The organism is Streptomyces sp. NPDC033966 (genome assembly GCF_055575955.1).
Genome location: NZ_JBVIRQ010000003.1, coordinates 109,855 through 167,525 on the forward strand (window position 1 = coordinate 109,855; position 57,671 = coordinate 167,525).

Consider the following 57,671-nt stretch of genomic DNA (forward strand, 5'->3'; position numbering starts at 1 on the left):
GACGGCTGGTTCTACGAGCCGACGGTGCTGGCCGACGTCACCCCGGCGATGCGCATCGACCTGGAGGAGACCTTCGGCCCCGTCGCCACCCTCTACCGGGTGGACAGCCTGGACGAGGCCGTGGAGCGGGCCAACCACACGCCCTTCGGACTCAGCTCCAACGTGTGGACCCGGGAGGACTCCGACCTGGAGCGCTTCGTCGGCGAGCTCGACGCCGGCGGCATCTTCGTCAACGGGATGACCGCCTCCCACCCGGCCCTGCCCTTCGGCGGGGTCAAGCGGTCCGGGTACGGGCGGGAGCTGTCCGGGCACGGCATCCGCGAGTTCTGCAACATCACCACCGTCTGGCAGGCCGCGGAGCAGGCCTGACCGGCCGGCCCCTCAGCCCTCCATCAGCCCCAGGACGTGCTCGGTGATCATGTCGAGGATCGCCGCGGCGGCCTTCTCGTCGCCGAGGACCAGCACGCTCAGGGTCAGCCCGTCGGTCATGGCCGCCAGGTACCGGGCCAGGACGGGGGCCGGGACCTTCGGCACGAGTCCCATGTCCCGGCACAGCTGGCCGATCAGTTCCTCGTACGTCTGGCAGTACAGCTCGTACTGGCGGCGGGCGAGGTGCTCGAAGCCGGGCCGGCGCAGGGCGTACTGGGTGAGCTCGTAGGTGAGCATGTGCTCGCCGGGCTGGGCGCCCACGTGGTCCCAGTACGCCTGGAACCCGGCCCGGACGGTCTCGCGAAGGGTGGGTTTCGGCCGGATCGCCTCCCTCACCACGGTGATGTAGTGCGCGGTGATCGCGTCGAGGACGGATTCCAGGAGCTCCTGCTTGGAGTCGAAGCAGTAGTGGAAGACGCTCAGGGACACGCCGGCCTCGGCGGCGATCGAGCGGGTCGTGGTCCGGGCGACGCCGTCCCGGGTCATCGCGCGGATCGCCGCCTCGGTCAGCTGGGCGCGCCGCTCGGCCGACGGCATACGGGGCATGGAACTCCTCGGGGTGGGGCCTCGCGGTACGGCGGCGGGGCCGGCCTCGCGGTCCGGCCGGCCCCGCCTGTGGTGTCAGCTGCTGTAGACGCCGACCTCGTGGAGGGAGTACCCCCACTGGGTGGAGCGCTGGACGCCCTGCACGCGCAGGTACCGGGCCGTCACCCCGGCGAACCGGGCCGTGTCGAGGCCGCCGTCGCTGTCGGACGCGGACCAGACCGTCTGCCAGTTCGTGCCGTCCGTGGAGGCCTCCAGCCGGTACGCCTTCGCGTACGCCCGCTCCCAGTCGAGGGTGACCCGCCCGATCCGGTGCGCGGAGCCGAGGTCGATGCGCAGCCACTGGTTGTCGTTCCACTCGCTGGCCCAGCGGGAGCCGGAGTCGCCGTCCACGGCCCGGCCGGGGGAGTAGTCGACGAAGGGGTTCCACCACTCGGACGACGAGGCCGAGGCGGAGGATCCGGCGGCGAGGTTCACCCCGGACTTGTGCCGCTCCGAGGCCCCCCAGGTGCCGAGGTAGGACTCGGCGCCCCTGAAGAGGTCGTCCACCACGTCCTGCCCGCCGACGAGCCGGATGTCCTCGATCCAGTCGGGGACCAGGCCGTAGTGCGAGGCGCCGTCCGTGTTGAGGTCCCAGGTGCGCTGCCCGGTGGTCTGCCTGTCGATGACCGAACCGCCGTCGGTGCTGGTGAAGGGGTACTTCACCGGGTTCGGCGTGTTCGCGCCCCGGGGGCCCGGCCAGCCGCCGACGCCGTTCATGTCGGTGCCGTAGCCGTAGCCGACCTTGTACTTGTCGCGCAGGGCGTCCGTGCGCTTGGCCTCCGCGCTGAAGGCCTCGGAGCCGCTCATGTACTGGGCCGCGAAGCCGCCCAGCTTGTAGAGCCGCTCGGTCCAGCCCAGGTCCATCCAGCTGTGCGAGGAGATGACGCCCGGGTAGGACTCGGACTCGAGGATGTCGAAGGCGCGGCCCGCGGCCTTGACGCTCATGTGGTCGACCTCGAGCATCATCCCGCGCTTCATCATCCCGCGGACGGCGTACTCGCCGAGTTCGGTGAGACCGCGCTTGTTGCAGCGGGCGTCGGCGGAGTACGAGGGGACCGCGACCCCGGCCGGGAGCTCCTTCTGCGCCGCCGGAGCCGCCGCGAGGCCGATCGGGTTGTCCTTCTGCGGGCCGGCGCACTGCTCGGTCTGCCAGAAGGTGCCGGTCGACAGGAACTGGCCGACGTTGATCGCGGTGCCGAGTGCGCCCTCGTCGAAGCGGACCCCGCACAGGGCGTTGTCGAACTTGTGGCAGAGGAACATGCTGCGCACGCCCAGCTTGTGCAGCTCGTCGAGGCCCCGGTCGATGTCGTCCTTGCCGCACTGGGCGACGTCGAGGATCTGCTTGCAGCCGAAGGGCTCGGAGGTCTCGACCCCCATGACCACGGCCAGCTTCCCCTGCTTGATCACCTCGCGGGCCTGGTCGGAGTCGGTGACGATGCGGAACCAGCCCTTGCCCGGGCCGCCGTACATCCTGTCGACGAAGGCCTGCATGTCGTACGTCTTCTGCGCCTCCAGGCGGATGGCGGTCATCTCGTCGCAGCCGCGGTCCTTGAAGAAGTAGACCGAGCAGATCACCCCGTTGGTGACGAGGTCGTTGACGAGGACGCGCTGGCCGCCGCGCCAGGCGCGCTCGACCCAGGCGTAGTAGTTCTGCTGGTGGGTCAGCGAGTCGTGGGCGGGCCAGTCCTTGAAGGTGGGCCAGCCGTTGGGGTCGTGCTTCCCGTCCCCGCCCTTGGTGATGAAGTCGAAGACGGCGAGGGTGCCGTCGGGGTAGTGCTCGGGACAGTCCTTGAGGGCGTCCGCGACGCCCATCTCGGAGAAGGGCTTGCCGCAGATCAGGCGGCCGCCGAAGCCCTCGTTGGACATCAGGTGGTCGTGCGCGTCGACGAACCCGCGCACCTTGCCCTGGGCGTCGGTGCCCTTGAAGGGCTCACCGGTGACGTTGATCGCGGAGTCGGGCTGGGGCCGGGCGGTGGGGTTCCACCAGCCGGCGTCGGCCGTGGGGCCGGCCTCGGCGGAGGACAGGGGCGCGGGGCCGAGCAGCATGGCCAGCGCGGCGACGAGCGGTGTCAGGAGCGCGAGGCGGCGGCGCCGTCGGCGCGCGGCGCCGCGGTACGGCCGTGGGGGCGGGTGAGGGGTCAAGGTCATCACATGTCTTCGGTCGTCGGATGCGGCGCGGTCGGATCCGGGCATGAATTGTCATGCCCCGCACAAAGGTGGGACGAGAATCCCGACTGGCTCGAAAGGAGTCAAGAGTCCGGGACGGATGACCTGATGGGGCGTCGGGTCCCTTCCGGCCCCTTCCGGCCCGCCCGGGACCGCCGGCGTGCGGCCGCGATCCGATCGGATGACGATCCGACGATGGCCGGAAAGATCAGGGCCGTCACGGGCGGCTCCTAGCCTGCCCGGCATGCGACGCCTCCCCCTGCCCGGCCACCCCCTGGAGACCAGCCGGCTCCTGCTGAACCTGGTCGCCCTCGCCACCCTCGCCGCCGTCTTCGCGGCCGTGGTCCTCAGTGGCTACCCGGCCGGCGGCATCACCTTGCTGCTGGTCCTCGCCGCCCTCCTGGTGTGGGGCCTGCGCCACCGCAAGGAGGCGCTGCGCAGGCTGGAGCTGGAGCGCGCCGAAGACCTGCTGGCCCACGCCGAACTCCTGGAGCGGCGCGAGCAGTACGCGCGCGACCGCGGGTTCGCGTACCAGGAGACCTGCCCCGATCCGGCCGTCGGCTTCGGCCGGATCGAGCAGCACGTACCGCAGGACCCGGCCGAATGGGAGGGTGGCGCCACCATGGGGGAGCGGGTCAAGGAGGCCCCGCACCTGGAGCGCCTGGTGGGTCTGGCCCGGCACGCCCGCGAACTGGTCGCGGAGGGCGTCGTGCGGATGGACCGGGAGGGTTTCCGCCTCACCGTCTTCGACCTGGAACTCGTCGACCACGAAGACTTCGGCGGCCTCGCCCGGATGCTGAAGCCCGCCGCCGCTCTGGAGGCCTCGAAGGACTACGTCACCGTGTGGTCGGTGGAGCTGCCCTTCCCGCTGCCGTACGTGTCCTCCGCGTACGCCTGGGACGGCCGGCGCGACCCGGTCGAGGCCCTCGTCGAGGGCGAGGACCGCGTCGAACGGCGCGCGGAGGACCGGGAGTTCGCCGACCTGCTGCTGTCCTACCCCGCCGTGCGCGAGGACGCCCTCTCCGACACCGCCCACCCGTGGTTCGTCGACGGAGCCCGGCTCGTCGCCTGCGCCCGCTCCAACCGGGGCGTGGACCCGTCGACCGTGGAGGCCACCGCCGCCCGCCTGGCCCGGCTCGCCGCCCGGGTGCCGTGGACGGAGCTGGAGCGCTTCAGGGTGACCGACCCGCAGGACGGGCGGCTGCGCGCCGGCCGGATCCGCTGGACGCACCGCTGGCACGGGCTGCCGGGCCGTCCCCCGACCGCCCGCGCCCTCTGGGAGGAGCGGCAGATCACCCACGCCGGTCTGCGCGCCTTCGTGCCGGCCGACGAGGGCTTCGACAGCGGGAGTTGACCGGGCAGCGGACACTGGCCGGATCCGGACGGTACCGGTCGGAGTCGATCATAGGGTCGGCCGTATGAGCGAATCGAACGACAACGTCGAAGGCGGCGGCTGGTCGCGGCGCGGGGTCCTGCGGGTCACCGCGGCCGGCGCGGGCGCGGTCGCCGCCGTGGGCGCCGGAGCCTCCGCCGCGCACGCCGACGGCCGCCGGCGGGGCGCGCCGACCTTCGTCCTGGTCCACGGCTCCGGGAGCAACTCCTACGGCTGGTCCGCGGTCCTCGCCGAGCTGGGCCTGCGCGGGCACCGGACGATCGCCGTCGACCTCCCCGGCCACGGTCCCGGCGCCTACTTCCCCCTCTCCTACCAGTCCCCGCAGGACCTGGAGCGGCTGGCCACCGAGCCCTCGCCGATCGGCAGGGTCACACTGGCCGACTTCGCGGAGCACGTCGTGGACGTCGTACGCGCCGCCCACCGCAACGGCCCCGTGGTCCTGGTCGGGCAGAGCCTGGGCGGGGCGACCCTGAACGCGGTCGCCAACCGGGTACCCGAACTGCTCTCCCACCTGGTGTACGCCTCCGCCTTCTGCCCGACGCGGCACACCTCGGTGACGGACCTGATGATGACCCCCGAGGGCTCCTCCAGCGCGCTGTTCCGGATCCCCCCGTTCAAGACCCCGCCGGAGCTGGGGGTCAACCGGGTCAACTGGCGCTCCGCCGACCCGGCCCTCTTCGCCGTGATGAAGGAGGCCCTGGCCGCCGACCGGACGGACGCCGAGGTCCGGGCGCTCCTGGCCACGCTGGAGCCCGACGAGTCCGCGGCGATCGGTACCGCCGACTCCCGCGGGCTGGCGGACCGCTGGGGCCGGGTGCCGCGCACCTTCCTCCGGTTCACCGAGGACCGCTCGATCCCGCTCCCGCTCCAGGACCTGATGATCCGCGAGGCCGACGGGACCACACCGCGCAACCGCTTCCGCGTACGGTCGCTCGCCGCCCCGCACGTCGGCCCGCGCGACGTCACCGTATGGGGGGACGAGCTGGAACGGGTCGCGGAGCTGTGCCGCTAGACGACCTCAGTCGTTGAAACCGCTGCACCGGGTCAGTTCGCCGCCCTGGCGGACGCTGTACTCGGCGGGCGTCACGTTCAGGATCTGGAACCCGCCGTTCTGGGCGATCTCGATCGTCCCGCCGAACCCGGCCGACCCGTAGACGTAGGCCGGACCGGGGGTGAAGCCGCCGCCGGACAGGTGCACCTTCCCGTTTCCGAGGATGCCGGAGATCGAGCACGTCGCGGCCGGGGCGGCGCCCGGCGGGTCCTGGGGGACCGCCGCGAGGGCGGTGGGGGCGGTGACGAGCGAGGCGGCCACGAGGGGGCCGAGGACCAGGAGCCGGGTGCGCGGGGTCATGGGATCTTCCTCCTTGTCCGGGACGGGGGCGCGGCGAGCGCGGGTGCCGCCTTCCCATCGTCTCCCCGCCCCCCTCCCCGGTGCGACCGGGGACGGAGTGCTCCGCCGGGGCGCGGCCCGGCGTGGCGCGGCCGGGAGGCCTATGGTCGAGGTATGAGTGCGACGGTCGTGGTGTACGAGTACGACGACACCGCGGGAGCGGCTCCCGGGGACCGGGGGCCGGTCCTGCGCGTGCACGCGGCGCCCGCCGCCCCCGGCCGGAGCGGCGTGCGGGGTCCGAGGACCCTGTGCGGCAAGGACACCTTCGCCATGGGGACGGCCCCCTGGCAGCCGGCCGAGCACCCCGGATCCGGCTGGTACCCCCGGGAGCACGCGGACCGGATCTGCCCCGCCTGCGACGACGCGGCCGACGGGGGATGATCAGCGGCCGGGTGCCATGTCGTAGGTGACCCACATGGTCCGGGTCGCCACCTGGTCGTACTTGGACCGCGCCCGGTGGTTGTCGTCGGCGGTGATCCACCGCACCACGCTCCAGCCGCGCTCGGCGGCGAGCTCGCGCAGGGCCCCGAGCAGCAGGTCGGCGGCTCCGGAACCGCGGTGTTCGGGGGCCACGAACAGGTCGTCCAGGAAGCAGCCGACGGTCGCGGACAGCGGCCGGGCGAAGGGCCGGTAGTGCGCCAGCCCCAGCAGCCGCCCTTCCGTGTCCTCGGCCACCAGGGCGCCCACCTCGTGTCCGGGGTCGTTCACCCACGCCCACACGGTGGCGGCTGCCTCCTCGGTCTGCTCCACCCGGTAGAAGTCGGCGTAGCCCCGGTACAGGACACGCCACTGGGCGAAGTCCCCGGGCTGGACGGCGCGGACCTTGATGTCGGACATGTGCGGCAACTCCTGTGATCGACGGTCCGACGCAACGTAGCAACCCGGTCGCGCCCCCACACCTGTCCACGACGGTGTCTCGCCTGCCGCCTCTTTCGACGTGGTGGCAGATTGTCAATCGCCCTGAAGGGTGAATGATCCGCTGACTCGCTGGCGCGGTGAAAAGTTCGGACTCCGCTGCGCGGGCACGGCGTTGTTATTTAGCAGCGCCGCATTGGTGCAGGTGTTCCATGCGCCCCCCGAACGGATGAAGGATCCGGCCGCGGGCTTCGCGGTGCTGCCGGACGTGCCATCGTTGCCTCACGAACAAACCGCCGCGGTAGGGGAGTTGGCCATGTGGTCGAGGCTGCCGCGATATTTTCGAAAGGGCCTCGATCGTGACCTCTCCTGTGGAATCCTCGGGCTCGGGTGACGGGCGGAGGCGGCGTCGCCACAGGCGGCGCCGTCGCGAATTCGGACCTGCCATCGCCCTCGTCCGTCTTGGCATCGCCTGTTGGGGTCTCTTCAGTGACAATCCGATCGTACGGATCGCGCAAAGGCCCCTGGCATGGCTTGCCGAATGTTTTCGTCAATCCGAGTGATGTGAGGCCATGACAGACGTCGAGACGCAGCCCCCCTTTCCTCTGCCGCCCTCCCGCGAGCGGCAATCCGCTTGGATCGAAGCCGTCCTGGCGACGGACGGAGTCAATGTCCCGCGCGCCGCGCTGGAGAACGTGGCGCCGTTCATCGTGGAGCCCGAGGAGACGCTCGGCGAGCCGGATGCCAGCGGTGTCCGCCGGGCCAAGGGGGCGTCGGTACGGCGCCTCCACACCGACGCGGGTGACATGGTGGTGCTCGTCGTCCGTATGCACGGTGCGGGCGGTGTGCAGTGGAGCCACAACGAACGCATCAGCTCGATCTGGCGTTCCGTCGCGGATCCGACCGTGGGGCGGGGAACGGAGAAGGCGCTGGCCTCCGTGCTCCCCTGGAGTGAGGTCGACGCCCAGGGGGGCGAGCGCTTCCTGGCCGCGCTCAGGAGCGGCGCCAAGAACCGCCAGGCCTTGCTCATGGACGCCGAAGACGCGGCGGATGCGCTGCTGAAGCGTGACAAGGTACGGCCGTACGATCTTGAGGAGGATCTCGTCCTCAATGGTCAGCAGGAACCCGGAATGTACGTTCCGCAGCAAGTCCTGCTCCAGGAGCCGCCCGAATCGAACGCCCAGGGGGAGCCGCTTCACCCGAACGCGTTCTGGGGGTGGATGGCCGTACGCGGAAACAATCGAACGCAAAAGCGTCAGTCGATTTTCGGTCTGAGGTCCGGCGAAGTGCTCACGGGTGTCCCGGCGGAGAAGCTGGGTCGGCCGGGGGGCGGCACCGTCTGGGACCCGCACGAGTGGCTCACGGAGTTCTCCACCCTCCTGAACAGGGAATACAGGGAATACGCGGAAGCTGCGGAGGATCTGGACCCCAAGAACGCGCCGAGGGCGCGTCGCGCGGCGGCCGTCGCCGTGGTGGACGCCCACCTCGTCGTCGGCAGCCCCACACCCCAGCGGCTGTACCGCATCGTGCAGATGAGCAACCGCAGGGACCACGTCCATCCCCCGCTGGAATTCGACCCCGTCGACCGTTCCCGGGCCCTGGGGCGCAGCGTGCTCGGGATGTACGTCGCGCGCGGGCTCATGGACGAGAAGACCGCCGAAGCGCTCTCGGGACTGGCTCCCGTACGTGAACTCCCGGGCGCGACACCGGAGATGTCGGTGGCCGAACTGCGGGACCTGCGCTCCATGGCCCTCCTGCAAGAGCTCTTTCCGGTCGATCCCCAGAAGCGGCACCTCTTGCGCCGTGCGCTCAGCGAGGGGCCCCCGTCCCAGCTGAAGACGGAAGAGATCAACCAGCGGGCCAGGGCCTGGTCGGCCCTGACGTCGCTGAGTTATCCGGAGCCGTGGAATCCGCGCATCGGGCAGATCTTCACCAGCAAGGCCCGTGAGGGGATCGTCCTTTCCGGCCGCTCCCTGCCCGACCTGCTGGCGGCGGCCGACACCGATGACGATGCCTTCGAGGAGCTCGTCTCGTACCGGGCCGCACACTGGCTGGCGTCCTTCGGCATCGTCGAACCGGACCGGGGGTCCCTCGACGGGCAGGAGGTCATCGGGGAGTCGGGCGAGCTCCACCGGAGGTCGCGGCGCGGCGTGCCGAACGTCCTCCAGGCGCTGCGCCACAAGAGGAAGGCGGCTGTCGGTGTCCTGATGTCGCTCGTCGAGGCCATGGAGGACGGCGACCGCCGGCCGTGGCAGGTGAGCGAGTCCGGGATGCAGATGGACGGGAGGCCGATGACCCCCCTCTGGCTCGACGTGACCTTCCCCAAGGAGACCGGTACGCGCCCGCGCAAGGCGGCCGCCGCACCGGTTCCGCCCCCTGCACCCGCCCCTCTTCCCGCTCCGCCCCGCCCGGCTCCCGCACCGGAGCAGACGCGGCTCGGGACGGAGGAGGGCGCCCCCGCAGCCGACGAGGACCTCACCCCGCCGCCGCCCGTACCGGCGCCGGTACGGGCGCCGGTGCCCGCGGCCCGGCCCCCGGCCGACGGGGCGGCGGGTGACGAACCCGCCGGGCCGCCCCCGGCCGTCGACCCGCTCTCCCGCATCGAGGCCCGGATCCGCGAGGTGCACGCGGGAGCGGCCGAGATCCGGCGGCTCCTCACCGAGCTGAAGGAGCGGGCCGGTGATCCCTCGGCACCCGCGCCCATCGAGCGCGGGCGGGCCGACGCCGCCGTGCGCCTGCTGAACCAGACGGTGGGCCGGCTGCGCGAACTCCCCGAACTCGTCGAGGTGATGGCGGAGGCCGACTGAGCGCACGGGGCGGAGCCCGGTCCGGTGACCACCGGACCGGGCTCCTGTGCGCCGTGCGGTGGGTCAGCTCGTCTGGAGGGTCACGTCGTCCACCACGAAGGAGGTCTGGAGGGACTGGTCCTCCACTCCCGTGAACTGCAGGACGACGGTCTGCCCGGCGAACTGGGAGACGTCGTAGCTCTTCAGGGTGTAGCCGGAGCCCGCGTCCAGGTTGGACAGGGTCTCCAGGGTCCGGCCGCCCACCGAGACCGTGAAGGTGTCATAGGCGACGTCCTCGTTCTCGGCGGTGTCGATGTGCAGGTAGAAGGAGAGCCGGCCGGAGGCGCAGCCGGCGGGAAGGGTGACGGACTGCGAGGCGCTGTCCGTGCGGGAGCTGCCCCAGCCGTTCAGCCAGGCCATGTACGAGCCGCCGTGCGGGGTCTCGCCCGCCTGGTTGGTGATCACCCCGGAGGTCGCGGACCACGGGGAGGAGCCGCTCTCGAAGCCGCCGTTGGCGACGACCTGGGCCGGGGTGCACGTGCCGCCGCCCCCGCCGATGGTCAGCGTGTACGTGGTGGCGTGGGTGGTGGAACCGGTGCCGGTGACGGTCAGGGTGTGCGTGCCGGCCGGGGTGCCCGCGGCGACCTGGACCGAGAGGGTGGCGGACTGGCCGGACTGGACCGAGGCCGGGCTGACGGTCGCGGTCACTCCGGAGGGGGCGCCCGAGGCGGACAGGGCGACGGTCTGCGGGCTGCCGCTGACGGTGGCGGTGTTCACCGTGGAGGTGACGCCGCCGCCCGGGTTGGCGGAGCCGGCGGCCGGGCTGGTGCCGATCGAGAAGTCGGAGGCGGGGGTCCCGCCGCCGACGGCCGTCTTCCAGATGGCGTACGCGACGCCGTCGGCGCTGCGGTCGAGGACGGTGGCGCTGATGTTGGACGTGGTGTCGCAGGAGCTGTGGTAGCAGGAGTCGTACGCCGCGTTGGCGGTGCCGCCCCACTTCGCGGCCTGCGCGGAGGTCTTGCGGGCGCTGGCGCCGGCGGCGTAGCCGGAGGTGGGGATGCCCGCCTGCTGGAAGGAGTAGTCGTCACTGCGGCCCTGGCCCTCGGTGTTCTCCTCCGGGGCGAGGTTCAGTGAGGTCCAGTACGCCTTCAGGGGGGCGGCCGTGGCGGAGTTGACGTTGTTGATGAAGTAGCCGCCGTTGGTCGAGCCGACCATGTCGAAGTTGTAGTAGCCCTTGATGACCGCCCGCTGGGCGCTGGTGAGCTGGTTGACGTAGAACTCCGAGCCGTTGAGGCCCTGTTCCTCGTCGGTCCACCAGGCGAACCGCACGTGCTGGGTCATCGTCGGGTTCTTCTGGGCCAGGACGAGGGCGTTCTCCAGGAGGGTGGCGGAGCCCGAGCCGTTGTCGTTGATGCCCGGTCCGGCCGAGACGCTGTCGAGGTGGGCGCCGAACATCACGGTCTTGTCGGCGGGGCCGCCCGGCCAGTCGGCGATCAGGTTGTTCGACGGGTAGGTGCAGGAGGTGCAGGCCTGTTCGGTGACGGTGTAGCCGGCGGCCTGGAGCTTGCCCTTCACGTACGCGAGGGACTGGGTGTAGCCCGCGCTGCCGGCCCGGCGGTTGCCCCCGTTCTGCGAGGCGATGGTGCCGAGCTGGGCCAGGTGCGCCTGGACGTTGGCGACGCTGATGTCGGGCGCGGTCGGATCGGGCTGGGTGCCGCCCACGTTGAGGGCGTAGTCGACGGTGTGCGCGAGGGACGCGCCCTGGCCCTTGACGGTGACGGTGGAGGCCCCGGGCGCCGTGCTGGACGAGGCGGAGAGGGTCAGCGTCGAGGACTGCCCGGACTGCACGGTGGCCGGGCTGAAGGACGCGGTGACCCCGGCCGGCAGGCCCGTCGCGGTGAGCGTCACCTGCTGGGCGGATCCGCTGGTGGTGCTGGTCGCCACGGTGGTGGTGACGGAGCCGCCCTGCTGGACCGTGCCGGAGGCCGGGTTCAGGGAGAGCGAGAAGTCGTTCTGCCCGCTCGGGGCGCAGGTCGGGTCACCGCTCTGGGCGGGCACGCTGATGGCGTCCCAGGCGGCCTTGGTCCTGTTGAACAGGTCGCAGGTGGCGTCGAGGGACTTGGCCGAACTCAGGGTGGCCGTCCGGTACTTCTTGTAGGACATGCTGCTGGTCTTGAGCAGCATGCCGCCGTAGAAGATCTTGCCGGCGTTCTGGACGCCGACCCCGGTCACCGTGGACTGGTTGCAGGTGCTGCTGTTCGGCTTGCCGCCGCCCGGGTTGCTGCCCTCGGCCAGCAGGTAGAACCAGTGGTTCAGCGGTCCCGCGGCCGCGTGCACCTCGGTCCCGGGTATGGAGGAGCTGTAGCAGGACGGGTCGTTGTTGATCGCGGAGGGGTTGTACATGTTCCGGATCGGGCCGCGGCCCTGGAGGTTGATGACCTCGCCGACGGTGTAGTCGGGGGTGTCGTACGGGGCCGGCTCGTTGATGTACGCCTCGGTCAGCGCGCCGAAGATGTCACCGGTGCCCTCGCCCAGACCGGCCTCCTGGCCGCTGGTGCCGCCGGGGGTGTTGGAGTCGATGGCGTGCCCGTACTCGTGGGCCACCACGTCCACGCCGGCGATCCACTCGTTGGCGCTGTTGCGGCCGATGGTGACCGAGCTGCCGTCCCAGTAGGCGTTGAGGTCGCTCAGGCCGACCTTGCCCGGGAAGCTGCGCCCGTTGCCGCTGACGCCGTTGCGGCCGAGCCACTGGCCCAGCATGTCCCACTGCTTCTGCGCGGCGAACATCAGGTCCGTGCACCCGGTCTCCTTGGAGGTCGGGTTGCCGGTGCCCCAGGAGTCCGAGGACTTGCTGAAGACGGTTCCGGTGCTGTAGTCCGCGCAGCTCAGACCCGGGCGGTTCGGGTCGCGCAGGGAGTACGAGCCGCCGGAGGCGGTGGTGTCGATCGTCAGCGGGTTGGGCCCGTTCCACTTGCTGTTGCCGGTGCCGGCCACGACGTCGTCGTAGCGGTCGACGACCTTCCCGGTGCGGGCGTCCACGAACACGTGCAGCCGGCTGGGCGCCGTACGGCTGCGGCCGGTGAGGACGGTCTCCCAGGCCAGTACGGGCTTGTCGTCCTTGAGCCGGACGACGAGCCGGCTGCTCTCGGCCTTGTCCACCTTCTCCAGCTCGCGCCGGGAGGACGCCTCGGCGGCCTTGGCGTCGACGTCCGGGGTGGTGGCCACGTCGATCACGGTCGCGGAGGCCGACTGGAGGGCGCGGACCCGGCCCTCGCCGTCCGCGAGGACGACCGCGTCGCCGCCGACGACCGGCAGGCCCTGGTAGCTCCGCTCGTAGGCGACGGAGTACAGGTCCTTCACCCAGGGCGTGACCAGGCGCCGCTCGTACTGCTGGCGGGGGGAGTTGACCAGGGTGTCGAGGCCGCTGCGGACGGCCGCGTCCGCGGCGGCCACGGCCCGCTCGGCCTTGGACTGGCGGGGTGGTACGGGATCCGGCTGCTGCGCGGCCGCCGCGGTGCCGGCCAGCGCGCCGGCGAGGCTCGCGGTCAGCGCGAGGGCTGCCACGGACGCCGTCCATCTGGTGGGCTGCACGAGTCCACTCCGATCGTGTGTGGGGGGTGGCTGGCTGTACGCCGTCGCCGAGTATGAGCGTGGACATGGCGAGATTGGGACATCCCTGCGGGCATAAGGCGCGGGTTATGGTGCGCCGCCGTGGCGCTTCGTAAGCTGCCCGGATGCAGCTGGAGTTGAGGCATCTGCAAGCCGTCTGCCGGATCGCGGAAGCGGGCAGTCTGGGGGAGGCGGCCCGGCGGCTGGGGATCTCGCAGCCGGCGCTCTCCGCCCAGCTGCGCCGGATCGAGGCGGTCACCGGAGGCGAACTCTTCGCCCGGGGCCGCCACGGGGTGGAGCCCACCGCCCTGGGGCACTTCGTACTGGCCAAGGCGCGCCGGGTGCTGGGCGAGATGGACGCCCTCGGCGCCGAGGCCCGCGCCCTGGCGGCCGACGCCCCGCTCAGGCTCGGCTGCATCCTGCTCGTGCTCCTGGACGGCCTGCTCGCCCGGACCGACCAGGCCCTGTCCGGGCGGGAGGTCACCGTGGACCTGGAGGACTCCGTCACGGCACTGGTGCGGATGCTCGGCGCCGGTCAGTACGACGTGATCGTGTACGGGGAGGTGAACGACTACGAGGTCCCGCTCCCGAGGGGGGTCACGGCCCGGACGGTGGTTCCCCAGGAGCCGTTCTGCATCCGGATGTCCTCGGGGCACCGCCTCGCGGGACGCGCCACCCTGGATCTGGCCGAGCTGGCGGGCGAGCAGTGGATGACCCTCGTGGAGGACGACGACGGCGGCCCCGAGGCCCTGGTCGAGGCCTGCGCGAAGGCGGGCTTCATCCCCTCGCTGCGCCACCGGATCACCGACCGCCAGATGCGGCACGACCTGATCGCCGCGGGCCGCGCGATCGCGCTCTGCCAGCCCACGGCCCCGCCCGTGGCGGGGACCGTGATGCGCCCTCTGGCCGGCACGCCGATCACCGGCCGCATCCGCCTGGCCTGGAACCGCTCGGCGGTCCCGGCGCAGCAGGCCGAGCGGCTCTACCGCGCGGCGGTCGCCGCGTACCTGGCGAACGTGGACAACAACGACTTCCACCGAGCGTGGTGGGACGCTCACCCGGAGGCCCGTCCGGCGCTCGACTGAAACCCGGGGGCCGCAGGTCAGGCCCGGGTCGACCGGCCCCGGCGACGCTCAGGCGGTCCCCCTTGAAGGAACGATCCGGCGGCGGGTTAGCATATGAGCGCCGCCTAGCTCGAAAGATAACGTCTGTGACTGTCAACGAGGACTCGTTCGCCAACTGGAAGACCCGCGAGGAGATCGCGGAGTCGATGATCCCCCTCATCGGGAAGCTGCACCGGGAACGGGACGTCACGATCCTGCTCCACAGCCGCTCCCTGGTGAACAAGTCGGTCGTGAGCATTCTCAAGGCCCACCGCTTCGCCCGGCAGATCGACGGCGAGGAGCTGTCGGTCACCGAGACGATGCCGTTCCTCCAGGCCCTCACCGCCCTCGACCTGGGCCCGTCCCAGATCGACATCGGCATGCTCGCCGCCACCTACAAGAGCGACGACCGCGGTCTGTCGGTCGCGGACTTCACCGCCGAGGCCGTCGTCGGCGCCACCGGCGAGAACAAGATCGAACGCCGCGAGGGACGCGACGTCGTCCTCTACGGCTTCGGCCGCATCGGCCGCCTCGTCGCCCGCCTGCTCATCGAGAAGGCCGGTTCCGGCAACGGCCTGCGGCTGCGCGCCATCGTCGTGCGCGGTGGCGGTGACCAGGACCTCGTGAAGCGCGCCTCGCTGCTGCGCCGCGACTCCATCCACGGCCAGTTCCAGGGCACCATCACGGTGGACGAGGCCGCGGGCACGATCGTCGCGAACGGCAACACCATCAAGGTGATCTACGCGAACGACCCGTCGGAGATCGACTACACCGAGTACGGCATCAACGACGCCATCCTCATCGACAACACGGGCAAGTGGCGCGACCGCGAGGGCCTCTCGCAGCACCTGCGCCCGGGCATCGACAAGGTCGTCCTGACGGCCCCCGGCAAGGGCGACGTCCCGAACATCGTCCACGGCGTCAACCACGACACCATCAAGCCGGACGAGCGCGTCCTGTCCTGCGCCTCCTGCACCACGAACGCGATCGTCCCGCCGCTGAAGGCGATGGACGACGAGTACGGTGTGCTCCGCGGCCACGTGGAGACCGTCCACTCGTTCACGAACGACCAGAACCTGCTGGACAACTACCACAAGGCCGACCGCCGCGGCCGCTCCGCGCCGCTCAACATGGTCATCACGGAGACCGGCGCCGCCTCGGCCGTCGCCAAGGCGCTGCCCGACCTCAAGGCCCCGATCACCGGCAGCTCGATCCGCGTCCCCGTCCCGGACGTCTCGATCGCCATCCTGAGCCTGCGCCTGGGCCGCGAGACCACCCGTGAAGAGGTCCTGGAGTACCTGCGCGGCGTCTCGCTGCACTCGCCGCTCAAGCGCCAGATCGACTTCACGACCGCCCCCGACGCCGTCTCCATGGACTTCGTCGGCTCGCGCCACGCCTCCATCGTCGACGCCGGCGCCACCAAGGTCGACGGCGACAACGCGATCCTCTACCTCTGGTACGACAACGAGTTCGGCTACTCGTGCCAGGTGATCCGCGTCGTCCAGCACGTCTCCGGGGTGGAGTACCCGACCTACCCGGTCCCGCAGGTCTGATCCCGCGCATCGCCTGATCCGGTGCCCCGCCGACCGCGGTCGGCGGGGCACCGTGCGTTCCATAGACTGGTCCGGTGACCGAGAACGTGCTTCCCCCCTGTCCCGAATGCTCCGGACCGTACGCCTACGAGATGGGCGCCCTGCTCGTCTGCCCCGAATGCGGGCACGAATGGCCCCTCGCGGCCGGCGAGGACGGCGGCGCCCCCCAAGAGCGGGTGGTCAAGGACTCGGTGGGCAACGTGCTCGCCGACGGGGACACCGTGACCGTGGTGAAGGGCCTGAAGGTCAAGGGCCACCCGACCGGCATCAAGGCGGGCACCAAGGTCCGCAACATCCGCCTCGTCGACGGAGTCGACGGCCACGACATCGACTGCAAGATCGAGGGCTTCGGTGCCATGCAGCTGAAGTCGAGCGTGGTGAGAAAAGGCTGATTTCCCACTGACGCCCCACCCCCTTTCCGCCCCCGTCCACCCCTGGTGGCCGGGGGCGTCGCCGTATCCGGGCCGGCCATTGCCGCCGTCTTTCGGCCAAGATGGCCCGAACAGGCGGATCGGATGCCCGGCGGGGAGGATTTTTCCGTGAAATCCCGCCACTTGCCGTACGGGTTCGGAAATGCGGCTGGATCTCCGCTCTAGCGGTCCTTCGGGCGCCTGGGTGATTCTGAGGCCCGGGTCGGCCGCACCACTGGCCGGATGTCATCGATATCCGGCCGGGCCGGAACCCGGGTAAATCCTGCATTTCATTCGGCGGCCCGCGAGCCGTTTCCGCGGCCTGCGGAATTCCGTCCAGTGCACATTTCGGCTTCCGCTTCCACATGTAGGGAGACACTCATGTCCGACACCGCGCGCACCCCCGAATTCGCCTTCGAGGACCTGGACCTGGACCTCGGGGACCTCACCGTCACCGCCATGCGGGACACCGTCGCGCTTCCCGAGGGCGGCGCGTCCTGGGGCTCCTGCTCCTGCCAGGCCTCCTCCTCCTGCAACAAGCCGAACATGGACACGCCCCTCGGCTGACCGTCCCGCGAGCAACCCCCGCACACCCACGACACGCAACCGCTTCCCGCCGCACCCCGCGTGCGGCGGGAAGCCCGCGCGCCACACCCACAGGAGGGGACCGGCATGCCGCAGCCGCACCGCACGCCGGCCGAGGCCGAGGCCGAAGCCGACGGCTACCGGGTGTGGGCCGCGCCGTACGCGCTGGTCCGCGCCACCGTACTGACCCACCCCGCCCAGACACCGGACGCCGCCGCGTTCCGCACCCTGCTCGCCCGCCTCGGGGAGACGGAACGTCGACTGCTGGAGACCGCCGCACCGCTCTGCGACGACCTCCACGACAGCCGGACCGGGCACCCCGCCGCCCTCCACCGCGACGTGGTCCTCCCGCTGCGCCGCGCCCTGCACAACGGACGCGAACCCCGGCCCGCCCTGCTGGAACGCCTCGGCGACCTCCCCCAGCGGCTGCCCCGGCTCGCCGGCTGGCTCGCCCTGCGTGAACACCGCACCGCGCTCCTCGCCGGACTCGCGGCCGCCGCCGCACCGGCCCTGGCCGCCGAACGCGGCGCCCTGGCCGCCCTCTGCCGCGAGCCCGCCCTCGCCAAGGCCGTCGCCCTCACCAGCACCGACCTGCTGCGGGCCGTGGAACGGGCCGCGACCGGGACACAGGACCGCAGGGCCCGCAAGGAGGAGGCGGCCGTCCTGCGCTACGCCCTGCGGGCCAGCACCAAGACCAGCCCGCTGTCCTGGTTCACCGCCGTCGGCTGGGGACCCCTGCCGGCGGAGCCGTCCCGCGCCGTTCCCTCCTGGGGGCGTGCCCCCCTGTTCGACGGCCCGCTCCGGTCGGTCGCACAGCCCAGCCGGGCCCTGACCACCGCCCTCACCCTCGCCCTCCTGGACGCCCCGCACCGCCGGGCCGCCCTGCCCCACCGCATCACCAGCACCGCCCGTACCACCGGCGGGCGGGCCGCGTACTCCCGGGACCGGACCGCCTTCGCCGGAGGCCGCTACCTCGTGGCCGGCGAGGACGAGGCCGAGCTGCCCGCCACCGGCCCGCTCGGCCTGGTCACCGACCGGGCCGGGAACCCCGTACCGCTGGACGAGCTGACCGGACTGCTGGCCGCCGCCCTGAAGGGAGCGGGAGCGGGGGCGGGAGCGGGGGCCGGCGGCGACGGCCGGGCCGCCGCCGCCGGCTTCCTCGCCCGGCTCGCGGACGCGGGGCTGCTGGTGCCGGGCGAACCGGTCCCGCCGCAGCACCCCGACCCGCTGGGCCGCCTCGCGGACTGGCTGCGGTCCCTGGACGCCGCCACCGCCGAGGACGCCGCCGCCGACGCCGCCCAGGCCGGACACCTCGACGAGCTCGCGCGGCTGACCGCCCGGTTCGCCGACACCCCCGCCGCCGGCCGCCCCGCCCTGCTGGCCGCCCTGTCCGACCGCTGGACGCAGGCGCTGGCCGCCGCCGGCCGCCCCGTCCCGGCCGTGTCCGCCCCGCTCAGCGCGGTCTCCGAGGACGTCGTCGCCCCGCACCCGCTCGACCTCGACGGGTTCCTCGGCGCAGCCGACCACGAGGCGCTCCGCGAGGTCACCCCGCTGGCGGAACTCTTCGACCTCGGCCACCTCCTGCGCCGCGTCGTCCGCGACCGCTTCGTCGCCCGCTACGGACCCGGCGGGACCTGCCCCAACCCGTGGGAGTTCGGAGCCGAGGTCGCCGAAGCCTGGGAGACCGCCGGGCGGCTCTCCGCCCTCGACCCGGCCGACGCCCTCCCCACCGGCACCGGCCCGCTCGCGGCCCTGCGCGCCGAGGCCCTCGCCGCCGTCCGGGAAGCCCCGCACGGCGACCCGGCCGCGGCCGCCGAGCTCGTCCTGCCCCCGGACCTCCTCAAGGGCCTCGGCGACCGGCTCCCCGACTGGGCCCTGTCCCGGCCGCTCGGCTACGCGTACTTCCTCCAGCGCGACCCCCGCCACGGCCTGCTCTGCGTCAACCAGGTCTACGGCGGCTGGGGCCGCTTCACCAGCCGGTTCCTCGACACCCTCGACCCCGGCGCCGCCACCGGGGTCTCCCGGCAGGTCCGGCGCGCCCTCGGCCCCGACGCCCGGGCCGCCCAGATCCGGCCCGTCGGCGGGTTCAACGCCAACCTCCACCCCCTCCTCGTCCCCGACGAGATCGGCCCCGACCGCCGCTGGACCCCCCTCGGCGAAGCGGACCTGGACCTCGTCCACGACGAGGCCGACGACCAGGTACGCATCCGGCTCCGCAGCACCGGCGAACTCCTCGACGTGCTCTACCCCGGCTTCCTGTCCCCGGTGCTGCTGCCGCGCCGCCTCGGCGCGCACCTCGCCGACCAGCCCCACGGCGTCGTCGACTTCCGCCCGCTCGTCCCCCGCACCGCCCTCACCGCGCCCGGCGGCGGCCGGATCACCCACACGCCCAGGCTGCGCCACCGCGACGTGGTGCTGCGCCGCCGCCGCTGGCTGCTCCCGCCCGACGCCGTCGAGCGGCTGCGCGCCGACCTCGCCGCCGGCGGCGAGGTCCCGGCGGAGGCCGCCGCCCGCTGGCGCGCCGCCCTCGGCCTCCCCGAACAGCTCTTCCTGCACCCCGCCGCCGGCGCCCCCACCGGGCGCCCCGCAGAGGACTTCCTCAGCGGGCTGAGCCGCCCCAAACCCCAGCTCGTCGACCTCGGCAACGCCCTGCACCTGCGCTGCCTGGCCAAATGGCTCTCCCGCCACGGCGGCGGCGCCGTCCTCGAAGAGGCGCTGCCCGCCCCCGGCGCCCAGGACGCGCCCGCCCGCGCCGTCGAACTCGTACTGGAGGTCTACCGGGCCGGGCGGACCCGATGACCCGCCCCCGGACAGCAGAGGAAACGACCATGCCGGCACCCACCAGCCGCGCCCTCGACGTGATCGCCTACCACCACCACCCGGTCAAGGCCCCGCTGCTGCGCGAGGCGCTGCTCCCCCTCGCCGCGGCCGGCGTGCGGCAGGGACTCGCCGCCCACGTCGAGCGGCACTGGCTGTACGGCCCCCACCTGCGGCTGCGCCTCCAGGGCCCGGCCGCCCAGGTGGAGGCCGCGGCGGAGTCCGCCGCCTCCGGGATCCGCGACTGGCTGCGCCTGCACCCCTCGCGCAGCGACCGCACCGAGGCCGAGCTGCTGGCGGCGGCCGCCGAGGCCGGGCGCGCCGAACTCGTCCCCCCGCCCTACGGGCCGATCACCCCGGACAACACGGTCCGCGTCGAGCCCGCCGACCGGTCCTCCGTACGCGCCCTGCTCGGCGACGACGGCGCCGCCCTGCGCGACCGCCTGCTGCGCGACGGGCTCGGCGCGCTGCGGGCCGGCGCCGGCTTCCTCGGCGACGGCGACGACAGCGCCCGGGCCCGGCTGCGGCTCGCGGTGACCGCGCTCGCCGCGCACGCCGCCGCCCACCCCGGCGGCCTGGCCGGCGGCCACTGGTCGTACGTCTCCCACCTGGAGGACTTCCTCCTCCACGACGACCCCGACGGACGGCTGAGGGCCTCCTTCGACCGGCAGTGGGAGCGCACGGGGGACACCGTCACCGCACTCGTCGGACGGATCGCCGGCGGCGGAGCCCAGGGATGGGAACGGTCCTGGGCCGACTTCTCCGCCGGCGCCCGGAAGCTGACCCGCTCCCGGTACGAGGCCGGCGCCGACCTGCACGGCAGCCCGCCCGCCTACCGGGACCGGGCCGCCGCCACCGGGGACCGGGCGGCGGCCGAACGCTGGAACCCGGACACCCGCACCCGCTACAGCGAGTTCCACCGGCTGCTCGGCCGCGCCGACCCGGGCGGGGCGATGTTCACCGACCCCGACTACCTGGTCCACCGGGCCTGCACCAACGCCCTCTACCGGCTCCTCGCCATCTGCGACGTCCGCCCGCTGGAGCGGTACCTGGCCGCGCACCTGGTGGTCCGCACGGTCCCCGCGCTGACCGGCTCCGACTGGCGCACGGAACTCGACGCGGCCGTCGCCGCCGTGGAGGGCGGCGCATGACCGCCACCGAGCAGGTGACGGCCGCCGCCCGGGACGCGCGCAGGCTCCGGCCGGGTGTCGCCGTGACCCCGCTGCGGGCCGGGCTCCACCTGCGGGGCCGCGGCGGCAGCGTCACCCTGGAGGGCAGCACCGCACTGCCCGCCCTGTGGCAGTGGCTGGAGGAGCCGCTGCGCGCCGGCGCACTCGACGACCACCTCGACGCGGCCGGAGCCGGTCCGGCGCTGCGCACCGCCGTGGAGACCCTGCTCGGGCAGCTGGAGGCCCACGGGCTGCTCGTGTCCGACCCCGCCCCGTACGCGGAGACCGGGTACGGGGACCAGCGCCACGACCCCGTCGCGCTGTGGCTCGGGGCGGCCGCCGAGCGGCCCGCCGCCGCCCGCGCCGCACTCGCCGGCGCCCGGGCCGAGGTACTGGCCGCCGCCCCCGACGGGCCCCTGGCGCGTGCCGCCGGGCGGGCGCTGGCCCGGGGCGGACTGCCGGTCACCCGCACCGCCGACCCGGCCCTGCCCGAGGGCCGGGTGCTGCTCCGGCTCCACGGCACCGGACCGGTCCGCGCCCTCGCGGCCGGGCTCCTCCCCGACGGCGGCTACGCCACCGCCCCCGGCAGCCCGGCCCAGGCCCGCGCCGACGCGACCGCCCTGGAGGCCCGGCCGGGTCCCGCCGCCCCCGCCACCGCCCCCGACGCCGCAGCCGACGCGGTCCCGGCACTCGCCCCACTGCTCGGCGGCGCGGCCGCGCACCGGCTGCTGTGCGCGGCCGCCGGGCTCCCGGACCCGGCGGGCGAAGGCGGCGACGACCGGCTGCTGCCCGGCCTCCCGGCGGTGCTCCTCGCCGGCACCCGGCCGCTGCGGGCCGAGTACCGCACCTGGCTCGGGCCCCGCCGGCTGGACCCCGACCGGCGGACGGACCTCGCCCCCGCGGCCACCCTCGGCGAAGCGCTCCGGCGGCTGTCGGCCCTGACCGACGAGCGGTGCGGCGCCCTGCCCGCCCCGCTCCCCGCGGACCTGCACCAGCTCCCGGTACCCCTCGCCACCTGCGAACTCCCCGGCGACGGCCCGGCCCGCCGGCGCCTGACCGCCGGGGCGCCGAGGCTGGACCTGGCCCGGCTGGAGCTGCTGTGCCGGGCCGCGGAACAGCTGCTGGCCGCGCCGGGATCCACCGTCGGCGCGAACCCCGGCCACGCCCGCGGCCGGGCCCTGCGCGCCGCCTTCACCCGCCGTGCGGCCCGGACGCCCGGCGGAACCCCCGGGGCCGTCGCCGTCGCCGGGCCCCAGTGGTCCGGGCACCCCCAGTTCCGGCACTGGTGGCACACCCTGACGGCCCGTCTGGAGGTGCCCGCCCGGCTCCGGGTGCTGCGGGCCGGCCCGGACGGGGTGTACCACGCCGTGATCCGCCGGGCCGGGGACCCCGAGGTGCTGGGGGAGGCCGTGGAGGCCACCCCGGGGGACGCGGCCGCCTTCGCCGCGCTCGCCGCCGTGGCCGCCGTCCGGGCCGGCGGAACCTCCGGCGGCCCGCCCTCCGGGGGCGCCGTCGCCCCGCTGGCCGCGGCCGGTGCCCGTACCGCCGGCTGGGAGGACGCCGGCTGGACCGGCCGCTGGCTGGCCGACACCGCCGCACGCGAGGAGGCCTTCCAGGACGCGCTGCGCGGGCAGGGCGGACCGGACCGGGACTCCGCGACGACCGCTCCGGCCGGCGACCACGAACTCCGGGACCGGCTCCGGGCCTTCGGATTCACCGTCCTGCACACCCCCGAGGAGCCGTGATGACCACAGCCGTCCGCACCGCCCCGGCCGCGGCCGCACTCTTCGACGCCCTGCCCGTCCCGGTGCTCGACGCCGGAGCCGCGCTGGCGGCCACCGCCGGCCCGGCCGCCGTCCTGCTCACCGACTGGACGCAGGGGCTCGCCGAGCAGCTGAGCCGGCACGCGCTGGCCCACCCCGTGGCACTGGTCCCCGTACGCTTCGACGGGCCGCTCGCGGTGGTCGGGCCGCTGCTCGCACCCGGCGCGCCGGCCTGCCTGTGCTGCGCCGAGTACCAGCGCCTCGCCACGGCCGGCGGACGCGTGCCCCGGCAGAGCCCGAAGCTGGCGCTGGCCGGCGTACCGTCCCCGGCGCTCGCCGAGTCCCTCGGCGCCCTCGTACAGGACCTCCTGGACGGCCGTGCCGGGCCGGAGCCCGCCCAGGACCCGCCGACCGCCACCGTCCACCTGCTCCACCAGGGGCGCGGCACCTGGTCCGGCCACCGGATCCGCCCGGTCGGCGGCTGCGCCGTCTGCCACCCGCTGCCCGCCGACTCCGCCGCCCCCGCGGCCCCGCTGCCCTCCGCACCCCGCCCGCTGCCCGACCCCCGGCTCCTGCGCGCCCCCAACCCCCGCACCACGGCGGACGGGTTGCGCGCGGCCCTGTACGACGAGCGGTTCGGGCCGGTCCGGGGCCTGTTCCGCACGGAGGACTCCGCCTTCTGCCTGACCAGCGCCCTCGTCACCGACGGCCGGGACGTCGACGACGGCGGCTACGGCCGGGCCGGGGACTTCGCCGGCAGCGAGCGGATCGCCCTCTTCGAGGCCGTCGAACGGTACGCCGGGATGCGCCCCACCGGCCGCCGCTCCGACCTGCGGGCCTCCTTCGCCGAACTCGGCCCCGAACGCGCCCTGGACCCGCAACGCCTCGGCCTGCCCGACCCCGCCCACCACGGGCACCCGGCCTCGCCCACCGTTCCCTACACCCCCGCCCTGGAACTGGACTGGGTGCGGGGCTGGTCGCTCACCCGGCGCCGGGAGATCGCCGTCCCCGAGCACGTGGCGTACTGGGATCCGCCCGGCGAGGGCCGCCCGCGCGTCGTCTACGAGTCCTCCAACGGCTGCGGCCTCGGCAACAGCCCCGAGGAGGCCGCGCTCTACGGCCTGTTCGAGGTCGCCGAACGCGACGCCTTCCTGATGGCCTGGTACACCGCCACCCCGCTGCGCCGCGTCCAGCCGCCGCCCGAGGACACCGAGACGGCCCTGCTCGCCGACCGGGCGGCCCTGGCCGGCTACCGGCTCCTGCTGCTCGACGCGACGAACGACTTCGGGATCCCGGCGGTCGTCGCCGTCTGCCGCTACGAGGGCGCCCACCCCGACGCCCCGCGGATGTTCCTGGCCGCCGGCGCCCACCACGACCCGCGCGCCGCGATCCGCTCCGCGGTGGCCGAGGCCGTCACCAACGTGCTGGAGTCCGCGCAGCGCGCCCTCGCCGAGGACCGCCCGCGCGATCCCGGGCGGCTGCGCCCGATGCTGGACCGGCCCGAGCTGGTGGTCACCCTCGACGACCACGTCGGGCTCAACGCACTGCCCGAAGCGGCCCCGAGGCTGGAGTTCCTCTTCGCCGACACCCCCTGCCTGAGCGTCGCCGAGACCTGGCCGGGGGCGCCCGAGCCGGTCACCGACCTCTCCGCCCTGCTCACCGCGACGGTGGACCGGCTGGCGGCGGCCGGCCTGGAGGTGGTCACCGTCGACCAGACCGAGCCGGGACTGCGCCGGCGCCTCGGCCTGCACTGCGTGAAGGCCGTCGTGCCCGGCTCGCTGCCGATGACCTTCGGGCACGTCAACCGGCGAACCCGGGGCCTGCCCCGGCTGCTGGAGGTGCCCCACCGGCTGGGCCGCACGGACCGGCCGCTGCGCTACGAGGACCTCGCCCTCCACCCGCACCCCTTCCCCTGACCCCCGTGCCCCCTGCCGAACCGAACGAGGACCGGACGTGACGCCGTGACGACCCCCGAGACCTGGCACAGCCACCACCTCTTCCTGCACTCCGCCACCGAGGAAACGGACGCGTTCCTGGTCCACGAGGCGGGCCCGCTCCTCGACGGCCTCGTCGCGGCGGGGGAGGCCGCCGGATGGTTCTTCATCCGCTACGGGGAGGGCGGACCCCACCTACGCGTCCGGGTCCGCGGCCTGAGCGCCGCTGCCGCCGCCGGACTCCCCGGCGAACTGGCCCGCGCGGCGAAGGCGGTGCCCGAGGTGCCCGGCCCGTGGCCGTCCCGCCACGGCGAGGTGCGCGCCGTGCCCTACGAACCGGAGACCGGGCGCTACGGCGGCCCGCGGGCGCTGCCCGTCGCCGAGCAGGTCTTCGAGGCGTCCACCCGGGCCGCCCTCGACACGCTGCGCGCCCTGCCCGCGGGCGGCGGAGCGGGAGCCCGGCTGACCGCCGCGGCCGACCTGGCCCATACGACGGTGCACGCGCTCGGCATGGACCCGCTCACCGCGGCGCGCCGGCTGCGCGGGCACGCCGGCGGCTGGCGGTGGGTCACCGAGGTGCCGCTGCTGCCCGGCGCGTCCGTCCACACCAGGGTCAACACCGTGTACGCGGCGCAGCGCACGGGCCTGCGGCGGCGGGCCGGGGAACTGCGCGAGCGGCTCGGCGCGGGTACCGCGGCGCCCCGGCTCCTGCGGTGGGCGGCCGAGGTCCGCGGGGCCGACGAACAACTGCGGGACCTGGGGGAGGAACTGCGCGCCTGGGTGTGGGGCTCACAGCTCCACATGCTGTTCAACCGGCTCGGCATCACCCCCGACGAGGAGCGGGCGGTGTGCCGGCTGGCCGCCCGCACCCTGCTGGAGACCGAGGAAGCGCCCGACTACTTCCCGGAAGGCCACACCGCCGCCGACTTCCGGTACCTGGAGAGGAGCAAGTTCCAGATCGGCCGCGGCGAGGACAGCGAACTGCGCTCCCTCCCGGAGGGGGCGGACCGGGCGTGGGCGGACCGGACGTGGGCGGCGGGGCCCGAACTGGCCCTGCCCGCCGGCCCGCTGCCCGAGGTGCCGCTGTCCGCCGTGCTGGCCGCCCGCACCTCGATGCGCGGCCGGCTCCGGGGACCGCTGGACGCCGCCACCCTGGGCTCGCTGCTGTGGCACTCCCTGTCCGAGAGCGCCCGCACCGAGCAGCCGGCGCCGGACGGCCCGCCCCTGACCCTGTCCCACCGCCCCTACCCGAGCGCGGGCGCCCTGTACACGGCCCGGGTGCGGCTGCTGGTGTTCGACGTGGCGGGGGTGCCGGCGGGCACGTACGACTGCCTGCCGGAGCGGCGCACCCTGCGCCCGGTCGGCCCTGCGCCGGCCGTGGCGGAACTCAAGGCGCTCTCCACGTACCTGTCCCGGCCGGACACGGCCCCCCACTGGATCGGCGTCGACGAGGCGCCCGCGGTCCTGGCCGTGTACGCGGACCTCGGCCTGCTGCGCCGCCGCTACGGCCTGCGCGCCCTGCGACTGGCCCTGCTGGAGGCCGGCCACCTCACCCAGACCCTGCTGCTGACCGGTGCGGCGCTGGGCCTGGCCGGTACCCCGCTGGGGGGATTCCACGACGACCTCGCGCACGAACTCCTCGGCCTGGACGACCTGGAGCAGCCGCTCCAGTACCTGCTGCCGCTGGGGCGCCGCACGCCCTGAGCGCCCCGGCCCCTTTGTGCGAAGGCACGGAACGGGCCCCGCGCACGGGCGGGATCCCATGGTTTTCCCCAGTAGGCCCGGAGGATCCCGCCCGATACGTTCGCCACGTTCCGGAAGTGGCGAAAGGGGAAGCCGTGGGAGCGGTGGCGTCCGTACTGGCGGCCGCGGTGCTGTGGGGCACGGTGGGGCCCGCCCAGCTGTGGGCGGACACCGGCGTGCACCCGGTGTCGCTGGGGGCCTGCCGGATGCTGCTCGGCGGTCTCGTGCTCAGCCTGCTGACGGTGCGCCCGGCGGGACTGCGCACCCTGGGCAAGCCCGGAGCGGGCCGGTGGCTCGTGCTGAGCGTGCTGGTGACGGCCGCCTTCCAGGTCTGCTTCCTCCAGGCGGTGCAGCGCGGCGGAGCGGCCCTGGCGACGGCCGTCGCCTTCGGGACCGTGCCCGTGGTCGGCGGGCTGAGCGCCCGGTGGCTCACCGGCGAGCGGCTGACCCGCCGCTGGCTGTGGGGGACGGGCTGCGCCGTGGCCGGCATCGCACTGTTGCTGCTGCCCGGCAGCGGGGCCCGCGCCGACCTGCTCGGGCTGGTCTTCGCAGTGGTGTCCGGGGCGAGCTTCGGCGTGTACATCGCCGCGTCGAAGCAGCTCGCCGCCCGGGGCGCGGACCTCGTCACGGCGGCCCCGGTGAGCGTGCTGTGCGCGGGGCTGCTGGTCTCCCCGTACCTGCTGGTGGCCCCCGAGGGGCTGGCCACGGGCCGCGCCCTCGCGCTGACCGGCTGGCTCGGCCTCGGCACGACCGCGCTCGGCTACCTGCTGTTCACCCGCGGCGTCGGCCGGCTCAGCGCCGCGACGACGGGGACGCTGAGCCTGACCGAGCCGCTGGTGGCGGCGGTGCTGGGGGTCGCGGTCCTGGGCGAGCGGCCCGGGCCGGCCGCGGCGGCCGGAGCGGCGCTGATGCTGCTCGGGCTGGTCCTCGTATCCCTGCCGGAGCGGCGCCGGGTCCGGCCGTAGGGGGCGTCTACCGGTCCTGGTACGCGGTCATGTCCGTGCGGACGCGGTCCGAGAAGAACATCGGGCCTATCGCGTCGGCCCAGGCCATGCCGTCCAGGGTGAGCCCGAGGGTCCCGCCGCTCTCCCGCAGCCAGTTCCGCTTCAGCAGGAAGTCGACCTGGGGCCCGAAGTCGTCCTCGAAGCGCGTCGCGAACCGCTGCTCGTAGACGTCGGCGCGCATGCCCGTGGACTCCAGCAGGTGCTGGAGCACGTACATCCGGCGGCGCTCGCCGTCGTCCATCCGGAACGCCCACTGGGCGCGCCGGAACCGCTCGGTCGGGGTGGCGATGTAGTCGTCGATGATCCGCCGCACCTCGGGCACCGCGACCGCGTAGTCGGTGGTGTAGTGCAGATCGGTGGTGAACGAGCGGGCGCCGACGCCCAGTCCGACCATGCCGGCCTGCTGGTTGTACTCGCTGATGCCGCTGCCGTCGGTGTCCTCCACGGCGGCGGTGCCGGACCGCCGGAAGACCCGCATGGAGGTCTGCTCGTAGCCGGCGGAGAGGAGGTGGTCGCGGCCGTAGCGGTAGAGCCGCAGCCGCTGGTCGTTCCAGTCCTGGAGCGTCGTGGCGTGGCGGGTGCTCAGCCCGGTCAGCGGGCGCACGTACAGCGGGTAGAGGTAGATCTCCTCGGGCTCCCAGGCGAGTGCGGCGTCCAGGGAGACCCTGAAGGTGCGCTCGGTCTGGCCGTCGATGCCGTAGATGAGGTCGATGTTGAGGATCGGGAACTCCGCCTCCTTGAGGCGGGCGAGCGAGGCCTCGACCTCCGCGCGCTTCTGCGGCCGTACCGCGGCGCGCGCCTCCTCGTCGACGAAGCTCTGCACGCCGATGCTCAGCCGGGTCGCGCCGCGTTCGGCGAGTACGGCGATCCGGTCGGCGGTCGCGGTCGCGGGGGAGGTCTCCACCGACCAGGAGGCGGCCTTCAGGTCGGCTCCCATGATGTCCTCGCTGATGTCGCAGAGCCGGGTGAGCTCGTCCGCGGTCAGGTAGGTGGGGGTGCCGCCGCCGAACGCGGCGAGGGTGAAGCGGATCGGCTCGCCCTTGGCCTCCAGCGCCTCACGGGTGACGCGCGCCTGCCGCTCCAGGGTGGCGAGGAACTCGCGGGTGACCTCCTCGGGGGCGCCGGTGCGGGTGAAGAGGTTGCAGAAGCCGCAGCGCATCTCGCAGAAGGGGATGTGCGCGTAGAGGGAGAGCGCGTCGAGGCGCTCCCCGGACCACAGGTCGCTGAGCAGCGGACCGTTCTCCAGGAGGCGGTACGCCTTCTGGTGCGGGTAGGCGTACACGTACTGCTCGTACGGGGTTTCCGGATCCGGCTCGGCGGGGGAGCCCGGGAAGGACGGGGACGGGAGCAGAACAGGCGTCGTCATAACGGGAACTGACTCTCTCTCGGCAAAAGAGGGCGTCACTCTTCGTGACCAGGCGTCACCTTAGGTCGGGGCCCGTGCCGCTTTCCGCAGTGCGATTCCCATGAAAGGGCTTTCGGGATGTAGAGCTTCATATGCACTTTTTGTGGAAGGTGGGATTCCGGCCCGGCCCGGGATATCCCTGTCCGCCATGGACTCCACGAAGCCCGAGAACACCAGGGGCGCCCGCAGACTGCTCGTCGCCGCCGGGGGCGGCGGCGACGCCATCACGGCCGCCATGGTCCACGGCGCCCTGTACGGCCCGGACACCCCGGCACTCGTCCTGACCTACGCCTGGGAGCGGCTGGTCGTCGATCCCGTCCCGGGCCCCCGGCGCGCCGGCGACTTCCACGGCACCGAGCCCGCCGCACCGGGCCTCGCCCTGGTCACCCCCGCGACCCGGCCCCACGCCCCGGCCGGCTCCCTGCTCCCGCGGCTGTCCGGCGAGCTGCGGCCGCGGCTCGGACTGCTGGACCCCTACGGCGGCGCGCTGGGCCTCGCCCGCCAGATCGCGGCCGCCGCCCGCTGGTGCCGGGCCGACCGGATCGACCTCGTCGACGTGGGCGGCGACATCGTGGCCCGGGGCGACGAGCCCACCCTGCGCAGCCCGCTCGGCGACGCCCTCGCCGTCGCCGCCTGCTCGGCCACGGGGCTGCCGACCGGCGTGTACGTGGCCGGGCCCGGGCTCGACAACGAGGTGCCCCCGTCCGACCTGCTGCCCCGGCTCGGCGAGCCCGCCTTCGCCCTCGGCGCCGGGCACACCGAGGCCGTGGCAACGGTCTTCGACTGGCACCCCTCCGAGGCCAGCGCCCTGCTGGTGGCGGCCGCCCGCGGGGTGCGCGGGGTCTGCGGCACCCGGGACGCGCCGCAGCCGGTGCACCTGGACGCCCGGGCCGCCGACGTCCACCGGCTCGCCCTGGACCGCGTCCTCGCCCTCAGCCCCCTCGCCCGGGCGCTGGCCGGAACGAGCGGCCTGGGGGAGGCCGAGGAGGCCTCCCGCGCCGTGTGCGGCTTCTCCGAGATCGAACGCGAACGCCGCCGCGCGGCCGCCCTGCCGGCCGCCCCGCCCGCGCCGCGCCCGGACCGGGACCCCGCCGCCGTCCGGGCCCGCTTCGCCGCCTGGGAACGGGAGACGCGGGCGGAGGGGATCGCGTACGCCACCACCCGCCGGATCACCGAGGAGCTGGAGCTGAGCGCCCCGGAGGCACGGGGCCTGTTCGCCGCGCTGGGCGACCGCCGGGCCGCGCCGCTGTGGCGGCTGGGTCCGGTCTGAGCCGGCGGCGGGACGGGGTGTCGGCGGGGGCCGCTAGGCTTCTCTAATGGCTCTTTCGGACGCTTCCCCCGAGATCTCGGACTCCCTGCAGGTACTCCACCGCGTATTCGGCTACACCTCCTTCCGCGGCGAGCAGGAGCAGATCATGGAGCAGGTCGCCGGGGGCGGCGACGCCCTCGTGCTGATGCCGACCGGCGGCGGCAAGTCGCTCTGCTACCAGATCCCGGCGCTCGTCAGAGACGGCACCGGCATCGTCGTCTCGCCGCTGATCGCGCTGATGCAGGACCAGGTGGACGCGCTCACCGCCCTCGGGGTACGGGCCGGGTTCCTCAACTCCACCCAGGACCCGTACGAGCGGCAGGCCGTCGAGCAGGCCTTCCTCGCCGACGAGCTGGACCTGCTCTACCTGGCCCCCGAGCGGCTGCGCACCGAGGGCACCCAGCGGCTGCTCGACCGGGGCAGGGTGTCCCTGTTCGCGATCGACGAGGCGCACTGCGTCGCCCAGTGGGGCCACGACTTCCGGCCGGACTACCTGGCCCTGTCGATGCTGCACGAGCGGTGGCCGAAGGTGCCGCGGATCGCCCTGACCGCGACCGCCACCGAGGCCACCCACGCCGAGATCGCGGCACGGCTGGGCCTGGAGGACGCCCGGCACTTCGTCGCCAGCTTCGACCGGCCGAACATCCAGTACCGCATCGTCGCCAAGGACAAGCCCCTGGCGCAGCTGCTGGAGCTGATCAGGTCCGAGCACGACGGGGACGCCGGCGTCGTCTACTGCCTGTCGCGGGCCTCGGTGGAGAAGACCGCCGCCTTCCTGGTGGAACAGGGCATCGACGCCGTGGCCTACCACGCCGGGATGGACGCCCGCACGCGCGCCGCGAACCAGGCGCGCTTCCTGCGGGAGGACGGCGTCGTGGTGGTGGCCACGATCGCCTTCGGCATGGGCATCGACAAGCCCGACGTGCGCTTCGTGGCCCACCTGGACCTGCCCAAGTCCGTCGAGGGCTACTACCAGGAGACCGGCCGCGCCGGCCGCGACGGCGAGCCGGCCACCGCCTGGCTCGCGTACGGCCTCCAGGACGTGGTCCAGCAGCGCAAGCTCATCGACGGGTCCGAGGGCGACGAGAACCACCGGCGCTCCCTGGCCGCCCACCTGGACGCCATGCTGGCGCTGTGCGAGACCGTCGACTGCCGGCGGGTCCGGCTGCTCGCGTACTTCGGGCAGTCCGGCGAGCCCTGCGGCAACTGCGACACCTGCCTGACGCCCGCCGAGTCCTGGGACGGGACGGTCGCCGCGCAGAAGCTGCTGTCCACGGTGTGGCGGCTGGCGCGGGAGCGGCGCCAGAAGTTCGGCGCCGGGCAGATCATCGACATCCTCCAGGGCAAGAAGACCGCCAAGGTCATCCAGTTCGACCACGACGCCCTGTCGGTGTTCGGTGTCGGCTCCGACCTGAGCACCGCGGAGTGGCGCGGGGTCGTCCGCCAGCTGCTGGCGCTGGGACTGCTGGCGGTGGAGGGCGACTACGGCACCCTGGTGCTGACGGACGCGAGCGGCGAGGTGCTGGGCGGGCGCCGCACCGTCCAGATGCGCAAGGAGAAGGCGCCGGCCGCCGCCGCCCGGAAGAAGGAGTCCGGCTCGCGCTCGGGCAAGAGCGCCCGGGTGCCGGTCGACCTGCCCGAGGCCGCGGTGCCGGTCTTCGAGGCCCTGCGCGCCTGGCGGGCCGCGACGGCGCGCGAGCAGGGCGTCCCGGCGTACGTCGTCTTCCACGACGCCACGCTGCGGGAGATCGCGACGAGCCTGCCCGGCACGGTCGGGGAACTGTCCGGGGTGGGCGGCGTCGGCGAGGCCAAGCTCGCCAAGTACGGCGAGGGCGTCATCGAGGCCCTGGCCGGGTTCACGGCCACCGCGGCCCCGGCCGCAGCTGCCCCCGCCGCCGCGGCCCCGGCCGCCGCCGAAGCGGAACCCCCGCCGGCCCACGAGGACGAACCGCCCTTCGACCTGGACGAGGACCCGCCCTGGGACGACTGGCAGTAGTTCCGGCGATCCGGAACGGGATCGTCAGGCCCGCGTCAAAGATCGGTCTCCTTGTGCAAAGGGCGCGTCAGGAAGTACGCCGAGGGGAGTCGGCCGGGCACAGACTGGTGGTGCGACGGAGCCGGACGACGGCCGGCGGCACGCCGACCGGAGCGCGGTCCCACCGTGGGGGTACGGACCGGGCGACGCGGGTGCGTGCCGTCTCCGTTCGCGCAGCACGGGCCGTCCGGCCTCCGGTGTGGGGATACCGGTGCCCGGACGGCTCGCGTGCTGCGGGGGGAGCCGCTCAGGCGCCCGCGTAGGCCGCGAGGTGCTCGGCGGTGAGGGTGGAGCCGTCGGCGACGAGGTCGGCGGGCGTGCCCTCGAACACGATCCGGCCGCCGTCGTGCCCGGCCCCCGGACCCAGGTCGATGATCCAGTCCGCGTGCGCCATGACCGCCGGGTGGTGCTCGACGACGATCACCGACTTGCCGGAGTCGACCAGCCGGTCCAGCAGCCCGAGCAGCTGTTCCACGTCCGCCAGGTGCAGGCCCGTCGTCGGCTCGTCCAGCACGTAGACCCCGCCCTTGTCCGCCATGTGGGTGGCCAGCTTCAGCCGCTGCCGCTCGCCGCCCGACAGCGTGGTGAGCGGCTGGCCGAGGGTGAGGTAGCCCAGCCCGACGTCCGCGAGCCGGCCCAGGATGCGGTGCGCGGCCGGGACGCGGGCCTCGCCGGAACCGAAGAACTCCTCCGCCTCGCGCACCGGCATCGCCAGCACCTCGCTGATGTCCCGGCCCCCGAGGCGGTAGTCCAGCACCGACGCCTGGTAACGCTTCCCCTCGCAGTCCTCGCAGGTGGAGGAGACGCCCGCCATCATCCCCAGGTCCGTGAAGACCACCCCGGCACCGTTGCAGGCCGGGCAGGCGCCCTCGGAATTGGCGCTGAACAGGGCCGGCTTCACGCCGTTGGCCTTGGCGAACGCCGAACGGATCGGGTCGAGCAGCCCCGTGTACGTGGCCGGATTGCTGCGGCGCGAGCCGCGGATCGGGCCCTGGCCGACGGAGACCACGCCCTCCTCCGCGGGGATCGAGCCGTGCACGAGCGAGCTCTTGCCGGAGCCGGCCACCCCGGTGACCACCACCAGCACGCCCAGGGGGATGTCCACGTCGACCGCCCGCAGGTTGTGCGCGTCCGCCCCGCGGATCTCCAGGGCGCCCGAGGGCGTCCGTACGGTCTTCTTCAGGCCCGTGCGGTCGCCCAGGTGGCGGCCGGTGACGGTGCCGGAGGCCCGCAGCCCCTCCACGGTGCCCTCGAAGCAGACCGTGCCGCCCGCGGTGCCCGCCCCGGGGCCGAGGTCGACGACGTGGTCGGCGATCGCGATCGTCTGCGGCTTGTGCTCCACGACCAGCACCGTGTTGCCCTTGTCGCGCAGCCGCAGCAGCAGGTCGTTCATCCGCCGGATGTCGTGGGGGTGCAGGCCGGTGGTGGGCTCGTCGAAGACGTAGGTGACGTCGGTGAGCGCCGAGCCGAGGTGGCGGACCATCTTGACGCGCTGCGCCTCGCCGCCCGAGAGCGTGCCCGCCGGGCGGTCCAGCGAGAGGTAGCCCAGGCCGATCTCCACGAACGAGTCCAGGGTGTGACGGAGCTTGTCCAGCAGCGGCGCCACCGAGGGCTCGTCCAGGCCGCGGACCCAGGCGGCCAGGTCGCTGATCTGCATGGCGCAGGCGTCGGCGATGCTGATCCGCCCGATCTTCGACGCCCGGGCCTCGGCGGTGAGCCGGGTCCCCTCGCACTCGGGGCAGGTGGCGAAGGCCGTCGCCCGCTCCACGAACGCCCGGATGTGCGGCTGGAGCGCGTCGATGTCCTTGGACAGCATCGACTTCTGGATCTTCGGGATCAGGCCCTCGTAGGTGAGGTTGATGCCGTCGACCTTGATCTTGGTCGGCTCCTTGTGGAGGAGGTCGGCCAGCTCCCGCCCGGTGAACTCGCGGATCGGCTTGTCCGGGTCGAAGAAGCCGCAGCCGCCGAAGATCCGCCCGTACCAGCCGTCCATGCTGTAGCCGGGGATGGTGAGCGCGCCCTCGTTGAGGGACTTGGAGTCGTCGTAGAGCTGGGTCAGGTCGATGTCGGAGACGCTGCCGCGGCCCTCGCAGCGCGGACACATGCCGCCGGTGCGGTTGAAGGTCGCCTTCACCGTCTTCCGGGAGCCCTTCTCGACGGTGATCGCCCCGCTCGCCCGGACCGAGGGCACGTTGAAGGCGTACGCGCCGGGCGGGCCGATGTGCGGCTCGCCGAGACGGCTGAAGAGGATGCGCAGCATCGCGTTGGCGTCGGTGGCGGTGCCGACCGTGGAGCGGGGGTCGGCACCCATCCGCTGCTGGTCGACGATGATCGCCGTCGTCAGCCCTTCGAGCACGTCGGCCTCGGGCCGTGCCTGCGTGGGCATGAACCCCTGGACGAAGGCGCTGTAGGTCTCGTTGATCATCCGCTGGGACTCCGCGGCGATCGTGTCGAACACCAGCGAGCTCTTCCCCGAGCCGGAGACGCCGGTGAACACCGTCAGCCGGCGCTTGGGGATCTCGATCGCGACGTCCTTGAGGTTGTTCACGCGCGCGCCGTGCACGCGGATCAGACCGTGGCTGTCGGCGATGTGGGGCGCGGGCGACCCGGTGTCCGTCCTCTTGGCCATGCTCGTCGTGTCTCCATCGCTCGTCCTGCCCGTGCGGCGTGACCGCCGCACCGTACGGCAGCCACGCTATGCGGGGTCCGGGGTCCGGCGCTTCTCGAATCCTGATCCGTCCGCCGGGTCCCGTCCGGCACCCGGCACCCGTTCCACTGCGCAAAGCCATCCTGACCGCCGGAAACCGCAGGCTTCTTCAAGCCAAACGGGCCGGTGCGACCCAAGGGTGCCTTGCCGGGGACCCGCACCCCCCGCGCTACTGTGCGTACGTGAACTCTCATGTCGTCATAGGTTTCGGGCCCGCCGGGGCCGCCACCGCTCGGCTGCTCGCCGGACGGGGCCACTCAGTCAAGGTCGTCACCACCTCGGGCCGGGCCCCGGAGCCCGGCATCGAGCACGTCGCACTGGACGCCCGGGACAGCGGGCGGCTGACCGAGGTGGCGCGGGACGCCGTCGCCCTCTACAACTGCGCCTCGCCGCCCTACCACCGCTGGGCCGCCGAATGGCCCGCGCTGGCCGCGTCGTTGTGCGCGGCCGCCGAGGCCACCGGTGCGGTCCTGGTCATGCTGGGCAACCTCTACGGGTACGGGCCGGTGGACGTGCCCATGACGGAGGACCTGCCGCTCGCGGCGACGGGCCCCAAGGGGCGGGTCCGCGCGGCCGTCTGGGAGCGGGCGCGCGCCCTCCACGAACAGGGCCGCGTCAAGGCCGTCGAGGTGCGGGCCTCGGACTTCTTCGGACCCGGCGTCACCGACGGCGGGCACCTGGCCGCCCGCGTGGTGCCCCCGCTGCTGCGCGGCAAGCCGGTCTCCACCCTCGGCGACCCGGACGCCCCGCACAGCTGGACCTACCTCCCCGACGTGGCCCGGGCCCTGGCCGAGGCCGCGGGCGAGGAGCGGGCCTGGGGCAGGGCCTGGCACGTGCCGACCGAACCCGCGCTGTCCGTACGCGAGATGACCGGCCTGCTGGCGGCCGAGGCCGGCACCGGACCGGTCGCGGTGCGCGGGCTGCCCCCGGCCGTCCTGGCCGTCGGCGGGCTCTTCTCCCCGCTGCTGCGCGAACTCAAGGAGATCCGCTACCAGTTCGACCGCCCGTTCGTCGTCGACGCGAGCGCCTGGGAAGCCGGGTTCGGCGTCCGGGCCACCCCCGTCGACGAGCAGGTGAAGGAGACCGTGGCATGGTGGCGCGAGCGCCTGGCAGCCGGCCGATGACCCTGCCGACCCCGCCCTCCCCGGTGACGCGCGACGACATCGCCGTCGTCGGCATGGCGTGCAGGTTCCCCGGCGCCCGCGACGTCAACCAGTACTGGCGGCTCCTGACGGACCCGGAGCCGCAGTTCTCCGGCATACCCGACTCGCGCTGGCGCGCCGCAGCCTTCCTCAGCGACGACTTCCGCGACACCTCGGCCGCCTACACGGACACCATGGCCCTGCTGCCGGACGTGGACCGGTTCGACGCCGCGCACTACGGCATCCCGCCCCGCCGGGCCAGGGCCATGGACCCCCAGCACCGGCTGCTGATCGACCTCGCCCGCGAGGCGGTCCAGGACGCGGGGTGGGAGGTGGACGGCTTCGACCGCGAGGAGACCTCGGTCATCACCGCGCTCACCGAGAGCGGCTACCGCCAGCTCAGCACCATGCGGCTGCGCATGCGCCAGCTGGCCGGCGGCGAGTTCGGGGCGCGGGCGGCCGACCCGCGCTGGCAGGAGACGGTCCGCGCGGTCGACGGCCTGCACGGGACTTCCGCCGCCGGGCTGCTGCTCAACATGGGGCCGAACACCATCAGCTCGGTCTTCGACCTGCACGGCGAGAGCTACGCCCTGGACTCCGCCTGTTCCGGCGGTCTCATGGCCGTGGCCAACGCCGTGTACGCGCTGCGCGCGGGCCGCACCCGCATCGCGCTGGCGGGCGGCGCCCAGCTGGTGCTCACCCCCGACCTGCTGGTGGGCCTGTGCAGGATCGGGGCGATCTCGCGCAGCGGCCGGTGCCTGCCCTTCGGGGCGAAGGCCGACGGGTTCGTCCTCGGCGAGGGCGCCGGGATCCTGGTCCTGCGGCCCCTGTCCGACGCCCTCGCCGCCGGCGACCGCGTGTACGCGGTGATCCGGGGCATCGGCACCGCCAACGACGGGACCGTGCAGGGCGGAATGCACCCCCAGGCAGCCGGCCAGCTCCGCGCCCTGCGCCGCGCCTACCGGGACGCGGACCTGGCACCGGACGCGGTGGGCTACCTGGAGGCGCACGGGACCGGAACCACGGTCGGCGACCCCGTCGAGCTGGAGGTCCTGCGTGAGCTGCGCGGCGAGGGCGCCCGCCCGGCCCGCCTCGGCGCGGTGAAGGCGGTGGTCGGCCACTCGCTGAACTCCGCCGGCATGGCGGGGCTCATCAAGTCGGTGCTGGCCGTGCACCGGGGAGTCATACCCCCGCAGCCGGGGTTCGCGCCGGCCGACGCCGCCCTGCTGGACTCCGCGCGGCTGACCGTCCCGACGGCACCGGTCCGCTGGCAGGAGGCCGATGGACCGCGGCGGGCCGGGGTGAGCGCCTTCGGCTTCGGCGGCACCGGCGTCCACATGGTGGTGGAGCAGGCCCCCGGCCCGGCCGTGCCCGCCGCGCCGGGGAAGGGGCCGCACGTGCTGGTGCTCAGCGCCCGCGACCGGGCGGGGCTGGCCCGGCACGCCCGGGAACTGGCCGAGGTCATCGCCGAGGACCGGCCGGAGCCGGCCGCGGTGGCGGACACCCTGGCCCGCCGGGCGCTGCTCGGGGAACGCCTCACCCTGGTGGTGGAGGACGCCGCCGACGCCGTGGCGCGGCTGACGGAGGCCGCCGCCGGGGTGGAGGCGGGGCGTACGGGGGACCCCGGGGCGGAGCGGCCCGCGGTGCCCGGGCCGCGCGTACCGCCGTGCACGCTGCCGCCGAGCCCGCTCGCCCCGCGGCGGCACTGGGCCGTGGACGAGTCGGCCCGGGAGGTGGCCGGCCCGGACGCGCCCGGGGACGCGTACGCGGCGGAGCGGCCGGCCGGGGTCCCGGCGGCCGCCCCCGGCGCGGAATCCGTCGCCACCGTCGTGCTGGAGGAGGTCTCGCGGGCCGGTGTCTTCCCGCTCTCGGACCTGGGCACGGGCATGTCGCTGGTCACCGACCTCGGCTTCGACTCCCTCATGCTCCAGGAGCTGGAGGTCAACATCGGCAAGCGGGTGCCGGGCTTCCGCGCCGAGGAGCTGTTCACGCCCGGCCTCACCATCGGCCGGCTGATCGCCCTGGCCGCCGGGGAGGGGGCCCAGGACGCGCCGGAGGTCCGGGCGGCCCCTGCGGAAACGATCCTTCTGGACGTGCCGCCGCAGTGGAGCCCCGACTCCGCCAACGCCGACGAGTTCCCCGAGGTGGCCCGGTTCGAGGAGCGGCTCGACGCGGTCGCCGGCAGCCCCTCGGGCTACCCGTACTTCCGGGTCCACGAGGGCACCGTCAGCGACACCACGGTGATCGGCGGCCGCTCGTACCTGTCCTTCGGCAGCTACAACTACCTCGGCCTGTCCGGCCATCCGGCGGTCAGCGCGGCCGTGCACGAGGCCGTGGACCGGTACGGGACCTCGGTCTCGGCGAGCCGGGTGCTCTCCGGCGAACGGGACCTGACCGTCCGGCTGGAGCGGGCGCTCACCGAGTTCCTCGGCGTCGGGGACTGCCTCACGCTGGTCAGCGGGCACGCCACCAACGTCACCGCGATAGGCCATCTCGTGGGCCCCGGCGACCTGGTGGTCCACGACTCGCTCGCCCACGACAGCATCCTCCAGGGCTGCGCCCTGTCGGGAGCCGCCCGCCGTCCCTTCGCGCACAACGACATGGCCGCCCTGGAGCGGATGCTGAGGCTCAACCGGTCCCGGTTCCGGCGGGTCCTGATCGCCGTCGAGGGCGCGTACAGCATGGACGGGGACCTCGTCGACCTGCCGGCCGTGATCGAGCTGAAGAAGCGCTTCGGCGCCCTGCTGATGGTGGACGAGGCGCACAGCATCGGCACGGTGGGCGAACGCGGCCGGGGCGTCGGCGAGTTCTACGCCGTCGACCGCTCCGACGTGGACCTGTGGATGGGCACCCTCTCCAAGGCCTTCGCCAGCTGCGGCGGCTACCTCGGCGGCTCGGCCAGGATGGTGCGCTGGCTGCGCCACACCCTCCCCGGATTCGTCTACAGCGTCGGCCTGACCCCGGCCAACGCGGCGGCGGCGCTGGCCGCCACCGAGCTGATGACGGCGCAGCCGGAGCGGGTCCGGGCGCTGGGGCGCAACTCGGGGCTCTTCCTGGACCTCGCCGCCGCGGCCGGGCTGTCGACGGGCTCCAGCGGCGGGACTCCGATCGTGCCGTGCATCCTCGGGGACTCGGCGAAGACCCTGCGGGTGGCGCACGGGCTCTTCGAGCGGGGCGTCGTCGCCGATCCCATCTTCCACCCCGCCGTGGAGGAGGGGCTGTCGCGGCTGCGGTTCTTCATCACCAGCGAGCACCGCGAGGACGACATCAGGCGTGCCGTCGCCCTGCTGGCCGCGGAGGTGGCGTCCGCCGGGAGCTGAGCCGCTGGGAGATGGCCCTCCGGGTAAGGCCATCTCAGATCAGGGTGCGTTCGATGCGGCAGAGGGTGGCGCTCTTGGCGGGGGCGTCGCCCTCCTGCGCGTCCGGGTCGGTGCCGTGCGGCTGTTCGGCGCCGCCCATGCGCTGCGAGAGCAGGTAGGCGATGATCTCCGCCTCCTGTTCCTGGACGTCGTCGTAGGTCGCGCGCAGGAGCATGTCGCGCACGATGTCGGGGTCGAGGTCGGGGAACAGGAGGCGGGCGGCCGCCTCGTCCAGTCCGCCGGCCCCGCGGTGGCAGCAGATGATGTGGCCCAGCTCGTGCAAGATGATGTGCTCCTGATGCGCGCTGGTGGTGTTGGCGTCGTAGAAGATCAGGTCCTCGTCACGGGCGGCGACCCACATGCCGCACGGGTGCGACGAGGGCATCTGCATCGGGACCAGGATGATCGGGCGGTCGCGGACCTCGCCGAGGTGGCGGCAGAGCTCGGCGACGTCGGGGGCCTCGGGGAGGTCGAGTTCGGCGAGCCGGCGGGCTCCGGCCTTCCGCAGCTTCTTCAGCCGGCTGCGGCGGTCGTGGTCGGCGGCCCGCTCCTTCCAGACGCCCCTCATTCGGCGTCGTTGGAGTCGGTGACGGGGGGAAGGCCCTGCAGCTGCCGGTACTGGTCCATGATGGCCGTGATCGCGGCGAGGTTCTCCTTCTTCATGCCCGCCGCCCGCATCGCCACGGCGCGGACGCCGGACTGGCGCAGCGCCTCGATGGCGGCAACCTGGCTGAGCACGGACTCGGCGACCTTGTCGTCGAAGAAGTAGGCGACCGAGACACCGAAGAAGCGGGCGAGGGCCGCGAGGAGGTCGGGCGAGGGGTTGGAGCGCTTGCCCGTCCGCAGCTGGGACAGGTAGACGCCGCCGACCTTGAGTTCGGGGTTGGCCCGCTTGAGTTCCTCCGCCACCTCGGCGTTCGTCCAGTGCCTGCCCTTGGGGCGGACGGTCTTGAAGAGGTCGTCGAGGCGCGTCGCGAGAAGGGGCCTGTCGTCGGCCTCGGTCTCGGTGTCGGTCATGGTGATCCTTCCTCCCGTCACCTCCTCGGTATAGCCCTTGGCTATACGTCAGTTTCACAGATTAGCGGTCAGTTGACAATTGGGCTGGACTCCGCCAACGTTGGGTCTCGCCGATAGCTGGCAGTTAACTCGACTCACGGGGGTTTGTCGGTTGGCTTGCCGGTGAAAAACGGACTGGCCCGGCCCTCGGGGGATGGGCCGGGCCAGTCCGGGCGGTGACCGCCCGTCCCGCCCCGTGCGGAGACGGGGGGTAACGGGGGAGCCACCCGCCCGGTTTGACGGGGGATGCAAACCGGGCGGGAGCTTCAACTCGCGGTGCCGAGCTTACTGTAGGCGGCCGCGACTTTGGTGAGCCATGCGACCTCCGCCGTGAAGTTGTCGGTGTCGCGGTCGTCGAAATCGCCGGCGTCCTTGTTGTCGTGAGGGACGGTGCCGTTCCGCTTCGCCAGCAGGGCCTGCTTGATCTGCGCCGCTTCCGTGAACGCCTGCCGGGACTCCTCGCTGGCGTCCTTGCCGGGACCCCCGGAACCGGGCGCGGTGCGGTCGATGTAAGGGCGCAGATCCCGCCACCCGTCGCGTATCTCCACCACCCGGCGGTGCAGCCGGTAGTCCATCTCGGAGACCGAGGCGCCCGGCGGCTCCAGCGCGATGTCCGGGGAGGACTCGTACAGGTCCCGCCACAGCGGGTACAGCGCCCGGTAGGACCGGTAGCTGCTCGCCCAGTCCAGCAGCCTGGTGGCGGAGGGGCCCCAGGAGGAGTTGGTCAGGCTCAGCGACAGGATCACGATGCCCGCGGCGCTGAAGACGTTCGACGCGAGCTTCCAGACGCCGATGTCGATCCCCGCCGCCGACGTCAGGATGTTGACCGTCCTCGCCGAGCAGTACAGGAAGAGGACGACCGCGGCCACGCGCAGCATCCGCAGCGCCTGCCGCAGCGAGGCGTTGTCGGTCATCTCGGCGTAGGGGCCGCACTGGCGGAAGATCGTCACGCACGGGACCGCCTGCGACACGATGAAGGCCAGCAGGTAGGTGAGCACCAGCGGCTGGCCGCTGCCCGTGTCGAAGTCGGAGGACGGCCGGTTCGTGCCGTCCGCGAGCAGGAACAGCGCGACGAGCAGCACGTTCAGGGCGAAGCCGGTGACGGTCCACCAGCGCGCCCTGCGCAGCGCCTCCTCGTCGGCGTCCGCCCACTTCAGCAGGATGATCTGCGAGCTGACGCAGAAGGCCACCGCCGCCAGGTGCATGAGGAGGATGGCGAGGTTGCCGACGCCGAGGACGCTGCCGCCTCCCATGGCGACGGCGCCCATCGTGAAGGTCAGGCACTGGAGCAGGAGGGTGGTGATCAGCGCGCGGTAGGCGCTGTCCCGCCAGCTGCGCCGTGCCTGGAAGAGCCGGTAGACGAGCGCCGCGTACGAAGACAGCGCCGCTATGACGAAGCAGAGGGTTCTGGTGGTGTTCACGTCCTGGATTTTCTGCGGGTGCCGCGTAGGGGGCGGACGGGTCAGGCGGTCTTCTCGGTCTTGCCGGTCTTCTCGGTCCCGTCGGCCAGGGGGACGTCGAGTCCGACGCCCTCGGCCGCCACGGCGATCGCGTAGTCGAAGAAGGAGGCCTCGTCGCTGACGCTGTCGTGGGTGCGGCTGAACACCTGGAAGACCAGGAGGCCGATCAGGTTGCTCCACAGGACGATGCCGCGCTCGATGATGTCCGAGAACGGAGCCCCGGGCACACCGCCGAAGGCAGCCACGGCCTCGGGCAGCAGGAGCCGGCGGGCGGGCGGCGTCCGCCGGGGCGGGGTGAGTTCACCGGCCTCCAGGGCCGAGCGGATGACCCCGGCGAGCACGGCGGGCGTACGCGAGGCGGGCGGGACCGTGTCCTGCGGCGCGTGGTACCCCGGTACGGGCGAGCCGTAGATCAGGGTGAACTCGGCCGGGTTCTCGAACGACCACTGCCGCAGCGCCCGCGTGGCCGCGAGCAGCCGCCCGCCCGCCGGGGCCCCCTCGGCCGCGGCGGCGGCGTCGGCCCGCTCCATCGCGGCGCCGGACGCGTTGTACGCGTCGATGACCAGGGCGGTCAGCAGGTCGTCCCGGTGCGGGAAGACGGCTTCCACGTCGGTGACGGCGAGGCCGCTCTCGCGCGCCACGGCCTCCAGGGACAGACCTGCGGCCCCCAGCTTCGCCAGCTGCGCACGTGCGGCGTCCATGACCCGGACCGCCGGGCCCGTGCGTTCGGGATTCGAACTCGTTGCTGAAACGTCCATGCCGGAACCGTACCGGCCGGGGGTGGGCGGCCGTGCGCACGGCCGCCCGGGCGTCCCCGCCGGGCGCCCTGTTCCGGCCACAGCCCGCGCGGGTGACCGGCCCGGCCGCCGCTACGTCTATTCCGTCTGCGCCCGCCACCACGGGGCCGCCCGTATCGGCGACCTCGTACCGAGGGAGCTGACCGGCCCGGACGAGCTGCCCCCGCCGTGGTCCCGCATGCCCGGGAACCGCCGGCCGGACCCCCGGGAACTCACGGCGTACGGGTCAGGTAGCCGCCCATGGACGTGAAGTACTCGGTCGCGGGCAGCTCGCGCCCGTCCTCGGTCCGCACCCGCGTGACGGCCAGGCCGTGGTTGCGGCCGGTCGCGGCGTCGGCGCCGGCGACGATCACCACCCCGTCGCCCTCGCGGTAGAAGATCCGGCCGGGCGTGCCGCCGTACCGGGCGCGGGAGACCCTGGCGGCCAGCACCTCGACGCGCCGGCCCCGGTGGAAGGTGAACGCGCTGGGGTACGGGTCGGACTGGGCGCGGACCAGGCGTTCGAGGGTCTGGGCGGGCCAGGTCCAGTCGATGCGGCCGTCCTCGACGGAGCGCTTGTGGAAGAAGCTCGCCTGCGAGCGGTCCTGGCGGGTGAACTCCCGCTGCCCGGAGGCGATCAGGCCGAGCGCGCCGATGGTGACCGGGGCGATGAGGTCGACGGTCTTGTGGAAGAGGTCGGTGGCGGTGTCCGCCGGTCCGACCGGGACCGCCTCCTGCCGCACGATGTCGCCGGCGTCGAGCTCGTCGTTCATCATGTGGGCGGTGACGCCCACTTCGGTCTCCCCGTTGATCAGGGCCCAGATCAGCGGGGAGAAGCCGGCGTACTTCGGGAGCAGCGAGTCGTGCACGTTCAGCGTGCCGTGGCGGGGGAGGCCGAAGACGCGCGGGGGGATCCAGGTCCGCCAGTTGTTGGCGACGATGACGTCCGGATCGGCCGCCCCGAGGCGCTGGAACAGCTCCTCGTCGTCGGGGCGGTTGCGCAGCAGTACCGGGACGCCGTGCTCCTCGGCGAGGTCGGCGACGGAGTCGCTCCAGATCTTCTCGTAGACGTGCTCGCTCTTGGGGTGCGTGACGACCAGTACCACGTCGTGTTCGGAGTCCAGGAGGGCTTGCAGGGTGCGGTGCCCCCAGGTCTGGTAGCCGAACATGACGACCCGCATGGAGTTCCTCCTCAGCGCAGGGGGTTGGCCGCCGGTCAGTTAAGCAAGGCTTGCCTAAGCGCGCAACGGGGCGCATTGGGGGGCGTGTTGGTGTCCGCGTGCTCCCGCCGGCCCGCTTCGACCCCTCGACAGCCCCGAGAGCATCAGCTTAGCCTTACCTAAGTTTTGGGTCGGGGTCTCGGCCGGCGGGCCCGCGCCCCGTACTTCCCCACCGCTCGACCAACGGCCACCGCTCGACCAACGGCCGCCGCGCGGCGCTGCGGCCGCCCGCGCACGATGGGAGTGACATGGCACAGGCTCGTCCCGGCGACGCCCCCCTGATCCACGACCTCGTAGGCATCGGCTTCGGCCCGTCCAACGTGGCCATGGCGATCGCGCTCAGCGAGCACAACGCACACGTCGGCAGACAGGACGCGGTCACCGCCCAGTTCTTCGAGGTCCAGCCGCGCTTCGGCTGGCACCGCGGCATGCTCATCGACGACGCCACCATGCAAGTGTCCTTCCTCAAGGACCTGGTGACCCTGCGGAACCCGGCCAGCGAGTTCAGCTTCCTGTGCTACCTCAAGAGCAAGGGCCGGCTGGTCGACTTCATCAACCACAAGAGCCTCTTCCCCCTGCGGGTGGAGTTCCACGACTACCTGGAATGGGCGGCGGCCCAGGTCGACGACATGGTCTGCTACGGCCACGAGGTCGTGGGGGTCACCCCCGTCCTGGCCGACGGGGTCGTGGAACACCTCGACATCACCGTCCGCTCCGGGGAGGGACTCGCGCTGCACCGGGCCCGCAACCTCGTCATCGGCACCGGGCTGCGCCCCCTGATGCCCGAGGGCGTGGAACGCACGGAGCACGTCTGGCACACCTCCGAACTGCTGACCAGGGTCGAGGAGATGGCGGGGGCCGCGCCCTCCCGGTTCATCGTCGTGGGCGCGGGGCAGAGCGCCGCGGAGAACGTGGCCTACCTGCACCGCCGCTTCCCCGGGGCCGAGGTCTGCGCCGTCTTCACCCGCTACGGCTACAGCCCCGCCGACGACAGCGGCTTCGCCAACCGGATCTTCGACCCGGAGGCGGTCGACGAGTTCTTCACCGCCCCCGAGGACGTCAAGCGCGGCCTGATGGACTACCACCGCAACACCAACTACTCCGTGGTGGACATCGACCTGATCGACGACCTCTACCGGCAGATGTACCAGGAGAAGGTCCTCGGCACCGAACGCCTGCGCTTCCTCAACGTCTCCCGGCTGACGGAGGTGAAGGAGAACCCGGCGGCCGGGGTGCGGGCCACCGTGCGGTCCCTCGTCACCGGCGAGGAGACCCCCCTGGACGCCGACGCCGTGGTCTTCGCCACCGGCTACCGGCCCGCCGACCCCCTCGGCCTCCTCGGCGAGGTCGCCGGCCGCTGCCTGCGCGACGAGGAAGGACGCGTACGCGTCGAACGCGACTACCGCATCGGCACCGACCCCGGCGTGCGCTGCGGCATCTACGTACAGGGGGGAACCGAGCACACGCACGGCATCACCTCCTCCCTGCTGTCCAACACCGCCGTCAGGGTCGGCGAGATCCTCGACTCCCTCCTCGGCCGGAGCCCCGGCTCCGGATCCGGCTCCGGCACGGCCCGTACCGTCGCGGACGGCACCGGCAGCACCACCCGCTAGCGGAAGGGAGGGCGTACGCGGACATGGGCACGAGCGCGGTGGAACGCCCCGCGCCCGGGGGCGCCGCCTCCCGGGCGCCGCGCCGGCGGCGGGTGGCGGGGCCGGGCACGCTGGTGGCGGTCCTGCTCGCGGCGGCCCTGGTCTCGCTGGCCGTCGGTGCCCGCGCGCTGACTCCCGCGGAGGTGTGGCACGGCCTGTTCGCCGAGCCGGACGCCGACCGGCGGCTCACCGAGATCAGGCTCATCGTGCAGACCGTACGGGTGCCCCGGACGGTGCTCGCGATCGTGGCGGGCTGCGCCCTGGGGGTCGGCGGAGCGCTGATCCAGGGGTACACGCGCAACCCGATCGCCGACACGGGCCTGCTGGGGGTGAACTCCGGCGCCTCGTTCGCCGTGGTGACCGTCATCGCGGTGTTCGGGTTCGGCAGCCCGTTCCAGTACGTCTGGTTCGCCTTCCTGGGGGCGGCGGTCTCCGGGGCCGTCGTGTTCGGGCTGGCGAGCATCGGACGGGGGGCCGGCAATCCGCTGACCCTGGCACTGGCCGGGCAGGGGGTCACGGTGTTCCTCGCGGCGATGACCACGGCGGTCGCGCTGTCGGACCAGGCGTCGCTGAACGCGCTGCGGTTCTGGAACGCGGGCTCCGTGTCCGGGGTCGGCTTCGACGTCATCCGGCCGGTGGCCGCGTTCGTCGCGGCCGGACTGGTACTGGCCCTGGTCACCCTGCCCGCGGTCAACCTGCTGAACCTGGGGGACGACGTGGCGCGCGGGCTCGGCGTGAACGTCCCGCTGGTCCGGACCGCCGGCATCGTCGCGATCACCCTGCTGGCGGGCGCGGCCACGGCGGCGTGCGGTCCCATCGCTTTCCTCGGCCTGATGGTGGCCCACCTGGCCCGCTACCTGGCCGGGCCGGACTACCGCCGGCTGGTGCCGTACGCGGGCCTGCTCGGCGCGATCGTGCTGCTGGTCTGCGACATCGCGGGGCGTCTGGTGGTGGGGCCGGGCGAGCTGGACGCGGGGGTCCTGGTGGCCCTGCTCGGGGCGCCGTTCTTCGCGGTGCTGGTGTGGCGCGGAAAGTTCAAGAGCGCGTGAACGGGGCGGACATGAGGGCAGTGGTGGCGCCGGGCGTGCGGCTCGGGCGGGTGTCGTTCGTCTGGCGGCCGTGGATCGCGGCGGTCACCCTGCTGCTGGCGGCGGCGGTCTTCCTGCTGGCCTGCCTGTCCATCGGCGTCGGGGAGTTCCCCATCGCCCTGCCGCGGGTGGTGGCCACCGTCCTGGGCGGCGGCGAGCGGGTCGACCAGTTCGTGATCATGGACTTGCGGATGCCGAGGGCGCTGGCCGGGCTGGTCGTGGGCGTCGCCCTCGGGGTGTCCGGGGCGATCACCCAGTCCGTCGCGCGCAATCCGCTGGCCAGCCCGGACATCCTGGGGATCACCGGGGGCGCCGGCATGGTGGCGGTCTTCCTGGTCACGGTCTCCGGAGGAGCCGCCACGGCGGTCGCCGACTCCGTGGGCCTGTCCGCGGCGGCGCTCGCGGGCGGGCTCGGCGCGGGCCTGCTGGTCTACTTCCTGGCGTGGCGGCGCGGGATCGACGGCTTCCGGCTGATCCTCATCGGCATCTCGGTCAGTGCCGTGACGGAGGCGGTCACCACCTGGCTGCTGGTCACGGCCGACATCAGGGACGTGGCCCGGGCGCAGGCGTGGCTGATCGGCTCGCTGGACGGCCGCTCGTGGGGCGAGGTCCGGGTGGCGCTCTGGTGCACGCTCGTGCTGCTGGGCGTGGTGGCGTGTGCGGCGTTCCAGTCCAAGCCGCTGCACCTCGGTGACGAGGTCGCCGCCGGGCTGGGCGTGCGCTACTCGGCCGTACGGGCCGTGCTGCTGCTGTGTGCGGTGCTGATGGCCGGTGTCGCGGTGAGCGCGGCGGGCCCGGTCCCGTTCGTGGCGCTGGTGGCGCCGCAGGCGGCGATGCGTCTGGCGAGGTGCCCGACACCGCCGTTGGCGGCCTCCGGGCTGGTGGGCGCCCTGCTGCTGATCGGGGCGGACCTGGTCGCCCGTACGGCGCTGCCCGTCACCCTTCCCGTCGGCGTGGTCACGGCCGCGATCGGCGGACCCTTCCTCGTATACCTGCTGGTGCGGGCCAACCTCCGCTGACCGGCACACATTCGGGCACACACGGAACAGGGGGACCAGTGGCCGCACAGCACGACACCGGGGGAGCGCCCGGGGCCGGCGGCGCCTCCCGGCTGGCCGCCAGGGGGGTCACGGTCGGGTACGGCGGCCGGAGCGTCATCGAGGGCCTCGACGTGGAGATCCCGCCGGGGGTGGTCACCACCATCATCGGCCCCAACGGGTGCGGGAAGTCGACCCTGCTGCGGACCCTGTCGCGGCTGCTCAGGCCGACCGGCGGGACCGTGGTGCTGGACGGCGAGGACATCGGCCGGCTCCGCACCAGGGACGTGGCGAAGAAGCTCGGCCTGCTGCCGCAGGCGCCGGTGGCCCCGGAGGGGCTCACGGTGTCCGACCTGGTCGCCCGGGGCCGGCACCCGCACCAGGGCTGGCTGCGGCAGTGGTCCTCGGACGACGCCGCCGTGGTGGAGCGGGCGCTGGCCATGACCGGGGTGTCCGACCTGGCCGACCGCCCGGTGGACACCCTCTCGGGCGGCCAGCGCCAGCGCGTCTGGATCTCGATGGCGCTGGCCCAGGGCACCGACCTGCTGCTGCTCGACGAACCGACCACCTACCTGGACCTGGCCCACGCGATCGACGTCCTCGACCTGGTGGACGACCTGCACGAGAGCGGCCGCACGGTGGTCATGGTGCTGCACGACCTCAACCTCGCCACGCGCTACAGCGACAACCTCGTGGTGATGAGGGCGGGTTCGGTCCTGGCGCAGGGCCATCCGCGCGAGGTCGTCACCGCCGGCCTGCTGCACGAGGCGTTCGGTCTGCGCGCGGAGGTCATCGACGACCCGGTGGGAGACCGGCCGCTCATCGTCCCGATAGGCCGCGCGCACGTACGGCGCGGCCCGGCTCGGACATAGATACGGACTCAACTAAGGCTAGGCTGGCCTTAGTTGGAGCGCTAGGGTTTGGCTGCCTCCGGGCGGCACCGCAATGGACGGCACGAGAGCAAGGGATCGCGGATGCTCCTCCAGCGAACGGCACCACGTACGGCACCACCTACGGCACCACGTGCGAACCCGTGGCGGCGGCCGGCCGCCGCCCTGTCCGCCGCGGCCCTCGGGGCCGCCCTCCTCGCCGGATGCGGCTCCGGTCCGGCCGGCCCGGCCGCCGGGAAGGCCGACGACGCCCCCGCCGCGGCCGGCGCCTTCCCGGTCACCGTGGAGCACGCGTTCGGCACCACCGAGGTCGCCGGGGCACCCCGCCGGGTGGTCTCCGTCGGCTACACCGACGACCAGGCCGTCCTCGCGCTCGGCATCAAGCCGGTCGGCATGGTCGACCAGTACCCCAACCCGCCGGGCACGAGCCCCGACCTCAACACCCAGTGGCCCTGGGTGAAGGACAAGTGGGGCGACGCCCGCCCCGAGGTCGTCATGAACAACGGCGACACCGGCCCGAACTACGAGAAGATCGCCGCCCTGCGCCCGGACCTGATCATCGCCGTCTACTCCGAGATCGACCGGGCCGCCTACGACAAGCTCTCCAAGATCGCCCCGACGGTGGGCCGCACGAAGGCCGAGAAGGAGCCGTTCAGCGCCCCCTGGCAGGACAACGCCGTCCACATCGCCAAGGCCCTCGGCCAGGAGCGGCAGGGCACCGAACTGGTGAAGGGCATCCAGGACAGGCTCGACGCGGCCCGCAAGGCCCACCCCGAGTTCGCGGGCCAGACGGCCGTGGCCCTGTCCTGGTACAAGGACGCGGCGGCGCCGTTCACCACCACCGACGTACGCGGCAGGCTGGTGACGGGCATCGGCTACCAGGGGCGGACCGAGATCGACAAGATCGCGGACGGCAAGTTCTTCACCGTGCTCTCCCCGGAACGGATGGACCTGATCGACGTCGACCGCATCTTCGTCATCAACGACAAGGCGGACCAGGAAGCCCTGAAGAAGTCCGAGCTCTTCAGCAACCTGAAGGCCGTCAAGAACGGGAAGGTCTCCTACCTCCTGGACAGCGAGGGACCGGCGGTCGGCGCCGCCATGTCCCAGGGCACCCTGCTCTCCCTGCCCTACGCGATCGACGAACTCGTCAAGTCGGCCGGGTAGGCGTGAGCGCCACCGACACCGGCACGGGCACCGGCACCCGCCCGGCGCCGTCGGCCCTGCGCACGACGACGGGCCGCGAAGCAGCCCGCTGGGTCGCGGCGCACTGCCGCGAGAGGCCCTGGCTGACCTCCGCCACCGTGCTCACCACGGTGGCGGGAGCCGCGCTCCAGGTGCTCCCGCTGCTGCTGCTCGGCCGGGTGGTCGACGCGGCCGCCACCGGCGGACCCCGCTCGGTGCTGTTCACCACCGGGGCGGTGATGGCGGCCGCCGCGCTGCTCGGCGCGGTGGCCGGCGCCCTCTCCACGTACCTGGTCGGAAGACTCGGCGCGGACCTGCTCGCCCGGCTGCGCGAGGGCGCCGTCCGGGCGGTCCTGGGCATGCCCAGCGCCCGGATCGAGCAGGTCGGACGGGGCGACGTGCTCTCCCGGGTCGGCGACGACGTCGCCGTGCTGTCCCGGGGCATCCGCTCGGCCGTGCCCACCGTCTTCTCGGCGGGCGTGCTGGTGGCGATCGCCACGGCCGGCATGTTCGGCCTGGACTGGCGGCTCGGCCTGGCCGGCGCCGGCGCGCTGCCCGCGTACGCGCTCGCACTGCGCTGGTACCTGCCCCGGTCCGCCCCGCTCTACCGCAGGCAGCGCACCGTCCAGGCCGACCGGGCGCAGGCGCTGATCAGCGGGCTCGACGGGATCGACACGGTCCGGGCGTACCGGCTCGAAGGAGCCGTCCGCGAGAAGGTCACCGCCGAGTCCTGGCGGGTGCGCGACCTCGGCATCGAGGTGTTCCGGCTCTTCGGCCGCTTCGTCGGCAGGGAGAACCGCGCCGAGTTCATCGGACTGGTCCTGATCATCGTGGTGGGGTACGCCCTGCTGGAGGCCGGCGCCGCGAGCCTGGGCGAGGTGGCGGCGGCCCCACTGGTGTTCCACCGGCTCTTCACCCCCCTCGGCTCCATCATGTTCACCTTCGACGAGGCGCAGAAGTCGGGCGCGAGCCTGACCCGGCTGGTCGGAGTGCTCGGGGAAGGCGCCGCCGGCCGGCTGGTGGGCGCGCCGGCGGTCGCACCGGCCGGGGCCGGCCCCCACCCGGTCACGGTCAAGGGCCTGACCTTCACCTACCCCGGCGCCGAGGCGCCGGTGCTGCGGGACGTCGACCTGGCGATCCCGGCCGGCGGCTCGCTCGCCCTGGTGGGGGCGACGGGCGCGGGCAAGTCCACCCTGGCCGCCCTCGTCGCGGGCATCGGGACCCCGCAGGCCGGCTCGGTGCACATCGGCCCGACCGACCTCGCCGACCTCGACGAGGCCGGGGCCCGGGCCCTGGTGAGCATCCTGACCCAGGAGACGCACGTCTTCTCCGGGACGCTCGCCGACGACCTGCGCCTCGCCGCACCCGGGGCGTCCGACGCCGAACTCACGGACGCCCTGCGCACCGTCGGCGCCGACGAGTGGGCCGGAGCCCTGCCCGACGGGCTGGACACCGCGGTCGGTGAGGGCGGACAGCGCCCGGACGCCACCCTGGTCGCCCGGATCGCCCTCGCCCGGCTGGTGCTGGGCGGTACGCCGGTGGTGGTGCTCGACGAGTCCACGGCGGAGGCGGGCAGCGAGGGCGCCGCCGGACTGGAGCGGGCCGTGCGCGCCGCGTGCGCCGGCCGGACCACCCTGTTCGTGGCGCACCGGCTGACGCAGGCGATGGCCGCGGACCGGATCGCCGTACTGGACGCGGGACGGGTGGCCGAACAGGGCACCCACGAGGAACTGGTGGCCCTGGGCGGTCGGTACGCGGACCTGTGGCGGGCCTGGCGCGAGGGAAGCCGGCCCACCTGAACCGGTGGGCCGCCGGATGGAAACCGAAGGGGCGTTGAGTCTTTGATGACCGAACCGACCGCTCGTCTCGTACGGCTCACTCCCACCCGGCTGGCCGGTGTGCGCCGGCGGGCCGGCGACCTCGGCGACCACGGCGACAGAACCATCACCACGGCCTGCGCCATAGGGCTGGCGTACTGGGCGACGGGCCACGGCCCCGACGGCACGGAACTCACCCCCGGCACCCCGTTCACCGACCTCCTCGGCCTGGTCGCCGGCGGCGCCTGGGCCGCGCCGGCCGGCTGGGAGGTCGGCGCGGACGGCCGGAGCATCGCCGTCCCCGAAGGCGTCGGACGGGCCGACGCGCAGCGGGCGCTGGACGACCTGGCCGACTTCCCGGCCCGCCCCCTCGGCACCATCGGACCGGGCGGGGCGGCGGAACGCGCCCGCACCCTGGCCGCGTGGAACGACACCGGCGCCGAGCGGGCCCGCCCGACCGTCGTGGAGATGTTCCGCGAGCAGGCGCGGACCAGGCCGGACGCCGTCGCCGTCGTGGACGGGCACCGGTCGCTGACCTACGGCCGGGCCGCGGAACTCGCCGCCCAGCTGGCCCACCACCTGACCGAGCGCGGCGTCACCGCCGAACAGGCCGTCGGCATCTCCCTGCCCCGCTCCGCCGACATGGTGATCGCCCTGCTCGGCGTGCTCCAGGCGGGGGCCGCGTTCGTGCCCCTCGACCCGCAGTGGCCGGCCGCGCGCAGAGCCGCCGTCATCCAGGACGCCGGCGTGGTGCTCCAGCTCAACGACTCCGGCGCACACGACCCCGCCGAACCGGAGGCCGTGGCCGTCGACCTCGGCGACTGGGGCTTCGCCTCCCACCCCGCCGACGGGCCCGGCACCACCGTCCCCGGCGCCGCCCTCGCCTACGTCATCTTCACGTCGGGATCGACCGGCCGGCCCAAGGGCGCGATGATCCGGCACGAGGCGATCAGCGAGCGCCTGCTCTGGCAGAGCCGGGAGGTCCTGGGCTTCGGACCCGACGACGCGTCACTGTTCAAGGCGCCGCTGTCCTTCGACATCTCCGTCAACGAGATCTTCCTGCCGCTGGTCACCGGCGGCCGGCTGGTGGTCCTGCGGCCCGGCGGCGAACGGGACCCGCACCACCTGCTCCGCGTCATCGCCGAGCAGCGCGTCACCTTCACCTACCTCGTGTCCTCCATGCTGGACGTACTGCTGGAGATCGCGGGCGACTCCGGCCGGCTCGACAGCCTGCGGCACGTCTGGTGCGGCGGCGAGGTGCTCACCCCCGAGCTGTACGAACGCTTCCGCGCTCGGCTCGGCATCCCCCTGTACCACGGGTACGGCCCGGCCGAGACGACGATCGGCGTCTCCCACGTCGTCTACCGGGGCGCCGCCGAACGCCTCACCACCTCCATCGGCAAGGCCAACCCCAACACCCGGCTGTACGTCCTCGACGAGGAACTGCGTCCCGTCCCCGTCGGCGTCGGCGGCGAGCTGTACGTGGGCGGCTTCCTCCTCGGACGCGGATACGCGGGCGCGCCCGGCCTCACCGCCTCCCGCTTCGTCGCCGACCCCTTCGCCGCGGACGGCTCCCGGCTCTACCGGACCGGCGACCTCGCCCGGTACGCCCCGGACGGCTCGCTGGACTTCCTCGGCCGGGCCGACAACCAGGTCAAGATCCGCGGCATGCGGCTGGAGACCGAGGACGTCGAGGCCGGCCTCGCCGAACACCCCGAGGTCCGGCACACCTGCGTCGTCGCGCGCGAGAACGCGGCCGGCGCCACCCACCTCGTGGGGTACGTCATCCCGGCCGCCGGCAGCGAGCACCTGCGGGCCGACGAGGTCCGGGACTGGGCCGCCGCGCACATGGTGGAGTACATGGTCCCCGCCCGCGTCGTCGTGCTGAAGGAGTTCCCCCTCACCGCCAACGGCAAGATCGACCGGGACGCGCTGCCGGAGCCCGAGACCGGGGCCGGCCCGCTCGTCGCACCCGCCACCGAGAACGAACGCCTGGTCTGCGCGGCGGTCGCGGCCGTGCTCCGGCTCGACGAGGTCGGCGTCGACCAGGACTTCTTCCGGCTCGGCGGGGACAGCCTCCTGGCGATCTCCCTGCTGAGCGCCTTACGGGAAGCCGGGCTGCACGTCACCGCCCGCCAGATCTTCACCCACAGCGTCGTAGGAGCCCTGGCGGCGGTGGCCGGCCGCGAAGGCGCGGCCCCCGCGGACGACGCCGCCACCGCCACCGGCCCCGTGACCGGATCACCGATCGTGCGGTGGCTCGGCGAGACCACCGACGCCATCGACGGCTTCGTCCAGTCGGTGGTGCTCGACACCCCCGCGGCGCTCACCGCCGAAGCCCTCGACCGGATCCTCACCGCCGTGCTGCGGCGGCACGACATGCTGCGCGCCCGCCTGGTACGCGGCGACCGCTGGGGCTTCGACGTACCGGACGCCGACCGGGCCCGCGCCCGGTGGGAGGAGAGCGACCGGCCCCTCCACGCGTGCGTGGCGCTCGCCACCGCCGGACTGGACCCGGAGGGCGGCGTGATGCTGCGCGCCGTCTGGCGCCGCGCGGCCCGCCAGCTGGTCCTGGTCGTCCACCACGTGGTGATCGACGGGGTGTCCTGGCGGATCCTGCGGGACGACCTCGCCACGGCCTGGCGGCAGACGGCCGCTGGCGACCCGGTCGAACTCCCCCCGGTGGCCACGTCGTTCCGGCGCTGGACCCAGCTGCTGGAGCGCGCCGACTTCGGCGCCGACCGGGACCACTACCTGCGGCCGCTGCCCGGACCGGACGCACCCCTCGGCCGGCGCGCCCTGTCCGCCGCCGACACCGTCGCCCGGGAGCGGGCGGCGACCGTCACCGTCGGCCCCGGCGTCACGGCCGCCCTGCTCGGCACCCTCCCCGCGCGGTTCCACACGGGCACGGGCGCCGTACTGCTCACCGCGCTCGCCGTCACCCTCGCCCGGTGGCGCCGCCGGCTCGGGCAGGACCAGACGTACGCGCACATCGAACTGGAGGGCCACGGACGCGAAGGCCGCCTGCTGACCGACACCGCCGGCTTCGAGCCCGAACTGTCACGCACCGTGGGCTGGTTCACCACCCTCTTCCCCGTCACCGTGGACCCGGGTCCCGCCGACGACCCCACCGCGCCCGCGTACCTGGCCGCCGCGCTCAAGGCGGTCAAGGACGACCTCGCCCGGGTCCCCGGCAGCGGCCTCTCCTACGGCGTCCTGCGCCACCTCGCCGGCACGGACTTCGACGCCCCCGCCCCCCAGGTGCTGTTCAACTACCTGGGCCGGTTCGGCGCCGGAACCCCCGCCGACTGGGAACCCGCCGGGACGAGCAGCCAGTTGGGGGAGCGGCGCGACCCGCGGATGCGGCTGCCGCGCGCCCTGGAGTTCAACGCCGTCGCCGAACCGGCCCCGGCCGGCGGGTACGAGCTGGCCACCACCCTCACCTGGCCCGAGGGGATGTTCACGGACGAGGACATCACCACCCTCACCGGCTGGTTCCGCGAGGCCCTCACCGGACTGGCCGCCCTCGCCCGGCTCGGCCTGGGCGGCCACTCGCCCGGCGACTTCCCCCTCGTGGCGCTCACCCAGGGCGACGTGGACGGCCTCGACGGGCCCGCCCTGCGGGACGTACTGCCGCTGACCCCGCTCCAGGAAGGCCTCTACTTCCACTCCGTCTTCGACGACGACTCCCCGGGAAGCTACGTCGAACAGCAGTTGCTGACCCTGGAGGGCGAGGTGGACCCCGGCCGGCTCGCGGCGGCCGCCACCCGGCTGCTCGCGCTCTTCCCGAACCTCGCCGCGCGGTTCACGGACCTCGCCGACGGCCGGGTGGTCTCCGTACTGGAAAGCGGCGTGGACGCCCCGTTCACCACCCTGGACCGGCCCGGCGCCACCGCCGAGGAGATCCGCGCCCACGCCGAGCGGGACCGCCGGGCCGGCTTCGACCTGGCCACCGGCCCGCTCATGCGGTACACGCTGATCCGCACCGGCCCCGGACGGAGCGTCCTGGTGCAGACCGTGCACCACCTCGTCGCCGACGGCTGGTCCGTGCCGCCGATGCTCCGCGCTCTGCTGGCCGAGTACCACGCGCCGGGCAGCGTGCACCCGCGCGGCGGCTTCACCGACTACGTGCGCTGGCTGGCCGGGCGCGACCAGGACGAGAGCGACCGGGTGTGGGGCGAACAGCTCGCCGCGCTGCCCGGCCCCTCGCTGGTCGCCGAAGGGCACACGCCCTCCGACCGGTTCGCCGACGCCGCCGCGGACGCGAACGGCGACCCCGACGGGGCCGCCCGCTCGGCCGGCGTCCCGCTGAGCGCCGCCGTGCACAGCGCCTGGGCGCTGACCCTGGGCGGCCTCCTGCACGCCACGGACGTGGTGTTCGGCTCGACGGTGTCCGGGCGTGACGCGGACGTGCCCGGCATCGAGGACATGGTGGGCCTGTTCATCAACACCGTCCCCGTACGCGCCCGGTGGACCGGCACCACCACGGCCCGCGACCTGCTCGCCTCCGTACGGGAACACCAGAGCGCGGTGCTGGCGCACCAGCACGTCTCCCTGGCGCGGATCACCCGGCGGGCCGGGACCGGCCCGCTCTTCGACACCCTCGTGGTCTTCGACGTCGCCACCGATCCGGCCGGACTGCGCGGACCGGACGACACCCTGGCCGTCACCGGCATCGTGAACGAGGGCGCCCCGCACTACCCGCTCACCCTCGTGGTGGAACGCGCGGCCGGCGGCCGTCCGCGCTTCAACCTGATCCACGACGGCGCGCTGCTGCGGGAGGACGGCGCCCGGGCGCTCCTGGAGACGTTCACCCGCACCCTCACCGCCCTGCTCACCCGCCCCGACGCCCTCGTCGCCGGCCTGGCCCCCGCCGACGGGGCCCGGCTCCCCGCCGCGACCGCCCGCACGACCCTCGGCGCGCTCTTCGACGCCGCCGCCCGCCGTGACCCGGCGGCGACCGCCGTCACCCAGTGCGCCCTCGACGGCGCCACCCGCTCCCTGACCTACGGCGAACTGGCCGACGCCAAACGGGAGCTGGCCTCCGTCCTGCGGGGCGCCGGGGTCGGACCGGGGGTACGGGTCGCCGTCGCCGTACCGCGTTCCCTGGAGCAGGTCACCGCCCTGGTCGCGATCGTCAGCGCGGGCGGCGCGTACGTACCGCTGGACCTCGCCCACCCGGACGAACGCCTGGAGTCCCTCCTCGCCGACGCGGCCCCGCAGGCCGTGCTCGTCGAGGCCGGGCAGCGGGACCGCTTCGCCCGGCTGCTGGCCCGGGCGGGGGTGCCGGCCCGGCTGCTGGTGCCGGGGGAGGAGGAGCCGGCGGACACCGGCGACGTCCCGGGCCCGGTGGCGTCCCCGCACGACCCCGCGTACGTGATCTACACCTCCGGATCCACGGGCAGGCCCAAGGGCGTCGTCGTCACCCACGCCGCCGTGGTCGCCCTGCTCGCGAACACCTGGCACCACCTTGACCCCTCACCCGACGACGTCTGGGTGCAGTTCCACTCGTACGCCTTCGACTTCGCCGTCTGGGAACTGTGGGGAGCCCTCGCGCACGGCGGCGAACTGCTGGTGCCGGACTACGCGCTGACCCGCTCCCCGGCCGACTTCCACCGGCTGGTCCGCGAGCGCGGGGTGACCGTCCTCAACCAGACCCCCTCGGCCTTCCACCAGTTCATCGAGGCCGACCGGCAGGCCGGCGGGCCGCCCACCGCACTGCGCCGGATCGTCTTCGGCGGGGAAGCGCTGGACCTCGGCCGGCTGCGCGGCTGGGTCGAGCGGCACGGCACGGCCTCGCCCGAGCTCGTCAACATGTACGGGATCACCGAGACCACCGTCCACGTCACTCACCGGCGCCTGACCGACGCGGACTTCGACCGCGCCGACGCGGCCAGCCCGATCGGAACCCCGCTCCCCGGCCTGGTCACCCACCTGCTCGACGACCGGCTCCGCCCGGTACCGCCGGGCCGGGTGGGCGCCGTCTACGTGGCCGGGGACCAGGTGGCGCTCGGCTACCTGGGCCGGCCGGGGCTCACGGCGGGCCGCTTCGTGGCGGACCCGTTCGCGGGCGACGGCTCCCGCATGTACCACACGGGCGACCTCGCCCGCCGCACCCTCGGCGGCGAGCTGGAGTTCACCGGCCGCGCCGACGACCAAATCCAGCTCAAGGGCTTCCGCATCGAACCCGGCGAGGTCGA

The 57,671-nt window shown here is 73.8% G+C and carries 39 protein-coding genes (2 of these 39 only partly in view); 27 read left to right on the forward strand and 12 right to left on the reverse strand.

What is annotated here, in order from left to right; genetic code table 11:
- Window positions 1-369, forward strand: partial view of an NADP-dependent succinic semialdehyde dehydrogenase gene (locus tag ACZ518_RS09580; protein WP_469112453.1) — the 3' portion only. Its footprint begins 1,032 nt before the window's first position; only the last 369 of its 1,401 coding nucleotides appear in the window; the start codon falls outside the window, past its left edge; its stop codon occupies window positions 367-369.
- 12 nt (window positions 370-381) lie between these two features.
- Here the strand turns inward: ACZ518_RS09580 and ACZ518_RS09585 are convergent, their stop codons facing one another.
- Window positions 382-975, reverse strand: a complete 594-nt coding sequence (locus tag ACZ518_RS09585) for a TetR/AcrR family transcriptional regulator (protein WP_469112454.1) — start codon at window positions 973-975, stop codon at window positions 382-384.
- A 75-nt stretch (window positions 976-1,050) separates the two neighbouring features.
- Window positions 1,051-3,060, reverse strand: coding sequence for a galactose-binding domain-containing protein (locus ACZ518_RS09590; RefSeq protein WP_469112939.1), 2,010 nt, complete (start codon window positions 3,058-3,060; stop codon window positions 1,051-1,053).
- 364 nt (window positions 3,061-3,424) lie between these two features.
- Between ACZ518_RS09590 and ACZ518_RS09595 the strand changes: the two genes are divergently transcribed.
- On the forward strand, window positions 3,425-4,534 hold the full coding sequence (locus ACZ518_RS09595; protein WP_469112455.1) for a hypothetical protein: 1,110 nt from the start codon (window positions 3,425-3,427) through the stop codon (window positions 4,532-4,534).
- Window positions 4,535-4,598: 64 nt separating this feature from the next.
- On the forward strand, window positions 4,599-5,585 hold the full coding sequence (locus ACZ518_RS09600) for an alpha/beta fold hydrolase (RefSeq protein ID WP_469112456.1): 987 nt from the start codon (window positions 4,599-4,601) through the stop codon (window positions 5,583-5,585).
- 6 nt (window positions 5,586-5,591) lie between these two features.
- Here the strand turns inward: ACZ518_RS09600 and ACZ518_RS09605 are convergent, their stop codons facing one another.
- Window positions 5,592-5,924: a hypothetical protein gene (locus ACZ518_RS09605; protein WP_469112457.1), complete on the reverse strand. Its 333-nt coding sequence runs from the start codon at window positions 5,922-5,924 to the stop codon at window positions 5,592-5,594.
- A gap of 153 nt (window positions 5,925-6,077) precedes the next feature.
- Between ACZ518_RS09605 and ACZ518_RS09610 the strand changes: the two genes are divergently transcribed.
- The gene (locus ACZ518_RS09610; RefSeq protein ID WP_469112458.1) at window positions 6,078-6,344 is read left to right on the forward strand and encodes a hypothetical protein; all 267 of its coding nucleotides are present in this window, start codon (window positions 6,078-6,080) and stop codon (window positions 6,342-6,344) included.
- On the opposite strand, the gene ACZ518_RS09615 is transcribed toward ACZ518_RS09610, so the two are convergent.
- Window positions 6,345-6,800 carry a GNAT family N-acetyltransferase gene (locus ACZ518_RS09615; protein WP_469112459.1) on the reverse strand — a complete coding sequence of 152 codons (456 nt, stop codon included), beginning with the start codon at window positions 6,798-6,800 and terminating at the stop codon, window positions 6,345-6,347.
- Window positions 6,801-6,930: 130 nt separating this feature from the next.
- Between ACZ518_RS09615 and ACZ518_RS09620 the strand changes: the two genes are divergently transcribed.
- Window positions 6,931-7,212, forward strand: coding sequence for a hypothetical protein (locus tag ACZ518_RS09620; RefSeq protein ID WP_469112460.1), 282 nt, complete (start codon window positions 6,931-6,933; stop codon window positions 7,210-7,212).
- A gap of 178 nt (window positions 7,213-7,390) precedes the next feature.
- Window positions 7,391-9,625, forward strand: a complete 2,235-nt coding sequence (locus ACZ518_RS09625) for a hypothetical protein (RefSeq protein ID WP_469112461.1) — start codon at window positions 7,391-7,393, stop codon at window positions 9,623-9,625.
- A 63-nt stretch (window positions 9,626-9,688) separates the two neighbouring features.
- Here the strand turns inward: ACZ518_RS09625 and ACZ518_RS09630 are convergent, their stop codons facing one another.
- The gene (locus ACZ518_RS09630) at window positions 9,689-13,195 is read right to left on the reverse strand and encodes a M28 family peptidase (protein WP_469112462.1); all 3,507 of its coding nucleotides are present in this window, start codon (window positions 13,193-13,195) and stop codon (window positions 9,689-9,691) included.
- A 143-nt stretch (window positions 13,196-13,338) separates the two neighbouring features.
- Between ACZ518_RS09630 and ACZ518_RS09635 the strand changes: the two genes are divergently transcribed.
- From ACZ518_RS09635 to ACZ518_RS09680, 10 genes are all read left to right on the forward strand, one after another.
- Window positions 13,339-14,298 (forward strand): LysR family transcriptional regulator, encoded by a 960-nt coding sequence (locus ACZ518_RS09635; RefSeq protein WP_469112463.1) that lies wholly within the window; start codon window positions 13,339-13,341, stop codon window positions 14,296-14,298.
- Window positions 14,299-14,423: 125 nt separating this feature from the next.
- Window positions 14,424-15,869, forward strand: coding sequence for a glyceraldehyde-3-phosphate dehydrogenase (locus ACZ518_RS09640; protein WP_469112464.1), 1,446 nt, complete (start codon window positions 14,424-14,426; stop codon window positions 15,867-15,869).
- Window positions 15,870-15,943: 74 nt separating this feature from the next.
- Complete coding sequence (locus ACZ518_RS09645; protein ID WP_469112465.1) at window positions 15,944-16,300, forward strand: zinc ribbon domain-containing protein YjdM; 357 nt, start codon at window positions 15,944-15,946, stop codon at window positions 16,298-16,300.
- Between the two features lie 399 nt (window positions 16,301-16,699).
- Window positions 16,700-16,885, forward strand: coding sequence for a thiazolylpeptide-type bacteriocin (locus ACZ518_RS09650; RefSeq protein ID WP_469112466.1), 186 nt, complete (start codon window positions 16,700-16,702; stop codon window positions 16,883-16,885).
- Between the two features lie 105 nt (window positions 16,886-16,990).
- Window positions 16,991-19,702 (forward strand): lantibiotic dehydratase, encoded by a 2,712-nt coding sequence (locus ACZ518_RS09655; RefSeq protein WP_469112467.1) that lies wholly within the window; start codon window positions 16,991-16,993, stop codon window positions 19,700-19,702.
- A gap of 29 nt (window positions 19,703-19,731) precedes the next feature.
- Window positions 19,732-20,871 (forward strand): hypothetical protein, encoded by a 1,140-nt coding sequence (locus ACZ518_RS09660; RefSeq protein ID WP_469112468.1) that lies wholly within the window; start codon window positions 19,732-19,734, stop codon window positions 20,869-20,871.
- The gene (locus tag ACZ518_RS09665; RefSeq protein ID WP_469112469.1) at window positions 20,868-22,634 is read left to right on the forward strand and encodes a hypothetical protein; all 1,767 of its coding nucleotides are present in this window, start codon (window positions 20,868-20,870) and stop codon (window positions 22,632-22,634) included. Before ACZ518_RS09660 ends, ACZ518_RS09665 begins: the two co-directional genes overlap by 4 nt.
- Window positions 22,634-24,568: a TOMM precursor leader peptide-binding protein gene (locus ACZ518_RS09670; RefSeq protein ID WP_469112470.1), complete on the forward strand. Its 1,935-nt coding sequence runs from the start codon at window positions 22,634-22,636 to the stop codon at window positions 24,566-24,568. The genes ACZ518_RS09665 and ACZ518_RS09670 overlap by 1 nt, the downstream gene beginning before the upstream one ends.
- Window positions 24,569-24,613: 45 nt before the next feature.
- Window positions 24,614-26,290: a thiopeptide-type bacteriocin biosynthesis protein gene (locus ACZ518_RS09675; protein ID WP_469112471.1), complete on the forward strand. Its 1,677-nt coding sequence runs from the start codon at window positions 24,614-24,616 to the stop codon at window positions 26,288-26,290.
- Window positions 26,291-26,406: 116 nt separating this feature from the next.
- On the forward strand, window positions 26,407-27,294 hold the full coding sequence (locus ACZ518_RS09680) for a DMT family transporter (RefSeq protein WP_469112472.1): 888 nt from the start codon (window positions 26,407-26,409) through the stop codon (window positions 27,292-27,294).
- 7 nt (window positions 27,295-27,301) lie between these two features.
- Here the strand turns inward: ACZ518_RS09680 and ACZ518_RS09685 are convergent, their stop codons facing one another.
- Entirely contained in the window at window positions 27,302-28,699 is a 1,398-nt protein-coding gene (locus ACZ518_RS09685) for an STM4012 family radical SAM protein (protein ID WP_469112473.1), read from the reverse strand.
- Window positions 28,700-28,886: 187 nt separating this feature from the next.
- Between ACZ518_RS09685 and ACZ518_RS09690 the strand changes: the two genes are divergently transcribed.
- Together ACZ518_RS09690 and recQ are read left to right on the forward strand one after the other, a co-directional pair.
- Entirely contained in the window at window positions 28,887-30,008 is a 1,122-nt protein-coding gene (locus tag ACZ518_RS09690) for a DUF1152 domain-containing protein (RefSeq protein WP_469112474.1), read from the forward strand.
- A 46-nt stretch (window positions 30,009-30,054) separates the two neighbouring features.
- Window positions 30,055-32,043, forward strand: a complete 1,989-nt coding sequence (gene recQ, locus ACZ518_RS09695; RefSeq protein ID WP_469112475.1) for a DNA helicase RecQ — start codon at window positions 30,055-30,057, stop codon at window positions 32,041-32,043.
- Window positions 32,044-32,329: 286 nt separating this feature from the next.
- Here the strand turns inward: recQ and ACZ518_RS09700 are convergent, their stop codons facing one another.
- Window positions 32,330-34,711, reverse strand: a complete 2,382-nt coding sequence (locus ACZ518_RS09700; RefSeq protein ID WP_469112476.1) for an ATP-binding cassette domain-containing protein — start codon at window positions 34,709-34,711, stop codon at window positions 32,330-32,332.
- A gap of 260 nt (window positions 34,712-34,971) precedes the next feature.
- Between ACZ518_RS09700 and ACZ518_RS09705 the strand changes: the two genes are divergently transcribed.
- Together ACZ518_RS09705 and ACZ518_RS09710 are read left to right on the forward strand one after the other, a co-directional pair.
- Window positions 34,972-35,913, forward strand: coding sequence for an NAD-dependent epimerase/dehydratase family protein (locus tag ACZ518_RS09705; RefSeq protein ID WP_469112477.1), 942 nt, complete (start codon window positions 34,972-34,974; stop codon window positions 35,911-35,913).
- A gap of 53 nt (window positions 35,914-35,966) precedes the next feature.
- A complete protein-coding gene (locus ACZ518_RS09710; RefSeq protein WP_469112940.1) occupies window positions 35,967-39,251 on the forward strand; it encodes an aminotransferase class I/II-fold pyridoxal phosphate-dependent enzyme in 3,285 nt (1,094 codons plus the stop codon).
- A 34-nt stretch (window positions 39,252-39,285) separates the two neighbouring features.
- Here ACZ518_RS09710 and ACZ518_RS09715 read toward each other — a convergent pair whose 3' ends face one another.
- From ACZ518_RS09715 to ACZ518_RS09735, 5 genes are all read right to left on the reverse strand, one after another.
- Window positions 39,286-39,858: a toxin gene (locus tag ACZ518_RS09715; RefSeq protein ID WP_469112478.1), complete on the reverse strand. Its 573-nt coding sequence runs from the start codon at window positions 39,856-39,858 to the stop codon at window positions 39,286-39,288.
- Window positions 39,855-40,307, reverse strand: a complete 453-nt coding sequence (locus ACZ518_RS09720) for a helix-turn-helix domain-containing protein (protein WP_469112479.1) — start codon at window positions 40,305-40,307, stop codon at window positions 39,855-39,857. The genes ACZ518_RS09715 and ACZ518_RS09720 overlap by 4 nt, the downstream gene beginning before the upstream one ends.
- Window positions 40,308-40,612: 305 nt before the next feature.
- On the reverse strand, window positions 40,613-41,767 hold the full coding sequence (locus tag ACZ518_RS09725) for an MAB_1171c family putative transporter (protein ID WP_469112480.1): 1,155 nt from the start codon (window positions 41,765-41,767) through the stop codon (window positions 40,613-40,615).
- A 41-nt stretch (window positions 41,768-41,808) separates the two neighbouring features.
- A complete protein-coding gene (locus tag ACZ518_RS09730; RefSeq protein WP_469112481.1) occupies window positions 41,809-42,564 on the reverse strand; it encodes a TetR/AcrR family transcriptional regulator in 756 nt (251 codons plus the stop codon).
- A gap of 251 nt (window positions 42,565-42,815) precedes the next feature.
- On the reverse strand, window positions 42,816-43,763 hold the full coding sequence (locus ACZ518_RS09735; protein ID WP_469112482.1) for a methionyl-tRNA formyltransferase: 948 nt from the start codon (window positions 43,761-43,763) through the stop codon (window positions 42,816-42,818).
- A gap of 287 nt (window positions 43,764-44,050) precedes the next feature.
- Between ACZ518_RS09735 and ACZ518_RS09740 the strand changes: the two genes are divergently transcribed.
- The 7 genes from ACZ518_RS09740 to ACZ518_RS09770 form a co-directional block, all read left to right on the forward strand.
- Complete coding sequence (locus ACZ518_RS09740) at window positions 44,051-45,415, forward strand: lysine N(6)-hydroxylase/L-ornithine N(5)-oxygenase family protein (RefSeq protein ID WP_469112483.1); 1,365 nt, start codon at window positions 44,051-44,053, stop codon at window positions 45,413-45,415.
- Between the two features lie 23 nt (window positions 45,416-45,438).
- The gene (locus tag ACZ518_RS09745; protein WP_469112484.1) at window positions 45,439-46,503 is read left to right on the forward strand and encodes a FecCD family ABC transporter permease; all 1,065 of its coding nucleotides are present in this window, start codon (window positions 45,439-45,441) and stop codon (window positions 46,501-46,503) included.
- Window positions 46,504-46,514: 11 nt separating this feature from the next.
- Entirely contained in the window at window positions 46,515-47,561 is a 1,047-nt protein-coding gene (locus ACZ518_RS09750) for a FecCD family ABC transporter permease (protein ID WP_469112485.1), read from the forward strand.
- Window positions 47,562-47,599: 38 nt separating this feature from the next.
- On the forward strand, window positions 47,600-48,451 hold the full coding sequence (locus ACZ518_RS09755; protein ID WP_469112486.1) for an ABC transporter ATP-binding protein: 852 nt from the start codon (window positions 47,600-47,602) through the stop codon (window positions 48,449-48,451).
- A 102-nt stretch (window positions 48,452-48,553) separates the two neighbouring features.
- Complete coding sequence (locus ACZ518_RS09760; RefSeq protein ID WP_469112487.1) at window positions 48,554-49,636, forward strand: iron-siderophore ABC transporter substrate-binding protein; 1,083 nt, start codon at window positions 48,554-48,556, stop codon at window positions 49,634-49,636.
- Between the two features lie 2 nt (window positions 49,637-49,638).
- Window positions 49,639-51,453: an ABC transporter ATP-binding protein gene (locus tag ACZ518_RS09765; protein ID WP_469112488.1), complete on the forward strand. Its 1,815-nt coding sequence runs from the start codon at window positions 49,639-49,641 to the stop codon at window positions 51,451-51,453.
- A 45-nt stretch (window positions 51,454-51,498) separates the two neighbouring features.
- Window positions 51,499-57,671 carry the 5' portion of a non-ribosomal peptide synthetase gene (locus tag ACZ518_RS09770; RefSeq protein WP_469112489.1) on the forward strand. The gene runs 4,777 nt beyond the window's last position, so only the first 6,173 of its 10,950 coding nucleotides appear in the window; the start codon lies at window positions 51,499-51,501; its stop codon lies off the right edge, out of view.

Coding starts and splice junctions, on each gene's coding strand:
- ACZ518_RS09585 (WP_469112454.1), bottom strand. CDS start 975: ATGCCCCGTATGCCGTCGGCCGAGCGGCGCGCCCAGCTGACCGAGGCG.
- ACZ518_RS09590 (WP_469112939.1), bottom strand. CDS start 3,060: ATGCTGCTCGGCCCCGCGCCCCTGTCCTCCGCCGAGGCCGGCCCCACG.
- ACZ518_RS09595 (WP_469112455.1), top strand. CDS start 3,425: ATGCGACGCCTCCCCCTGCCCGGCCACCCCCTGGAGACCAGCCGGCTC.
- ACZ518_RS09600 (WP_469112456.1), top strand. CDS start 4,599: ATGAGCGAATCGAACGACAACGTCGAAGGCGGCGGCTGGTCGCGGCGC.
- ACZ518_RS09605 (WP_469112457.1), bottom strand. CDS start 5,924: ATGACCCCGCGCACCCGGCTCCTGGTCCTCGGCCCCCTCGTGGCCGCC.
- ACZ518_RS09610 (WP_469112458.1), top strand. CDS start 6,078: ATGAGTGCGACGGTCGTGGTGTACGAGTACGACGACACCGCGGGAGCG.
- ACZ518_RS09615 (WP_469112459.1), bottom strand. CDS start 6,800: ATGTCCGACATCAAGGTCCGCGCCGTCCAGCCCGGGGACTTCGCCCAG.
- ACZ518_RS09625 (WP_469112461.1), top strand. CDS start 7,391: ATGACAGACGTCGAGACGCAGCCCCCCTTTCCTCTGCCGCCCTCCCGC.
- ACZ518_RS09635 (WP_469112463.1), top strand. CDS start 13,339: ATGCAGCTGGAGTTGAGGCATCTGCAAGCCGTCTGCCGGATCGCGGAA.
- ACZ518_RS09650 (WP_469112466.1), top strand. CDS start 16,700: ATGTCCGACACCGCGCGCACCCCCGAATTCGCCTTCGAGGACCTGGAC.
- ACZ518_RS09655 (WP_469112467.1), top strand. CDS start 16,991: ATGCCGCAGCCGCACCGCACGCCGGCCGAGGCCGAGGCCGAAGCCGAC.
- ACZ518_RS09660 (WP_469112468.1), top strand. CDS start 19,732: ATGCCGGCACCCACCAGCCGCGCCCTCGACGTGATCGCCTACCACCAC.
- ACZ518_RS09665 (WP_469112469.1), top strand. CDS start 20,868: ATGACCGCCACCGAGCAGGTGACGGCCGCCGCCCGGGACGCGCGCAGG.
- ACZ518_RS09670 (WP_469112470.1), top strand. CDS start 22,634: ATGACCACAGCCGTCCGCACCGCCCCGGCCGCGGCCGCACTCTTCGAC.
- ACZ518_RS09685 (WP_469112473.1), bottom strand. CDS start 28,699: ATGACGACGCCTGTTCTGCTCCCGTCCCCGTCCTTCCCGGGCTCCCCC.
- ACZ518_RS09690 (WP_469112474.1), top strand. CDS start 28,887: ATGGACTCCACGAAGCCCGAGAACACCAGGGGCGCCCGCAGACTGCTC.
- recQ (WP_469112475.1), top strand. CDS start 30,055: ATGGCTCTTTCGGACGCTTCCCCCGAGATCTCGGACTCCCTGCAGGTA.
- ACZ518_RS09700 (WP_469112476.1), bottom strand. CDS start 34,711: ATGGCCAAGAGGACGGACACCGGGTCGCCCGCGCCCCACATCGCCGAC.
- ACZ518_RS09710 (WP_469112940.1), top strand. CDS start 35,967: ATGGCGTGCAGGTTCCCCGGCGCCCGCGACGTCAACCAGTACTGGCGG.
- ACZ518_RS09715 (WP_469112478.1), bottom strand. CDS start 39,858: ATGAGGGGCGTCTGGAAGGAGCGGGCCGCCGACCACGACCGCCGCAGC.
- ACZ518_RS09720 (WP_469112479.1), bottom strand. CDS start 40,307: ATGACCGACACCGAGACCGAGGCCGACGACAGGCCCCTTCTCGCGACG.
- ACZ518_RS09730 (WP_469112481.1), bottom strand. CDS start 42,564: ATGGACGTTTCAGCAACGAGTTCGAATCCCGAACGCACGGGCCCGGCG.
- ACZ518_RS09735 (WP_469112482.1), bottom strand. CDS start 43,763: ATGCGGGTCGTCATGTTCGGCTACCAGACCTGGGGGCACCGCACCCTG.
- ACZ518_RS09740 (WP_469112483.1), top strand. CDS start 44,051: ATGGCACAGGCTCGTCCCGGCGACGCCCCCCTGATCCACGACCTCGTA.
- ACZ518_RS09745 (WP_469112484.1), top strand. CDS start 45,439: ATGGGCACGAGCGCGGTGGAACGCCCCGCGCCCGGGGGCGCCGCCTCC.
- ACZ518_RS09750 (WP_469112485.1), top strand. CDS start 46,515: ATGAGGGCAGTGGTGGCGCCGGGCGTGCGGCTCGGGCGGGTGTCGTTC.
- ACZ518_RS09760 (WP_469112487.1), top strand. CDS start 48,554: ATGCTCCTCCAGCGAACGGCACCACGTACGGCACCACCTACGGCACCA.